This window comes from Synechococcus sp. MU1651, assembly GCF_023630635.1.
Classification (GTDB): Bacteria; Cyanobacteriota; Cyanobacteriia; order PCC-6307; family Cyanobiaceae; genus Parasynechococcus.
Genome location: NZ_JAKUHJ010000009.1, coordinates 1 through 53,915, shown reverse-complemented (window position 1 = coordinate 53,915; position 53,915 = coordinate 1). Strand labels below are relative to the sequence as shown.

At 62.8% G+C, this 53,915-nt stretch carries 64 protein-coding genes, 1 tRNA gene and 2 pseudogenes (1 of these 67 running past the window's edge); 31 read left to right on the top strand and 36 right to left on the bottom strand.

The features are described 5' to 3' along the window. The 8 genes in view from NCN05_RS08450 to NCN05_RS08415 are tightly spaced (at most 28 nt apart) and all read right to left on the bottom strand, a layout consistent with a single transcriptional unit that may run on beyond the window. Nucleotides 1–331, bottom strand: the 5' portion of a protein-coding gene (locus NCN05_RS08450; protein WP_250397744.1) for a hypothetical protein. The gene continues 113 nt to the left of window position 1, outside the view; 331 of the gene's 444 nt are visible here — the first part of the coding sequence; the start codon lies at nt 329–331; its stop codon lies beyond the left edge, outside the window. Between the two features lie 11 nt (nt 332–342). Next, complete coding sequence (locus tag NCN05_RS08445; protein WP_250397743.1) at nt 343–891, bottom strand: 5-formyltetrahydrofolate cyclo-ligase; 549 nt, start codon at nt 889–891, stop codon at nt 343–345. Beyond that, nucleotides 888–1,352, bottom strand: coding sequence for a crossover junction endodeoxyribonuclease RuvC (gene ruvC / locus NCN05_RS08440; RefSeq protein WP_114988584.1), 465 nt, complete (start codon nt 1,350–1,352; stop codon nt 888–890). Before ruvC ends, NCN05_RS08445 begins: the two co-directional genes overlap by 4 nt. Nucleotides 1,353–1,370: 18 nt before the next feature. Beyond that, complete coding sequence (bchI, locus tag NCN05_RS08435) at nt 1,371–2,459, bottom strand: magnesium chelatase ATPase subunit I (protein ID WP_114988646.1); 1,089 nt, start codon at nt 2,457–2,459, stop codon at nt 1,371–1,373. Nucleotides 2,460–2,479: 20 nt separating this feature from the next. After that, nucleotides 2,480–3,832: a DUF3370 domain-containing protein gene (locus NCN05_RS08430; protein ID WP_250397742.1), complete on the bottom strand. Its 1,353-nt coding sequence runs from the start codon at nt 3,830–3,832 to the stop codon at nt 2,480–2,482. Then, entirely contained in the window at nt 3,829–4,974 is a 1,146-nt protein-coding gene (locus NCN05_RS08425; protein ID WP_250397741.1) for a serine hydrolase, read from the bottom strand. Before NCN05_RS08425 ends, NCN05_RS08430 begins: the two co-directional genes overlap by 4 nt. Nucleotides 4,975–5,002: 28 nt before the next feature. Continuing rightward, nucleotides 5,003–5,749: an RNA methyltransferase gene (locus NCN05_RS08420; protein WP_250397740.1), complete on the bottom strand. Its 747-nt coding sequence runs from the start codon at nt 5,747–5,749 to the stop codon at nt 5,003–5,005. Between the two features lie 9 nt (nt 5,750–5,758). Beyond that, nucleotides 5,759–6,172 (bottom strand): c-type cytochrome, encoded by a 414-nt coding sequence (locus tag NCN05_RS08415; RefSeq protein ID WP_025362444.1) that lies wholly within the window; start codon nt 6,170–6,172, stop codon nt 5,759–5,761. Between the two features lie 56 nt (nt 6,173–6,228). Between NCN05_RS08415 and petG the strand changes: the two genes are divergently transcribed. Continuing rightward, nucleotides 6,229–6,345: a cytochrome b6-f complex subunit V gene (gene petG, locus NCN05_RS08410; RefSeq protein WP_071823076.1), complete on the top strand. Its 117-nt coding sequence runs from the start codon at nt 6,229–6,231 to the stop codon at nt 6,343–6,345. A gap of 10 nt (nt 6,346–6,355) precedes the next feature. Here petG and rsmD read toward each other — a convergent pair. From rsmD to NCN05_RS08385, 5 genes and pseudogenes are all read right to left on the bottom strand, one after another. Continuing rightward, nucleotides 6,356–6,895, bottom strand: a pseudogene (gene rsmD, locus NCN05_RS08405) (16S rRNA (guanine(966)-N(2))-methyltransferase RsmD); the annotation flags it as partial. Beyond that, a complete protein-coding gene (gene hisH, locus NCN05_RS08400) occupies nt 6,892–7,533 on the bottom strand; it encodes an imidazole glycerol phosphate synthase subunit HisH (RefSeq protein WP_250397739.1) in 642 nt (213 codons plus the stop codon). The gene hisH and the pseudogene rsmD, both read right to left, overlap by 4 nt. A gap of 26 nt (nt 7,534–7,559) precedes the next feature. Then, complete coding sequence (gene trxA / locus NCN05_RS08395) at nt 7,560–7,883, bottom strand: thioredoxin (RefSeq protein ID WP_006851354.1); 324 nt, start codon at nt 7,881–7,883, stop codon at nt 7,560–7,562. 180 nt (nt 7,884–8,063) lie between these two features. Beyond that, nucleotides 8,064–9,227: a GuaB3 family IMP dehydrogenase-related protein gene (locus NCN05_RS08390; protein ID WP_250397738.1), complete on the bottom strand. Its 1,164-nt coding sequence runs from the start codon at nt 9,225–9,227 to the stop codon at nt 8,064–8,066. A 69-nt stretch (nt 9,228–9,296) separates the two neighbouring features. Beyond that, on the bottom strand, nt 9,297–9,833 hold the full coding sequence (locus tag NCN05_RS08385; protein WP_250397737.1) for a CAAD domain-containing protein: 537 nt from the start codon (nt 9,831–9,833) through the stop codon (nt 9,297–9,299). Nucleotides 9,834–9,924: 91 nt separating this feature from the next. On the opposite strand from NCN05_RS08385, the gene gyrA reads away from it, so the two are divergent. Both gyrA and crtL read left to right on the top strand, forming a co-directional pair. Beyond that, complete coding sequence (gene gyrA, locus NCN05_RS08380; protein ID WP_250397736.1) at nt 9,925–12,522, top strand: DNA gyrase subunit A; 2,598 nt, start codon at nt 9,925–9,927, stop codon at nt 12,520–12,522. A 2-nt stretch (nt 12,523–12,524) separates the two neighbouring features. Beyond that, the gene (gene crtL / locus NCN05_RS08375; protein ID WP_250397735.1) at nt 12,525–13,763 is read left to right on the top strand and encodes a lycopene beta cyclase; all 1,239 of its coding nucleotides are present in this window, start codon (nt 12,525–12,527) and stop codon (nt 13,761–13,763) included. Between the two features lie 81 nt (nt 13,764–13,844). Here crtL and NCN05_RS08370 read toward each other — a convergent pair whose 3' ends face one another. Further along, nucleotides 13,845–15,446 carry a glycoside hydrolase family 57 protein gene (locus NCN05_RS08370; protein ID WP_250397734.1) on the bottom strand — a complete coding sequence of 534 codons (1,602 nt, stop codon included), beginning with the start codon at nt 15,444–15,446 and terminating at the stop codon, nt 13,845–13,847. Between the two features lie 109 nt (nt 15,447–15,555). Here NCN05_RS08370 and NCN05_RS08365 point away from each other — a divergent pair, with 109 nt between their 5' ends. Then, entirely contained in the window at nt 15,556–17,178 is a 1,623-nt protein-coding gene (locus NCN05_RS08365) for a 2-isopropylmalate synthase (protein WP_250397733.1), read from the top strand. Nucleotides 17,179–17,188: 10 nt separating this feature from the next. Further along, nucleotides 17,189–18,013 carry a carbohydrate ABC transporter permease gene (locus tag NCN05_RS08360; protein WP_250397732.1) on the top strand — a complete coding sequence of 275 codons (825 nt, stop codon included), beginning with the start codon at nt 17,189–17,191 and terminating at the stop codon, nt 18,011–18,013. Here NCN05_RS08360 and NCN05_RS08355 read toward each other — a convergent pair. Then, on the bottom strand, nt 17,930–18,244 hold the full coding sequence (locus NCN05_RS08355; RefSeq protein WP_250397731.1) for a hypothetical protein: 315 nt from the start codon (nt 18,242–18,244) through the stop codon (nt 17,930–17,932). The two genes, NCN05_RS08360 and NCN05_RS08355, sit on opposite strands and share 84 nt — an antisense overlap. Before the next feature lie 61 nt (nt 18,245–18,305). Between NCN05_RS08355 and NCN05_RS08350 the strand changes: the two genes are divergently transcribed. Beyond that, a complete protein-coding gene (locus NCN05_RS08350; RefSeq protein ID WP_250397730.1) occupies nt 18,306–18,587 on the top strand; it encodes a Nif11-like leader peptide family natural product precursor in 282 nt (93 codons plus the stop codon). Here NCN05_RS08350 and NCN05_RS08345 read toward each other — a convergent pair. Together NCN05_RS08345 and NCN05_RS08340 are read right to left on the bottom strand one after the other, a co-directional pair. Next, the gene (locus NCN05_RS08345; protein ID WP_250397729.1) at nt 18,581–18,790 is read right to left on the bottom strand and encodes a hypothetical protein; all 210 of its coding nucleotides are present in this window, start codon (nt 18,788–18,790) and stop codon (nt 18,581–18,583) included. The two genes, NCN05_RS08350 and NCN05_RS08345, sit on opposite strands and share 7 nt — an antisense overlap. A gap of 70 nt (nt 18,791–18,860) precedes the next feature. Then, nucleotides 18,861–19,307, bottom strand: a complete 447-nt coding sequence (locus NCN05_RS08340; protein ID WP_250397728.1) for a hypothetical protein — start codon at nt 19,305–19,307, stop codon at nt 18,861–18,863. A gap of 90 nt (nt 19,308–19,397) precedes the next feature. Between NCN05_RS08340 and NCN05_RS08335 the strand changes: the two genes are divergently transcribed. From NCN05_RS08335 to NCN05_RS08320, 4 genes are all read left to right on the top strand, one after another. After that, a complete protein-coding gene (locus NCN05_RS08335) occupies nt 19,398–19,646 on the top strand; it encodes a hypothetical protein (RefSeq protein WP_250397727.1) in 249 nt (82 codons plus the stop codon). Continuing rightward, a complete protein-coding gene (locus tag NCN05_RS08330; protein ID WP_250397726.1) occupies nt 19,646–19,948 on the top strand; it encodes an MTH1187 family thiamine-binding protein in 303 nt (100 codons plus the stop codon). The genes NCN05_RS08335 and NCN05_RS08330 overlap by 1 nt, the downstream gene beginning before the upstream one ends. Nucleotides 19,949–20,030: 82 nt before the next feature. Then, entirely contained in the window at nt 20,031–20,519 is a 489-nt protein-coding gene (locus NCN05_RS08325; protein ID WP_186495821.1) for a DUF8637 domain-containing protein, read from the top strand. Nucleotides 20,520–20,527: 8 nt separating this feature from the next. Next, on the top strand, nt 20,528–21,133 hold the full coding sequence (locus NCN05_RS08320) for an RluA family pseudouridine synthase (protein ID WP_250397725.1): 606 nt from the start codon (nt 20,528–20,530) through the stop codon (nt 21,131–21,133). Between the two features lie 45 nt (nt 21,134–21,178). Here NCN05_RS08320 and NCN05_RS08315 read toward each other — a convergent pair whose 3' ends face one another. Beyond that, complete coding sequence (locus NCN05_RS08315) at nt 21,179–23,269, bottom strand: HDIG domain-containing metalloprotein (protein ID WP_250397724.1); 2,091 nt, start codon at nt 23,267–23,269, stop codon at nt 21,179–21,181. Nucleotides 23,270–23,339: 70 nt separating this feature from the next. Between NCN05_RS08315 and folD the strand changes: the two genes are divergently transcribed. The 5 genes and pseudogenes from folD (at nt 23,340) to NCN05_RS08290 (ending at nt 27,795) form a co-directional block, all read left to right on the top strand. Next, the gene (gene folD, locus NCN05_RS08310; RefSeq protein ID WP_250397723.1) at nt 23,340–24,221 is read left to right on the top strand and encodes a bifunctional methylenetetrahydrofolate dehydrogenase/methenyltetrahydrofolate cyclohydrolase FolD; all 882 of its coding nucleotides are present in this window, start codon (nt 23,340–23,342) and stop codon (nt 24,219–24,221) included. An 8-nt stretch (nt 24,222–24,229) separates the two neighbouring features. Continuing rightward, nucleotides 24,230–24,907: pseudogene (locus NCN05_RS08305) on the top strand (TIGR02466 family protein). 40 nt (nt 24,908–24,947) lie between these two features. Beyond that, nucleotides 24,948–25,838, top strand: coding sequence for a geranylgeranyl diphosphate synthase CrtE (gene crtE / locus NCN05_RS08300; protein ID WP_250397722.1), 891 nt, complete (start codon nt 24,948–24,950; stop codon nt 25,836–25,838). Further along, complete coding sequence (locus NCN05_RS08295; RefSeq protein ID WP_250397721.1) at nt 25,835–26,347, top strand: divergent PAP2 family protein; 513 nt, start codon at nt 25,835–25,837, stop codon at nt 26,345–26,347. The genes crtE and NCN05_RS08295 overlap by 4 nt, the downstream gene beginning before the upstream one ends. Next, a complete protein-coding gene (locus tag NCN05_RS08290) occupies nt 26,344–27,795 on the top strand; it encodes an ATP-dependent DNA helicase (RefSeq protein WP_250397720.1) in 1,452 nt (483 codons plus the stop codon). Before NCN05_RS08295 ends, NCN05_RS08290 begins: the two co-directional genes overlap by 4 nt. Nucleotides 27,796–27,934: 139 nt before the next feature. Here NCN05_RS08290 and NCN05_RS08285 read toward each other — a convergent pair whose 3' ends face one another. The 6 genes from NCN05_RS08285 to NCN05_RS08260 form a co-directional block, all read right to left on the bottom strand. Beyond that, nucleotides 27,935–28,309, bottom strand: a complete 375-nt coding sequence (locus tag NCN05_RS08285) for a hypothetical protein (protein WP_250397719.1) — start codon at nt 28,307–28,309, stop codon at nt 27,935–27,937. Nucleotides 28,310–28,409: 100 nt separating this feature from the next. Further along, nucleotides 28,410–28,730 carry an acylphosphatase gene (locus NCN05_RS08280; protein WP_244273035.1) on the bottom strand — a complete coding sequence of 107 codons (321 nt, stop codon included), beginning with the start codon at nt 28,728–28,730 and terminating at the stop codon, nt 28,410–28,412. Beyond that, nucleotides 28,658–30,085, bottom strand: coding sequence for a cobyrinic acid a,c-diamide synthase CobB (locus tag NCN05_RS08275; protein WP_250397718.1), 1,428 nt, complete (start codon nt 30,083–30,085; stop codon nt 28,658–28,660). Before NCN05_RS08275 ends, NCN05_RS08280 begins: the two co-directional genes overlap by 73 nt. 14 nt (nt 30,086–30,099) lie before the next feature. Beyond that, nucleotides 30,100–31,386 carry a glucose-6-phosphate dehydrogenase assembly protein OpcA gene (locus tag NCN05_RS08270; protein WP_250397717.1) on the bottom strand — a complete coding sequence of 429 codons (1,287 nt, stop codon included), beginning with the start codon at nt 31,384–31,386 and terminating at the stop codon, nt 30,100–30,102. A 56-nt stretch (nt 31,387–31,442) separates the two neighbouring features. After that, complete coding sequence (zwf, locus tag NCN05_RS08265; protein WP_115161344.1) at nt 31,443–32,966, bottom strand: glucose-6-phosphate dehydrogenase; 1,524 nt, start codon at nt 32,964–32,966, stop codon at nt 31,443–31,445. Between the two features lie 166 nt (nt 32,967–33,132). Then, nucleotides 33,133–34,323 carry an FAD-binding oxidoreductase gene (locus NCN05_RS08260; RefSeq protein ID WP_250397716.1) on the bottom strand — a complete coding sequence of 397 codons (1,191 nt, stop codon included), beginning with the start codon at nt 34,321–34,323 and terminating at the stop codon, nt 33,133–33,135. Between the two features lie 161 nt (nt 34,324–34,484). On the opposite strand from NCN05_RS08260, the gene NCN05_RS08255 reads away from it, so the two are divergent. After that, the gene (locus NCN05_RS08255; protein ID WP_115081852.1) at nt 34,485–35,006 is read left to right on the top strand and encodes an SRPBCC family protein; all 522 of its coding nucleotides are present in this window, start codon (nt 34,485–34,487) and stop codon (nt 35,004–35,006) included. Between the two features lie 125 nt (nt 35,007–35,131). Here NCN05_RS08255 and NCN05_RS08250 read toward each other — a convergent pair. Further along, nucleotides 35,132–35,204 (bottom strand) — tRNA-Glu (locus NCN05_RS08250). Between the two features lie 47 nt (nt 35,205–35,251). After that, nucleotides 35,252–36,403, bottom strand: coding sequence for a histidine kinase (locus NCN05_RS08245; RefSeq protein WP_250397715.1), 1,152 nt, complete (start codon nt 36,401–36,403; stop codon nt 35,252–35,254). 108 nt (nt 36,404–36,511) lie between these two features. Here NCN05_RS08245 and NCN05_RS08240 point away from each other — a divergent pair, with 108 nt between their 5' ends. The 4 genes from NCN05_RS08240 to NCN05_RS12530 all read left to right on the top strand — a co-directional run bounded on the left by NCN05_RS08240 (nt 36,512) and on the right by NCN05_RS12530 (nt 40,544). Further along, nucleotides 36,512–37,099 (top strand): hypothetical protein, encoded by a 588-nt coding sequence (locus NCN05_RS08240; RefSeq protein ID WP_250397714.1) that lies wholly within the window; start codon nt 36,512–36,514, stop codon nt 37,097–37,099. A gap of 134 nt (nt 37,100–37,233) precedes the next feature. Next, nucleotides 37,234–37,644, top strand: a complete 411-nt coding sequence (locus NCN05_RS08235) for a DUF8650 domain-containing protein (RefSeq protein WP_250397713.1) — start codon at nt 37,234–37,236, stop codon at nt 37,642–37,644. Nucleotides 37,645–37,818: 174 nt separating this feature from the next. Continuing rightward, entirely contained in the window at nt 37,819–40,422 is a 2,604-nt protein-coding gene (gene pepN / locus NCN05_RS08230; protein ID WP_250397712.1) for an aminopeptidase N, read from the top strand. Next, the gene (locus tag NCN05_RS12530; RefSeq protein WP_284500490.1) at nt 40,419–40,544 is read left to right on the top strand and encodes a hypothetical protein; all 126 of its coding nucleotides are present in this window, start codon (nt 40,419–40,421) and stop codon (nt 40,542–40,544) included. Before pepN ends, NCN05_RS12530 begins: the two co-directional genes overlap by 4 nt. A 147-nt stretch (nt 40,545–40,691) precedes the next feature. On the opposite strand, the gene NCN05_RS08225 is transcribed toward NCN05_RS12530, so the two are convergent. The 3 genes from NCN05_RS08225 to NCN05_RS08215 form a co-directional block, all read right to left on the bottom strand. Further along, nucleotides 40,692–40,928, bottom strand: coding sequence for a hypothetical protein (locus tag NCN05_RS08225; protein WP_250397711.1), 237 nt, complete (start codon nt 40,926–40,928; stop codon nt 40,692–40,694). 75 nt (nt 40,929–41,003) lie between these two features. Further along, complete coding sequence (locus NCN05_RS08220; protein ID WP_136987602.1) at nt 41,004–41,171, bottom strand: DUF4278 domain-containing protein; 168 nt, start codon at nt 41,169–41,171, stop codon at nt 41,004–41,006. A gap of 253 nt (nt 41,172–41,424) precedes the next feature. After that, nucleotides 41,425–41,823, bottom strand: a complete 399-nt coding sequence (locus tag NCN05_RS08215; RefSeq protein WP_250397710.1) for a hypothetical protein — start codon at nt 41,821–41,823, stop codon at nt 41,425–41,427. 84 nt (nt 41,824–41,907) lie between these two features. Here NCN05_RS08215 and NCN05_RS08210 point away from each other — a divergent pair, with 84 nt between their 5' ends. Next, complete coding sequence (locus tag NCN05_RS08210) at nt 41,908–42,639, top strand: peroxiredoxin-like family protein (RefSeq protein WP_250397709.1); 732 nt, start codon at nt 41,908–41,910, stop codon at nt 42,637–42,639. A 30-nt stretch (nt 42,640–42,669) separates the two neighbouring features. Here NCN05_RS08210 and NCN05_RS08205 read toward each other — a convergent pair whose 3' ends face one another. Next, on the bottom strand, nt 42,670–43,209 hold the full coding sequence (locus tag NCN05_RS08205; protein WP_250397708.1) for a rhomboid family intramembrane serine protease: 540 nt from the start codon (nt 43,207–43,209) through the stop codon (nt 42,670–42,672). 44 nt (nt 43,210–43,253) lie between these two features. Here NCN05_RS08205 and NCN05_RS08200 point away from each other — a divergent pair, with 44 nt between their 5' ends. Both NCN05_RS08200 and NCN05_RS08195 read left to right on the top strand, forming a co-directional pair. Continuing rightward, the gene (locus tag NCN05_RS08200; protein ID WP_250397707.1) at nt 43,254–44,789 is read left to right on the top strand and encodes a phytoene desaturase family protein; all 1,536 of its coding nucleotides are present in this window, start codon (nt 43,254–43,256) and stop codon (nt 44,787–44,789) included. A gap of 43 nt (nt 44,790–44,832) precedes the next feature. Then, nucleotides 44,833–45,033 carry a hypothetical protein gene (locus tag NCN05_RS08195; RefSeq protein ID WP_114988545.1) on the top strand — a complete coding sequence of 67 codons (201 nt, stop codon included), beginning with the start codon at nt 44,833–44,835 and terminating at the stop codon, nt 45,031–45,033. Here NCN05_RS08195 and NCN05_RS08190 read toward each other — a convergent pair. Then, complete coding sequence (locus NCN05_RS08190; RefSeq protein WP_250397706.1) at nt 45,024–45,290, bottom strand: DUF6737 family protein; 267 nt, start codon at nt 45,288–45,290, stop codon at nt 45,024–45,026. The two genes, NCN05_RS08195 and NCN05_RS08190, sit on opposite strands and share 10 nt — an antisense overlap. Continuing rightward, nucleotides 45,268–45,876, bottom strand: coding sequence for a PCC domain-containing protein (locus NCN05_RS08185; RefSeq protein ID WP_250397705.1), 609 nt, complete (start codon nt 45,874–45,876; stop codon nt 45,268–45,270). Before NCN05_RS08185 ends, NCN05_RS08190 begins: the two co-directional genes overlap by 23 nt. 85 nt (nt 45,877–45,961) lie before the next feature. On the opposite strand from NCN05_RS08185, the gene NCN05_RS08180 reads away from it, so the two are divergent. Beyond that, a complete protein-coding gene (locus NCN05_RS08180; RefSeq protein WP_115009451.1) occupies nt 45,962–46,198 on the top strand; it encodes a ribbon-helix-helix domain-containing protein in 237 nt (78 codons plus the stop codon). Nucleotides 46,199–46,217: 19 nt separating this feature from the next. Here NCN05_RS08180 and NCN05_RS08175 read toward each other — a convergent pair whose 3' ends face one another. Together NCN05_RS08175 and NCN05_RS08170 are read right to left on the bottom strand one after the other, a co-directional pair. Then, nucleotides 46,218–47,291 (bottom strand): transporter substrate-binding domain-containing protein, encoded by a 1,074-nt coding sequence (locus tag NCN05_RS08175; protein ID WP_250397704.1) that lies wholly within the window; start codon nt 47,289–47,291, stop codon nt 46,218–46,220. An 87-nt stretch (nt 47,292–47,378) separates the two neighbouring features. Continuing rightward, nucleotides 47,379–47,606, bottom strand: a complete 228-nt coding sequence (locus tag NCN05_RS08170) for a hypothetical protein (protein ID WP_250397703.1) — start codon at nt 47,604–47,606, stop codon at nt 47,379–47,381. 41 nt (nt 47,607–47,647) lie between these two features. Between NCN05_RS08170 and pdeM the strand changes: the two genes are divergently transcribed. The 5 genes from pdeM to NCN05_RS08145 all read left to right on the top strand — a co-directional run bounded on the left by pdeM (nt 47,648) and on the right by NCN05_RS08145 (nt 50,874). Further along, the gene (gene pdeM / locus NCN05_RS08165) at nt 47,648–48,322 is read left to right on the top strand and encodes a ligase-associated DNA damage response endonuclease PdeM (protein ID WP_250397702.1); all 675 of its coding nucleotides are present in this window, start codon (nt 47,648–47,650) and stop codon (nt 48,320–48,322) included. Nucleotides 48,323–48,399: 77 nt separating this feature from the next. Then, entirely contained in the window at nt 48,400–49,776 is a 1,377-nt protein-coding gene (locus NCN05_RS08160; RefSeq protein ID WP_502988810.1) for a hypothetical protein, read from the top strand. Between the two features lie 2 nt (nt 49,777–49,778). Continuing rightward, complete coding sequence (locus tag NCN05_RS08155) at nt 49,779–50,348, top strand: 4'-phosphopantetheinyl transferase family protein (RefSeq protein WP_250397700.1); 570 nt, start codon at nt 49,779–49,781, stop codon at nt 50,346–50,348. A gap of 28 nt (nt 50,349–50,376) precedes the next feature. Further along, complete coding sequence (locus tag NCN05_RS08150) at nt 50,377–50,574, top strand: hypothetical protein (protein ID WP_250397699.1); 198 nt, start codon at nt 50,377–50,379, stop codon at nt 50,572–50,574. 57 nt (nt 50,575–50,631) lie between these two features. Further along, entirely contained in the window at nt 50,632–50,874 is a 243-nt protein-coding gene (locus NCN05_RS08145; protein WP_041435736.1) for a hypothetical protein, read from the top strand. A gap of 275 nt (nt 50,875–51,149) precedes the next feature. Here NCN05_RS08145 and NCN05_RS08140 read toward each other — a convergent pair whose 3' ends face one another. After that, complete coding sequence (locus NCN05_RS08140) at nt 51,150–51,548, bottom strand: hypothetical protein (RefSeq protein ID WP_250397698.1); 399 nt, start codon at nt 51,546–51,548, stop codon at nt 51,150–51,152. Further along, nucleotides 51,548–51,991 (bottom strand): hypothetical protein, encoded by a 444-nt coding sequence (locus NCN05_RS08135; protein WP_250397697.1) that lies wholly within the window; start codon nt 51,989–51,991, stop codon nt 51,548–51,550. The genes NCN05_RS08140 and NCN05_RS08135 overlap by 1 nt, the downstream gene beginning before the upstream one ends. Nucleotides 51,992–52,493: 502 nt before the next feature. Between NCN05_RS08135 and NCN05_RS08130 the strand changes: the two genes are divergently transcribed. Both NCN05_RS08130 and NCN05_RS08125 read left to right on the top strand, forming a co-directional pair. Then, entirely contained in the window at nt 52,494–52,835 is a 342-nt protein-coding gene (locus NCN05_RS08130; RefSeq protein ID WP_115132252.1) for a hypothetical protein, read from the top strand. An 845-nt stretch (nt 52,836–53,680) separates the two neighbouring features. Continuing rightward, nucleotides 53,681–53,915 (top strand): hypothetical protein (locus NCN05_RS08125; RefSeq protein ID WP_250397696.1); only part of this gene is annotated, 235 nt, incomplete at its 3' end.

Here is a 53,915-nt window from a genome sequence, read left to right as displayed (position 1 = left end):
AGTCGCGGTGGCCTGGACCACCGTCCACCTGGAGATCAACGGTGCCGTTGCCCACGCTGCTGAGATCGAGGCTCAGGCGTCCCTCGGCATCGGTGCGGCCCAGTTCCTGCCCTGGCGTGCCATCGGCATTGAGCAGGCGAACAACGGCCCCCTGGGTGGGCTCACCGTTTGAAAAGCTGCTGCTCAATTGCAGATCGCCATTGAGATACTGCAGAGCACTTTCGATCTGATGGGCTTTGGCAGGGGCCAGCAGCGCGCCCTGCAGCACTGAGCCGAGCAGAAGCAGTGGAGCCAGCAGACGCAGCATGGAAGGGCGATCAATGATGCCCATGATGCGGCCTCTCAGGCGGGCCGACCAGCACCCTGTTCCGTGATCCAGCCGGTGAACGGAACATCCCAGGACTCCCGAGGCAACGCCTCGGCCGCAAGGCAGGTTGAGGGCAGCACCACCCAGGCCGGCACGGCAGCCCAGGCGGGATCAGCCCTGAGCCGGTCGTAATACCCACCGCCGTAGCCCAGGCGGATTCCCGCGCCGTCCACCGCAAGCGCCGGCACCAGCAGCAGCGCCAGTTGATCGGGTTTCAGAGCATCTCCTGTGGCAGGAGCGGGAATGCCGCAGCCATCGGGCTGAAGCGGGTCCTCACACCAGCTTCGGTAGATGAGCCTGCCGTTGCCATCGGCCACCGGCAAGGCCAAGGGCGGATGGGGACCATCCCGCAGCTGCCGTACATCAACTTCCCCCGGGAGGGGCCAGTAGATGCCCACATGGCGGCTGCCGCAGTTGGACTGGTCGATCAGCGCCGCCACGGCGTTCTGGATGGATCGCGTGGCGGCTTCCTCCAGATGACGCTGGGCTTTGAAGTGACGGCGCAGGGTTGGCTTGCTGCTCATCGCTGCAACCAGGCCGTCAGCGCCACCGCAAGGGCATCGGCCGCATCGTCCGGGCGGGGCGGTTCCTCCAGGTTCAACTCCCGCATCACCGCCTCCAGCACCTCATCCTTTTCGGCATGGCCGAACCCCGCCACGGCGAGTTTGATCTGCATGGGTGGGAACTCCACTATCGGGATCTTGAAGCGGGCCAGGGTCATCACCACCACGCCCCGCGCCTGCACCACGTTGATGGTGTTACTGGATCGGTAGAAGAAAAACTTCTCCACGGCCGCCAGTTCCGGGCGCCAGATCCGGATCAGCTGGCGCAGGTCGCCAGCGATCTCCACCATGCGATCACCGTCAGAGCGACCGGAATCGGTCTGGATGATGCCGCAATCGAGCATGCGCTGGCATCCGTCCTGAATGTCGATCACCCCGTAGCCCACCCGGGCGAGGCCTGGGTCGATGCCGAGGATCCGCATGGGCTGATTGTGGGGGGATCAGGCGGCGAGGGCCAGTTCGAAATCAGCGCGGTCGCTGCTCTCGCTGCGCTCAAACACCTTGCAGAACACTTTCACCACACGGTCGCCGGAATCCACCTGCTCCAGGGGGTCCTTGCGCAGCCGGTGGCGCAGGCAGCAGGAGGCCACGCGGGCCACGTCTTCCTCGCTCACTTCCGTGCGTCCTTCGAAGGCGGCCAGGGCACGGGCGGCACGGTTGGTGACGATGTCACCCCGCAGACCATCCACATCCAGCTCGCCGCAGACGGCGGAGATGCGCAGGCGCAGATCCTCATCGATGGTTACCTGGCCGAGGCGTTGCTGGGCCTCCACCACCCGCTGTTGCAGGGCGTTTTGGTTGCCCTCCACGGCGGTGCTGAAGCCATCTGGATCGCTGTCGAAAGCGGTGCGCTGGTCCACCACCTGCACCCGCAGTTCCGGATCACGCACGGTGCGGACTTCCACGCTCATGCCGAAACGGTCGAGCAGCTGGGGGCGGAGTTCACCTTCCTCGGGGTTGCCGGAACCGATCAACACGAAACGCGCGGGGTGACGCACGGAGACGCCTTCCCGTTCCACGGTGTTCCAGCCGGAGGCGGCGGAGTCGAGCAACACGTCGACGAGGTGGTCGTCGAGCAGATTCACCTCATCCACGTAGAGCAGGCCGCGGTTGGCCTTGGCCAGCAGGCCGGGCTCAAAAGCGCGCACGCCTTCGCTCAGGGCTTTCTCGATGTCGATGGTGCCGCAGAGGCGGTCTTCCGTGGCACCGAGAGGAAGGTCCACCATCGGCACCTGCCGCGGTTCGGTGCTCAGGGTTTCCCCCTGCTGCATCCGCTCGCGCACCTCACTGCTCTGCAGGTCGGGATCGCTGGCCGAGCTGTTGTAGGGATCGCCGGCGACAACGTCGATGTCCGGCAGCAGATCGGCCAGAGCACGGATCGTGGTGGATTTGCCGGTGCCACGGTCTCCCATGATCATCACGCCGCCGATGCGCGGATCAATCACGTTGAGAAGCAGGGCCAGCTTCATCTCCTCCTGACCGATCACCGCAGTGAAGGGGAAGACCCTGCGCTTCCGGGGTGCAGTCACGAGCAATTCTCTAGGCGTGCTCAGGATTGTTTCACAGGCTGCACGGTGATGACCTGCGGTGGCGTGGCATCAGCGGGATAGATCAGGCGAACGCGCACCTGCTTGGCCTCCCCTGGCTGGAGCATCAGCTGTCCCAAGGACGGCCCCCGCTGCCCCTGGCGCAGCACCAGGTGCTGGGTCTGGCGCCCCTTGGAACCACCCTCTGGATCCTCCAGACCCGTGGTCTGCACTGGTCCGCGGAACATCACCGGACCGTTGAGGTCATCGCGGAAGCGCAGCAGAGAGGTGGTGCTGTTGCCTTTGAGGGGCGAATCCAGCGACAGCTGAAGCGTGACCGCGGCTGAACCGGTGTTTTGCAGCGGCAGGGTGAGGTCGTACTCCACCCCGTAGTTGCCATGGGCCGCCCAGGCGGTGCCGGGGTAGAAGCGTTTGAGTTCCGCGGTTTGCACCTGCTTGGTGGCGAGGGTGCCGCGCTCCAGACTGCTGATTGGCCAAGAGATGGGTGCCGTGGGTGCGGCCAGCACCGGGCTTCCCGGGTCGGTGATGCGGGCCCGCCAGCTGCTGCCGATCTGAACACCGCTCACCCGGGAATAAATGATCTTGCCTTTGCTCCCCCGTGGGGTGGGTTGGTGCTCCTTGCTGCTCATGCGCTGGTCCTTGAGCAGTTGCAGCCAGTGCTGCTCGCTTGGAGCCTTTCCGTCCTCACCATGGGTGGCAAGGGTGGCCAGCGCCACCGGCCCGGAACTGTGGAAGCGCAGTTGCAGGTTGCGGCCGTTGAGCAGGGGATCGAGACCGGCCACGGGAATGGGCAGCAGCAACAGCTGCGTGGGTGCACCGGGAGCCAGGCTCCAGCGGCGGTTGGTCAGTTCCGCTGCGCGGCGGCCGGCCAACAGATCGCCAGCCACACGACTGCCGGGGCCAGACGCCACCACGTCGGTGGTTTCCGGCATCAGGCTCGGCAAAGGCAGGAAGGGGGCCTGGGTCTGGCCGGGCCCTGTGGCCTGCGAGAGCGAAGTGCTGCCCGAGAGCAGCTGCAGGGTCACAGGAGCATTCCCCAGCGGAGCCGCCAGCACCGCCAGCCACAGGGTTGAGCTGGGGCTGCCCTCCGCATCACCGGCATACACGTGGTGGCTGAACAGGTCGAAGCGACCGTTGAGCACCACCGGAACCGACGCCGCCTTCCCATCGGGGAAGGTTGAGATCAGGATGCCGTCGTCATCGATCAGTTCGGGGTTGTTGTCGTTCACCATCAACACGCTGTCGAGGCCTCCCGGCAGGGGGCGAACGCTCTGCTGACGCTCAATCACCTCCGCAGCGCCGGGCATGGTTGAAACAGCCAGCCAGGCAGCAGACAACAGCGGAGCGAGCTTCATGGCTTGGGCGGAACAGGGATGGGTTTGAGGTGCGGTGCCATGGCAGCGGCGAGCTGACGGATCAGTTCGGTGGATCGGGGGTCATTGAAGGGGCCCTCCACCAGAAATCCCGCCACAGCGCGTCGTCCGTCGGGGAGTTCGATCAGCCCGGCATCGGCGTAGGCGATGCCGATGTCACCTGTTTTGTTGTAGACGCGGTATCCCTTGCGGGCCAGGCTTGCGTCCGGTTTGCCCTGGGCGCCACCGAGGCCGCGCATCAAGCCCCTGGGCAGCAGCGTGTTGGTGATCGACGTGCCCATCACCTCGCGAAACAGATCCCGGCTGCGGGGAGCCAGCAGCTCACCGCTGTCCACCAAGGCGATGGCCCGGCTGAGATCTCTGGCACTGGTGGTGTTGGTTCCGTCGAGATCCGGCAGCCAGTTGTTCACCACGGTGGAGGGCAGGTCCAGCTCCTGAAAGCGGGCGTTGATCGCATCCATTCCCCCCGCCCGGGCAATCATCAGGTTGGTGGCGGAGTTGTCGCTCACCCGGATCATTTCCGTGGCCACCTCATGGGTGGGGAAGCGACTGCCCAGGGGCCGGGAGGCCATCCATCCGGCGCCTCCCCCCACCAGCTCCTCGGTGAGCGTGAGCGGTTCGTTCCACTGCAGTGTTCCCTGATCCAGCAGTTCCAGCACTGCGAGCAGGATCGGTGTCTTGATCGAGCTGGCGGCAGCCATCGGCCGTTCGGCCTGCATGGCCGCAAAGCGCCCGTCGTCGAGGATCAGCATGTAGGCGCTGGCCTGCAGATCGCTCTGTTGCGCGGCCAGCTCCAGCCAGCGCTCACTCAGCGCCCTGATTTCCTGCCTGGGGGCGAAGCGTGCCTGCTTCAGGCCCTTCGCCATGACAGGAGAAGTTTTCTTCCCTGAGGAATTTTCAGTGCTGGGCGGCTCCACGGCGTCACCGAGCAGCGTGGTGATCAGCGCTTGATCGGCCAGCCAGCTGGGCAGGGCGATCTCCTGTTGCTGAACGCGGGGCGCCAGCAGCCGCAGGCCGCTGCCGGTGAGCAGTCCCAGACCCACCCCCATCAACACCAGCCGCAGAATGAGCTGGGCCGGACCTTTCCAGCCGGCGGAGCGACGTGACGAACGACTGCTGCTCAACCTTTCAGCCGTGACTGTTCGGCAGAGATTAGGGGCGCTTGGCGCGGATGGCCCAGCGCAGTTGGCGCACCATTCCCCGCAGCAGAGCCACCTCCTCGGCGCGCACCGTGGCGCGTTGCAGCAGATCCCGCACCTTGGCCATGCGGGCGGCGGCGGTGTGCTCCAGCAGGAAACCGGCCTCCAGCAGCAGGTCGGTGGCGTCGTCAAGACAGGCTGAAAGCGCCTTGGCGGCTGCCGGGTCCGGCGATGGGGGCTCGATGCAGCGGGTTTCAGTGCTTCCGCTGTTGAGGCGGGCCAACTCATGCAGCACCACCGCCACGGCGTGGGAGAGATTCAGCGAGGGATAGGCCTCCCCGCTCTGCAGGCAGAGAACCCTCTGGCAGAGCCGCAGCTCACTGTTGCTGAGGCCGCGGTCTTCCCGTCCAAACACCAAGGCCACAGGGGCGTCTGAGTTGGAGCTGCTGCCATCGCCGGCCAGCAACCAACCCAGGGCCTGCTCGGGTGTTTGAAGGGGGATCTCGCCATGGTCCAGGCGTCCGCAACTGCCCACGGTGCGGCGGCAGTCATGGATGGCCGTCAGCAGGTCGGGAACCACCACGGCGCCCTGAAGCAGCGCCTGGCCGTGCACGGCCATCAGCATGGCCTCCTCGCTGAGGTGGTCACAGCGGGGTGCCACCAGCCGCAGCTCGCTCACCCCGAAATTGGCGCAGAGCCTGGCCACGCTTCCGATGTTCAGGGGGCCGGCCGGCTCCACCAGCACGACAACGGCATTCAAGGCAGCGGCTCAGCTGAGGGTGTGCAGGTAGGCCAGCAGGTCGGCCATCGATTGCGGTTCCATCTCAAAGCTCGGCATGGGGGGAGTTTCGCCACTGATGATCTGGTGCACCAGAACGGGGTCTTTGAGTTGGTTGCTGACGCCCTGAAGTTGAGGGCCCACCAACCCCTGGCCGGCAAGGCCATGGCAGCCGGCGCAATTGATTCGGAACAGCTGGCCGCCGTGGTCAACGGCCCCCTGCAGCTCAAGGCTGGCCTTGATGTAGGGGTCCTGTTGGGCGCTGCCCAGTACCCAGAGCACCAGCACCACGCAGGCCGTGGCAGCCGACACCACGAGCGCGGCGATCAGACCGCGACCCCGATCGCTTGAATCATTTGCATCAGCTGATGCCGATTCGGCCGCAATTCGTGACGGCTGGACCACAGACCCGGAGTTCCAATGAGAGAATTCTCTCCAATTCTGATTGCTGACGCGACGCGATGATCGAACCTCTGCTCTGCGGCATCGTTCTGGGTCTGATCCCCGTCACGCTGATGGGTCTGTTTGTGGCGGCATGGAACCAGTACCGCCGTGGTGGCAGCGCTCTGGGGGGCTGAGCAGCATCACGCTGCTGATGCCGTAGCGGCGTTGATCCACCACTGTCCAATCTGAGCCCGGTTCTGGATTCAGTTTGGAGCGGTGTTCACACACCACCAGAGAATTCTGGTGAAGCCAATTCCCCTCGGCGAGGGCGATCAGGCAGGGTTCGTAGAGGCCCTGGTCGTAGGGAGGGTCGAAATAGACGATGTCGAAGGGCTCCTGGCTCCAGCCCTTGCGCAGCCACGAGATCAGTTCCCGCCGTTCGGTGCGGATCTCCGGAGCCGGTGAACGGCTTTCCGCCACGACACTGAGGTTGCTGCGGCTGACGCGGATGCACTGCGGGTCTTGATCAACGGCCACCACACAGCGCGCCCCTCGCTGCAGGGCCTCACAGCCCATCACGCCGCTGCCGCTGCAGAGGTCGAGCCAGCGGCAGTCCCGCAGGTGCGGGGCAAGGATGTTCATCACCGCTTCGCGCACCCTGGAGGTGGTGGGCCGAGCCGTGCGACCCCCGGGGCTCAGCAGCCGTCGCCCCCCGCTGAGGCGCAGTTGCCCGCCACCGCTCATGGGCAGGGTTCAGCCCCGTTGCGCAGCCAGGTCAACCAGCGCTTGAGCATCTCTTCTCCGGCATCGGACGACTTCTCCGGATGGAACTGGCAAGCGCCGACGCGGCCCCGCCAGACCACAGCGGTCACCTCCTGATCGCCGAAGGGGGCCGAGGCTTTGAGGTCATTTCGATCGCTGGGAACAGCGGCGTAGCTGTGCACGAAATACACCCATTCCGATGGGACATCGCTGCTGAGCAGTGGGCAGCTGCCGTGATGCTTCAACGGTGCCCAGCCCATGTGGGGGATGCGTTCGCCGCTGTTGCTGGGCAGGCGGCTCACCCGTCCGCCCAAGAGCCCGAGGCCTGGATCGCTGCCTTCATCGCTCTGCTCGAACAGCAGTTGCAGGCCGAGGCAGATGCCGAGTAGGGGGCGATCCTCCTGGCCCCAGCGCAGCAGGTGGGGCACCAGTCCGGTGGACCTGAGGTTGGCCATGGCCGGGTCGAAGGCGCCGACCCCGGGCAGGATCAGTGCATCAACGCCCTCCAGATCATCGGCGTTATGGATTAACGAGCACTCTTGATCAAGCCGCTCAAGGCATTTCTCCACCGAGTGGAGATTGCCCATGCCGTAATCGATTAACCCGAGGTTCAGACTCAACCGGTTGATCCGTTCTGAAGACGGATTCAGAGGTACTTGGAAATGGTGCCTGACAGGGTTGCCTTGGGAACAGCACCCACGACAGTGTCAACCTTCTGGCCGCCCTTGAACACCATCAGCGTCGGGATGCTGCGGATGCCGTACTGGCTGGCCACGTTGGGGTTCTCGTCGGTGTTGAGCTTGAACACCTTGATCTGGCCGTCAAATTCCTTGGCGATCTCTTCCACGATCGGAGCCACCATGCGGCAAGGTCCACACCAGGGTGCCCAGAAGTCCACAAGAACCGGCACGTCGCTCTGGAGCACGTCCTGCTCGAAGGATGCGTCGGTGACAGCAGCAGCGCTGGACATATGAGCAGGGGAATTTAGGGAGAATTTAGCAACGGTTTGGAGCGAAAACACAGCTCTTCCCTGCTGAGAAGGGAACTGTGACAGTCGCTCTCCACAAAGAGTGAAAGCCCGATCGCGCCGGGCCGGGGGGTGTGAGGAGTGTGTGGGCCGAAGCCCGCACAGCTCCAATTTAGCCCTGCCTTACTTGCCCATTCCGAGGTGCTGGGCCTTTTGGTAGACCTTGCCTTCCGTCAGCAGGGAGGGGGCCACGACCACCTCCACCTGCTGCATCTCTTTGATGGTTTGGGCGCCCAGGGTGCCCATGGATGTCTTCAGGCAGCCCAGCAGGTTGTGGGTGCCGTCGTCCAACTTGGCCGGGCCGCGCAGGATGCGCTCGATGCTGCCGGTGTTGCCCACATTGATGCGGGTGCCGCGGGGCAGCACCGGGCTAGGCGTGGCCATGCCCCAGTGGAAGCCACGGCCGGGAGCTTCCTCAGCACGGGCGATGGGAGAACCGATCATCACGGCGTCGGCGCCGCAGGCGATGCACTTGCAGATGTCACCACCAGTCACGATGCCACCGTCGGCAACGATCGGCACGTAGCGACCGCTTTCCTTTTCGTAGTCGGCCCGGGCGGCAGCACAGTCGGCCACTGCGGTGGCCTGGGGAATGCCCACGCCTAGAACGCCACGGGATGTGCAGGCGGCACCGGGGCCGATGCCCACCATCACGCCGGCGGCACCAGCCCGCATCAGCTGCAGGGCCACGTCGTAGGTGACGCAGTTGCCGATCACCACGGGAACGCCCATGTCGCGGCACAGGGCTTCCAGATCCAGGGTCTCCTGGCCTGCAGGTCCGGTGTGATCCGTCGAGACCACGGTGGCCTGCACGAAGAAGAGGTCGGCTCCGGCTTCGGCGATGGCCTTGCCGAAACGCATGGCGGCCACCGGAGTGCCACTGACGGCTGCAATGCCGCCCTGGGCCTTGATGTCCTGGATGCGTTTGCGGATCAGCGCCTCCTGAACCGGCTGGCTGTAGATCTCCTGCATCAGCGGGACGAACTCGTCCTTGCCGACGGTGGCTATGCGATCCAGCACCTGGTTGGGGTCTTCGTAGCGGGTCTGAACACCCTCAAGGTTCAATACGCCGAGGGCGCCCAGTTGGGACAGGCGAACGGCCATGCCCACGTCCACCACGCCGTCCATGGCGCTAGCGATGATCGGGATCTCGCGCTCGATGCCGCCCAGGGTCCAACGGGTATCGGTGACCTCGGGGTCCACCGTGCGACCCCCAGGCACCAGAGCGATTTCATCGATTCCGTAGGCCCGGCGAACGGTCTTGGAGCGTCCGAGCTGAATGTCCACCGCGCGACTTCAATAAAGTCAGATCAAGCTACCAATCGGGATGATCGGCTCAGCTTGATCGGGTCAGCTCTATTGGCCCGTTACGCGGGTCCAGGTGGAGCGGGCGCTTTGGATGAATTTGTCCCGATCGCTGTTGCGGATCAGGTTGCGCAGGGCGAAGTTCACCAGCCAGATCACGCCGGCCAGCTCCAGCAGGCCTGGTACCAGGGGGATGCTGTTGATGGTGCTGAGCACGCCGGAGTAAACCGTCGCCACCAGGCTGAACACGATCAGGCCGCCCACCACCCGCAGTGGCAGCTGGGCTTTGGTCCAGAGCTCAGCTAAATCGTTCTGCTCGAGCCAGTCCTTCACCTTGCCCACCAGCAGCTCCCATTCGCCGCCGTCCTCATCGGAGCTCTCCTGAGCAGGGATCGACACGGTGGAGGCGATCACCGGGTCGGGTGTTGGAGCGGGGGTCGGTGCCGGAGTGGGAGCCGGTGTTGGGGCTGGAGTGGGTGCCGGAGTCGGCTCAGGTTCCGGCGTTGGTGCGGGCGTGGGCTCCGGTGTGGGCGTGGGGTCGCTGCCTGGGGTTTCGGCTTCAGGGCGCGGCTCGTCGACAGGACCCATCACGTCAGTGGAAAGCGTCCGGCACTTTATCCGGATTTTTCTGTTGCTTCCACTGTCCGAGATAGACTGACAAAGGACGTCTGATGCACGTATGACGGATTCTGTGGGGCCTGGCGGCGGCGGTCCCGGCGATTCCGACGATCGGATCATTCAGACGGACCTGCGCAACGAGATGTCGCGCTCCTACTTGGAGTACGCGATGAGTGTGATCGTGGGTCGGGCCCTGCCCGATGCCCGTGACGGCCTCAAGCCGGTGCATCGCCGGATCCTGTACGCGATGTACGAGCTGGGCCTCACCAGCGACAGGCCCTACCGCAAGTGCGCCCGTGTGGTGGGCGAAGTGCTCGGCAAATATCACCCCCACGGCGACACCGCCGTGTACGACGCCCTGGTGCGCATGGCCCAGGACTTCTCGATGTCGATGCCCCTGATCGATGGGCACGGCAACTTCGGCTCGGTGGACAACGACCCACCGGCGGCCATGCGATACACCGAATCGCGGTTGCAGGCCCTCACCACCGACAGCCTCCTGGAGGACATCGAGGCGGAGACCGTTGATTTCGCCGACAACTTCGATGGCTCCCAGCAGGAGCCCACGGTGCTGCCGGCTCGGATCCCGCAGCTGCTACTGAATGGTTCGGCGGGCATCGCCGTGGGGATGGCGACGAACATCCCGCCCCACAACCTCAATGAACTGATTGATGGCTTGCTCGCGTTGATCGCGAACCCGGAGATCACCGATCAGGAGTTGATCCAGTTGATCCCCGGACCGGACTTCCCCACCGGCGGTCAGATCCTGGGGCGTGAAGGCATCCGCGAGACCTACCTGGGTGGCCGCGGATCGGTGACCATGCGCGGCGTGGCCAACATCGAAACGATCGAGGCCCCGGGCCGGCCTGATCGCGATGCGGTGATCATCACCGAGTTGCCGTATCAGACCAACAAAGCGGCGCTGATCGAGCGCATTGCAGAGCTGGTCAACGACAAGAAGCTCGAGGGCATCTCCGACATCCGCGACGAGAGCGATCGCGACGGCATGCGGATCGTTGTGGAGCTGCGCCGCGACGCCTACCCGCAGGTGGTGCTGAACAACCTGTTCAAGCTCACCCCGCTGCAGAGCAACTTCAGTGCCTACATGCTGGCGCTGGTGAACGGTGAGCCGATCCTGCTCACCCTGCGCAAGATGCTCGAGGTGTTCCTCGACTTCCGGGTCGAGACGATCGAACGCCGCACCCGCTACCTGCTGCGCAAGGCCGAAGAGCGCGACCACATCCTGCTGGGCCTGCTGCTGGCCCTTGATCAGCTCGATCCGATCATTGCTCTGATCCGGGCGGCACCCGACACGGCCACGGCCCGGCAGCAGCTGCAGGATCGCCATGGCCTCTCCGACATCCAGGCCGACGCCATCCTGCAGATGCAGCTGCGTCGTCTCACCGCCCTTGAGGCCGACAAGATCCGGCTCGAGCACGAGGATCTGGTCACCAAGATCGCCGATTACAAGGACATCCTTGGCCGGCGTGAGCGGGTGTTCGGGATCATTCAGGACGAGCTCGGCCAGCTGCGGGAGCGCTACCCGACGCCGCGCCGCACCGAAATCCTCGACCTTGGCGGTGGCCTGTCTGACATCGACCTGATCGCCAACGAGCGGTCAGTTGTGCTGCTCACCGAGACCGGCTACCTCAAGCGGATGCCGGTGAGCGAATTCGAGGCCACCAGCCGCGGCACCCGCGGCAAGGCGGGCACCCGCAGCCAGGGAGAAGATGCGGTAAAGCTGTTCATCAGCTGCAATGACCACGACACCTTGGTGCTGTTCAGCGACCGTGGTGTGTCGTACGCCCTGCCCGCCTACCGCGTGCCCCAGTGCAGCCGTGCGGCCAAGGGAACACCGGTGGTGCAGCTGCTGCCGATCCCCCGGGAAGAAGCGATCACCACGTTGATTCCCGTGTCGGAATTCAGCGACGACACCGACCTGGTGATGCTCACCCGAGGTGGCTTCATCAAGCGCACCCGCCTTTCGGCCTTCAGCAACATCCGCTCCAACGGCCTGATCGCTATCAACCTGGAGGAAGGCGATGCCCTCACCTGGGTTCGCTTGGCCGTGCCCGGCGACAGCGTTTTGATCGGCTCCAAAGCCGGGATGACCATCCACTTCCGCCTCAGTGATGAGGAATTGCGACCTTTGGGGCGGACGGCCCGCGGCGTGCGGTCGATGAACTTGCGCGAGGGCGATGCCCTGGTGAGCATGGATGTGCTGCCGGTGGAACTCGCCGATCAGGTGGCCGCCAGTGCCGACGATGAAGAGGATGCCGCCAGCGAGGGCCCCTGGGTGCTCGTGGCGTCGGCTTCGGGTCTGGGCAAGCGGGTGCCGGTGACGCAATTCCGTCTGCAGAAGCGGGCCGGCATGGGCCTGCGTGCGATGAAGTTCCGCACCGACTCCGACGAGCTCGTGGGGCTGAGTGTGCTCGGTGCCGGCGAAGAGCTGCTGCTGGTGAGTGAGAAAGGGGTGATCGTGCGCACCAGCGCCGATGCCATTCCGCAGCAGTCCCGTGCTGCTACGGGGGTGCGTCTGCAGAAGCTCGACAAGGGCGACCGGCTTCTGAAGGTGGTGCTGGTGCCGCCGGAAGCGGAGGACGATTCTGCTGACGACAACGAGTCCAACGACACTGAATCTGAGGCGCAGGACAGCTGACCTTGGCTGAGCCGGTGGATGTGCTGGTGCTGGGGGGCGGTCCTGCTGCCCTCTGCATCGCTTCGGAACTGAACCAACGGGGTGTGGCTGTTGCGGCCATTGCCCCGAATCCGGTCGACGATCCCTGGCCGAACACCTATGGCATCTGGGCCGATGAACTCAAAGCGGTGGGGCTTGAGCAACTGCTGGAGCACCGCTGGGGCGACACCGTCAGTTATTTCGGCGAAGGTGGCTCAACGGTTCAAGATCAGAGCCATGCCCACGGGATCGACTACGGCCTGTTCGATCGGGCGGCCCTGCAGCGCTATTGGCTGGAGCGGGCTGAGGGTGTGGTCTTTCATCAAGACACCGTTGCGCGGGTGGAGCTGAATGGTGCAACCACCAGTGTGTATTGCGCATCAGGAACCACCCTGCAGGCGCGCTTGGTGATTGATGCCTCCGGCTCGCGCACGCCCCATATTCGCCGGCCGGATCAGGGGCCGGTGGCGGGCCAGGCGGCTTACGGCGTGGTGGGGCGTTTCTCCAAACCGCCGATTGAAGAGAACCGGTTTGTGCTGATGGACTACCGCTGTGATCACCTCAGCGAGGAGCAGCGCAGCGAACCGCCCACGTTTTTGTATGCGATGGATCTGGGTGATGGGGTGTTCTTCGTGGAAGAAACCTCACTCGCCTTGGCGCCGGGGGTCCCCTACGACGTGCTCAAGCAACGGCTCCAGCAGCGCCTCGATCTGCGCGGCGTGGAGATCAGCGAGGTGATCCACGAAGAGTTCTGCCTCTTTCCGATGAATCTGCCGCTGCCAGATCGCAATCAGCCGGTGCTGGCGTTTGGTGGTGCAGCGAGCATGGTGCACCCGGCCTCGGGCTACATGGTGGGATCGCTGCTGCGGCGCGGTCCTGATCTGGCTGATGCTGTTGCCGAAGCCATCGCCAATCCAAGCCTTGGTTCAGCAGCGTTGGCGCAACGGGGTTGGCAAGCGCTGTGGCCGATCGAATTGGTGCTGCGCCATCAGCTCTATCAATTCGGTTTGGGCCGCTTGATGGGCTTCAACGAAGCGTTGTTGCGCACCCACTTCGCCACGTTCTTTTCGCTGCCGCGGGAGGAGTGGTTTGGCTTCCTCACCAACACCCTGCCGTTGCCTCGGCTGATGGGGGTGATGCTGCGTTTGTTTGCCTTATCCCCCTGGGAATTGCGGCGGGGGCTGGTGCTGGGGGCGGCTCAAGATCAAGCTCCTCGGTTTTGAGATCGTTTCAGGAAAGACCCGATCCCTCAGTTGAGGGAGTGCTGAACATCCACGCTTCCCTCATCTGAGGGAGGAGATTGTCTATGCACTCGGCGCAGAAGGCTGTGCCGTGGGCGTGGGCGGGACCGGAGACCAGTCCAACGGCTGAATCAGCGGGAACAGGCGGTCGTCCGTCTGGACCTCCTCGAGCCAGCCCTCCGGCAGCTCGGTGGTGCCGTCGATCGCCTGCATCAACTGCCAGAAGCGGCCCAGGTGGCGTTGCACCCGTTCTTTTGCCAGTTCGGTGGTGGTGCCGGCCCGCAGGATGAAGCTCCAATCCGACGACTGCGCCAGCAACAGTTCTCGCGCCGCCTGCTGCAGCCACTGCATCGCCTGCTCGCTGCCCACGCCGCGGCTGCAGCGCTGCACCATCGCGGCGCTGGCCTTTTCCCACTCAGGAATGATCCAGGCGTTGCTGTCGTTCAGCCAGTAGTCGTGATAGCCCCCTTGCCCCCAGCTGGAGGGGCAGGGATCGCAGAGCTGGAGCTGGCCAACGCTGTTCAGCACATCGCGCAGCCGGGTGAAGGCCACCCCTTCCTGAGGTGCCTGCCGAAACAGCTGGCTGAGAAAAGCCGGCCCTTCAAACCACCAGTGGCCAAACAGTTCGGCATCGAAGGGGGCCACCAGCAGGGGGGAGACGTCCATGGCAGCGCTGAGCTGATCCAACTGCCGCCGGCGGCCCTGCAGGTAATCGGTGGCGTGCTCTTTCACCCGTTCAGCGGCAACCCCCGGTTCGTAGGGGCGTTTCCGGTCCAACGGAGCGCTGTGGTCGGTGACCCGATGCAGCTTCAGGCCGAGCGGTCGCGGCTGGTCCAGCCCCAGGGGCTTGAGCTCTTCGATCGGCAGGTCCCAGCCCAGATCCCGGTGGAACTCCCGGTAATGGGGATCGCCGGGGTAGCCGTCCTTGGCCGACCACACCGGCAGCGTGGCGTCACTGTCGCGCCCGAAGAAGGCCACCCCATTGCGGCTGCAGATCGGGGCGTACACCCCATAGCGGGGGCGGGGCCGGCCGTGCAGCAACCCGTGGCCATCCAGCACGGCGTAGCGCAGCCCCGCATCGCGCATCCAGCGATCCAGGCCCTCGTAATAGGCGCATTCCGGCAACCAGATCCCCAAGGGGCGTTCGCCCACCAGGCGTTGGTGTTCCCGCACCGCCGTGCGCAGTTGCCCGCGCACCGCTTCCGGGTGATGGCGCAGCAGGGGCAGGTAGCCGTGGGTGGCCCCGCAGGTGAGCAGGTCCACCACGCCCTGGCGCTGCAGGGCCGCAAAGCGCTGGATCAGATCGCCGTCGCAGCTCTGCCAGGCCCGCCGGTGCCGCTCGATCGTGGCCGCCAGGTGCTCGGCGCCTGCGCGCAGGGATGGGTCGGCCTTCGGCAGCAGATCAAGCCTTTCCTTCAGCCACTGGGGAAAGCGCTGCTTGAGGTCTTGATCGCTGAGCAGCGACAGCAGCGTCGGCGACAAGCCGATGGTGAGCTTGGGCTGCTGGTGGGGGTCGGCGCTGGCCAGCTCCAGCGTTTCCAACAGCGGCAGGTAACACTCGATCAGGGCCTGGAAAAACCAGTCCTCTTCCAGGGAGCCAGGTTGTGCCGACCGCACGTAGGGCAGATGGGCATGCAACACCAGGGCGACAGCGCCTTTGGTCACGAACAAGCCCAAACGGTGGCTGAATTTAATCCGATTCCCCCTCGGGGGCTGAACTAGGATGGGTTAACTCATAGTCATTCCGACTAAGACCTCCGCTGGAGCCCCTTCCATGGCCAAGGACCCCGGTCGCGTCCTGATTTTTGACACCACCCTGCGGGATGGTGAGCAGTCGCCCGGGGCGAGCCTCAACCTGGAGGAAAAGCTGGCCATTGCCCAGCAGCTGGCCCGGCTCGGTGTGGATGTGATCGAGGCGGGGTTCCCCTTCGCCAGCCCCGGTGATTTCGCTGCCGTGCAGCGGATCGCCCAGCAGGTGGGTGGCGACAACGGCCCGATCATCTGTGGCCTGGCCCGTGCTTCAAGGGCCGACATCAAGGCCTGCGCCGATGCCGTGGCGCCAGCCCCGCGTCGCCGCATTCACACCTTCATTGCCACCAGCGATATCCACCTCGAGCACAAGCTGCGCAAGAGCCGTGCCGACGTGCTTGGCATCGTTCCCGAGATGGTGAGCTACGCCCGCTCTCTTGTGGAGGATGTTGAGTTCTCCTGCGAAGACGCCGGCCGCAGCGATCCGGAGTTCCTCTACGAGGTGATTGAGGCGGCGATTGCCGCTGGTGCCACCACGATCAATATCCCCGACACCGTCGGCTACACCACCCCCTCGGAGTTCGGTGCGCTGATCGCGGGCATCAACCAGCACGTGCCCAACATCGGCGATGCCGTGATCTCGGTGCATGGCCACAACGATCTCGGCCTGGCCGTGGCCAATTTCCTCGAGGCGGTCAAAAACGGTGCCCGTCAGCTCGAATGCACGATCAACGGCATCGGCGAACGGGCCGGCAATGCCTCCCTCGAGGAGTTGGTGATGGCGCTGCACGTGCGGCGGCGTTACTACAACCCCTTCTTTGGCCGGGAGGAGGACAGCCCCACACCGCTCACGGCTGTGCGCACCGAAGAGATCACCAAGACCTCACGGCTGGTCTCCAATCTCACCGGCATGGTGGTGCAGCCCAACAAGGCCATCGTTGGTGCCAATGCCTTCGCCCATGAATCGGGCATCCACCAGGACGGCGTTCTCAAGAATCGGCTCACCTACGAAATCATCGACGCCCAGACGGTGGGCTTGTCCGACAACCGCATCTCCCTCGGCAAGCTGAGCGGCCGCAGTGCCGTTCGCGCTCGCCTGGAGGAGCTGGGTTACGACCTCACCCGTGAGGACCTCGATGAGGCCTTTGCCCGGTTCAAGGAACTCGCTGATCGCAAGCGCGAGATCACCGACCGTGATCTGGAGGCGATCGTCAGCGAACAGGTGCAGCAGCCGGAAGCCCGCTTCCAGCTCAAGCTGGTGCAAGTCAGCTGCGGCAGCAGCCTGCGCCCCACCGCCACAGTCACCCTTTCGGATGAAGAGGGCAGTGAAACCACGGGCTCGGCAGTGGGCACCGGTCCGGTGGATGCCGTCTGCCGTGCTTTGAATGATCTGGCGGGTGTGCCCAATGAGTTGATCGAGTTTTCGGTGAAGTCGGTCACCGAGGGCATCGATGCCATGGGTGATGTGACCATTCGCCTGCGCCGCAACGGTGCGCTCTATTCCGGTCACGCTGCCGACACCGATGTGGTGGCGGCGGCGGCGATGGCCTTCGTGAACGCCCTCAATCGCCTGGTGGCCGGAGAGGAGCGCCAGTCATTGCATCCGCAGAAGGATCCTGTTGTCCTGGAGACCCGACCGACGCTCTAGAGCCGACGCCATGCGCACCTCCACCGCCCGGGTTGTTCAGCTGGTGCTGCTGATTCTTCTGGCGCTGCTGGTGCTCACGCCCTTGCTCTGGTTGGTGAGCACCTCGCTCAAGGGCCCGGCGGAAGACATCTTCAGCAGTCCACCGGCGTTGTTGCCCGCCCAGCCGAGCCTCGATGCCTATGTGCGGCTGTTTCAGGACAATCCCCTCGCCACTTATCTGTTCAACAGCACCGTGGTGAGTGGCCTGGCGGTGCTGGCCAACCTGCTGTTCTGCTCCCTGGCCGCCTACCCCCTGGCCCGGCTGCGCTTCGCCGGCCGGGGCCTGGTGCTGGGTCTGGTGGTGGCCACGATCCTGATCCCGTTTCAGGTGGTGATGATTCCGCTGTATCTGCTGATGGTGCAGCTGGGGCTGCGCAACACCCTGCTGGCTTTGGTGATTCCCCAGGCGGCCACCGCCTTCGGGCTTTACCTGCTGCGCCAGAGCTTTCTGGGTGTACCCAAGGATCTGGAGGAGGCGGCACGCATCGATGGCTGCAGCCGCCTGGGGGAATGGTGGAACGTGATGATTCCTGCCGCCAAAGCCGATCTCATCACCCTGGCGATGTTCGTGTTCATCTGCACCTGGAGCGATTTCCTCTGGCCGCTGGTGATCCTCGACGACCCGTCCCTCTACACCTTGCCTCTGGGGCTGCAGCAGCTCTCCAGCAGTTTTTCGCTGGATTGGCGGATCGTTGCCGCCGGCTCGGTGGTGTCAATCCTGCCGGTGTTGGTCTTGTTCGTGCTGTTGCAGCGCTTCATCCTGCCCAATGCCAGCGGGGATGCGGTGAAGGGATGAAGCGGCCGAGGTGCGCATGGCTGAGAAGGCATCCATGCGTTCCTGCATTACACCCATCTGTTGGCTGAGCAGCTCACTGTGGGCGCGGTTCGGTGTGCGCTCCTCCAGCTGATCGATCCGCTCCTGCAGCGCATGGATGCGTTGGTTGTGCTGCCGCAAACCCTGCAGCAGGCTCACCACAAGAACACTCACCAGCGCCAGGCTGCCGCAGCTGATCAGTTTCAACAGCATGCAACCTCCCCACTTGGGCCGATGCTGACTTGAATGGGAGCACGCAACAAGTGGTGCAGGGATGTCTCTCGAGGATCTGGATCGGTTTCTCACGCTTCGCGACGGCGACCCTGATCTGGCCAAGGCCCTCGCGCAGCTCATGGATCTCGAGCGGTTCCTCGGGCTCGCTGCCGAGCACGGTTTTGCCCTGAGTGAGGCGGATGTCTTCGCGGTACAGCAGCGCGAACACCACGCGCGAACGGCAGCTGAGCTCCAGCAGGATCAAGCCGCCTGCGCAATTTCATCCACGGCTGATCACCACCACGTTTCAGTTCACAGATCAGTTCTCAGATCCAGTCACTGATCCAGCTTCACCACGTCCGGTGTTTCTCCGTGCACCTCGCCGATCCAACGGGCGTGGGTGACGGCACCCTCATGGGTGTGAAAGATCCAGGCCCTTTCGGGGGAGGGTTGCCGTTCAATCTGTTGATCCACGGCATTGACGCCGAGATAACCGCCGGCTGAACAGGACCGCAGCACGTAGCGTTCGGCGTACCTGGTGAGCATGGGTGGAGAGGGCTCTACCTGTTCGCTAGCGGTGCGTTTCGGTGGCTCCGCGCGTTCTGCGGAATTGCTTTTAGTTTTCTTCCTTGAGGGTTAATAGGGTTTGTTGTTGCCAGCCCAACCCCTTGGGTGCGGTAAAGCGGCTTTGATGCCCGCCCTCCCGGAACCAGAGGGTGCTGAAGGCCTCGATCTCCAGCTCGTCCGGGTTGAGCGACCAGGTGTCCTGCAGGTAGCGGCGCAGTTGCTCCGGCTCAGGCGGATCGGGCTGTTGCCAGTGCACCACGGCCAACTGCCCCGGGCGTGAGCGGAGAATCGCCAGGCGGTGATTCGGATCGCCGTCGTTGGCGGGCTGAATCGATTCCTCCAGCTGCTCATCGCAGACGTAAAGCCGCAGCGGAGCACCGCCCTCGGCCTGGGGAAGTGGATATTTGTTGAGATACAGGGCCCGTGCTTTTTGAAACGCTGCCCCCGGAGCCTTCACCATCAAGGCGTTGTAGGCCTGCTGCAGCTGTTCACTCATGCCCATTGCGTCCCGTTGCTGGCTCCAGTGTGGGAATGCCGCTGGGTCAGGTCCATGGGAAGATGGTGACACTTCCGGGATTGGACTGCGATGGCCAAGCATCGCTCCCGCTACCGGTTGGTTGGCCTCGACGGTCAGCCGCATCCGGTGCTCGACGCCCTTTACGACACGTTGGAACTGGCCCTCGCTGATGCCAGCGATTGGTGCACGGGACAAGGGTCCCGCTGTCCCATGGGTCAGCAGGGCATTGCGGTTGAAGTGCGAACAGACAGCGGCAGTTGGCGCACCATTGATTACCCCGTCAGTTGCTTGAGCCGATCTAGTGCGATGGCGGGCTGATGTGGGTCAGTGTTGATCTCTGCGTGGTGCCGATCGGTGTGGGCGTCAGCCTTTCGCCCTACATCGCCGCCTGTGAGCGGGTGATCGCCGCCACGGGCCTGACCCACCAGCTTGGGCCCAATGGCACAGCGATCGAAGGCCCATGGGACGAGGTGATGGACTGTGTACGCGCTTGTCATGCCGAGTTGCACAGCATGGGAGCCCCGCGTCTTTACACAACGCTCAAGCTCAACACCCGCACCGATCGGCAGCAGTCGTTTGCTGAGAAGGTCACTTCCGTGGAACAGCTGCTTGAAGACTGAAAATCTGTAGAACTTCGGTGGGAATCAAGCCGGCTTGAGCCGATCTTGAGACCAATGAGATTGTTCTGTGGTCCCTGGCTTGATGGGTCGCCGTTTCAGGGCTGCGCTGTTGGTTCTGCTGGTGTTGCAGCTCACAGGCAGTGCTGTTCAAGCCTCAACCTGGGATCGCATCGCCAGTTACCTGCGGCTGCTGCAGCGGGCGGGCGTGAAGGCTCTGGTGGCACCCGACTGTCCTTTGGGCTTGCTGGGGGCCTTCCATGAGGGCAAGCAGGCCCTGTTGATGTGCGGCAACAACCTGCCCGACGATCCCGCCGTGGTTTGGGTGGTGCTGGCCCATGAATCAGCCCATGTGATGCAGTCGTGCCATGGCGGCAACCTGATGCCGGCGGCCTTGCTCAGCCGTGAGGTGGAGCTGGCCCGCCAGCAGGAGCCCAATCCTTTTCACGAGTTGCAGCTGTATCACTCCAGCCAGCATCACGTTGAGGCGGAAGCCCGGCTGATTCAGGCCCTGCCCGCGGAGCAGGTGGTGGCCTTGTTTGAAAAACACTGCGCCCAGCGGCTCTCCCCTTGAAGCTGCTGATGCGGGACCCGTGGCTGATGGCGGTCGACAAGCCCGCCGGCCTGCTGAGCCAACCGGGCCTGGGGCCCGAGCAAAGCGATTCCGTGATCACCCGCCTGCAGCGGCAGGACCAAAGCCTGCGCCTGGTTCACCGCCTGGACCGCGACACCTCGGGGGTGCTGCTCTTGGCCCGAAGCGCTGACGCCCTGCGCCGCCTCAGTGCCCTGTTTGCTGAACGCCGGATCAACAAGCTGTACCAGGCGGATGTGGAGGGGGAACTCCACGGCCGCGGTTGCATCGCCAGCCCTTTGGCGCGCCTGTCCCGCCAACCGCCGCGCTACGGCAGCCACCCCGAGGGACGTCTGGCGCTGACGATCTGGAGAGCCCGCGCCGCTGGTGCCCGCAGCACGCGGCTCTGGCTGCGTCCGCTCACGGGGCGCTCCCATCAGCTGCGGGCCCATTTGGCCGAACGGGGTCACCCCATCGTGGGCGATCCCATCTACGGGGATGCCGGCCGTTCCTGCCGTTTGCATCTGCATGCCCAGGCCCTGAGCTTTCGCCATCCCTTCACCCAGCAACGCGTCCGTTTGATCGCGCAGGAGGTTCACTTTGCCACTGAGTTTTGAACTCGTGAGTGCTGAACTCGTGAGTGGTGAATACAGACGCTGCGGTCAGCGTCGGGCCGGGATTGGATAGGGGATGCGGCGGTGGCGCATCCGTCGCCACACCTGCACAAAGGCACAGATCACCAGCTCCACTTCGCTGCGGTTGAGGCTGCTTTTGCGCAGTTGTCCATCCCGCTGCCGCGCTTCCACGATCCGCCGCACCGTGTCCACCGCCTGGGCATCGGAGGTGTCGGGGGGGAGCGATCGAAGCGCCGCCTCACAGCCGTCGGCCAGCATCAGGATCGCCGTTTCTTTGGAGCGGGGTACCGGTCCCCTGTAACGGAAGCGGCGCTCCTCAACCACACCGCCGCGCTCCTGGGCCTTGTGGAAGAAGTAGCCCATTTTTAAGGTGCCCTGGTGCTCAGGGATGAAATCGGCGATGGGCCGGGGCAGGCGGTGGCGCCGCGCCAGCTTCAGACCCTCATCCACATGGGCTTGAAGCACCGCCGCACTCGCCTGGGGGTCATCCAGCGCGTCGTGGGGATTGGGTCCGTCCTTCTGGTTTTCGATGAACCAGTCCGGTGCATGCAGCTTGCCCACGTCGTGATACAGCGAGCCGGTCCGGATCAGATCCACATCCGCACCAATTGCCCGCGCCCCTTCCTCCGCCAGGCCGCAGATCATCAGGGTGTGTTCAAAGGTTCCCGGGGCTTCGCAGGAGAGGCGGCGCAGCAGGGGGCGCTCCTGATCAGCCAGTTCCAGCAGCCGCGCCCGGGTGAGCAGGCCAAAGGAGCCCTCGAGCATTGGGATCAGCAGCAGGCTGAACATCAGCAGCACACCGAGCACAAAGGAATCGGTGGCCAGTTCATCCAGGCTTGGATTCAGATTTCCCCAGAGCCGCAGGCCGGTGATCGGTTGCATCTGCAGCAGCAGCCACTGCCCCACAAAGGCGCCGATCGGCAGCAGCACCGTGAGTTGAAGCAACTGGCCGCGGCTGCGCTGACGACCTGCGATCAAGGCCCCAGCGGCGGCCACCGTTGCCGCCACAATCAGGCGACCGTCCCCCAACCCTTGGACGGGTTCTGGCCAGAGCAGAGCGGCCACCCCCATCCAGACCAAGCCGCAGCCGGTGCCGAGGCCTTCCGCCAGCACCAGGGTGGGCGCCACCAGCACAGCCAGAGGGCTCACGGAGCTTTTGAACCAGAGCTTGGCTGCCTGCACCAAAAGCAGCAGGCCCGCCGCCAGCAGCGCATGGCGCACCTCCAGGCCAGGCCGTTCACGCCGCATCACCAGCAGCATCACGGCGCAGGCTGCAGCGGCTTCAACAAACCGTTGGAACCAGATCAACGGTTGGGGTTCGCGGCGCACGCGGCCGAAATAATCCAGCACGTCGTAGGCCTGGGGACTGATCAGCTCGCCCTTGCGGGTGATCAGATCCCCCTTGCGCACCTCGATCGTGGGAATGGCCTGTTTGGTCAGCTGTTCCTCGATCAGCTGCTTGCTCAGGTTCGGGTCCGTGCGCAGGTTGGTGCTGCCGCGCATGGCGCTGGTGAGCACCTTGCCGGCCAGAGTGCGCGCCGCCTCTGGCTGCAGGGCAACCGCCTTGAGTTGCTGGTCGGCGGCCTTGCGCAATTGCTCAATGGCCAGGTTGCTCACAAGCCCTTGGCTGAGCATGCGATCAGCGGTGCTGCGCACCGCTTTATCCCAGGCCAGATACTCCCATTCGCTGCGTCGTTCCAGCCACCTTTTCTCTTGATCAGACAGGTTCACCGGCCCGATCCGGTCTCCAGATCCGGTGTTGGTGACCTCCTGCAGTTGCAGCAGTTGCTGCTCGAGCCGTTGTTTGAGTGCTTGGGTCTGCTCCTGATCGATCACCTGCACCACCGATCGCGCCACCAGCGAGGCCCGCTGCTGCTCGAGGGCGGTGCTGTCCTGCACCAAAGCATCCTTTGGAGCGATGGCTTCAAACGGGGCCAGCGATCCGGGTTGAAGTTTTGGCTTGATCAGCCAGGGCAGGCTTGAGGCTGCGGCCACGCAAAGGCACAGCAGCAGCACAACAAAGGTCTGCAGTCGCGTCCAGCGCAGCAGGCTTCGCCCTGGGCCTTCGAGCCGCACCCAGTTCCGCCAAAGGCTGCTCAGCCGTGGAACACGAACCAAAAAGGACCCTGTAGCGGCATAACGCTAGCTCTCCTCAGAGGGCATGCTGGAGGGAGTGCATGGGAATGCCATGGCCCTGCGTTTGGACGGCAAGGTGCTGGCAAGGGATGTGGAGCATCGTCTTCAAACCCTGATCGAACGGCGTTTGCCCGAGGCGGGGCGACCGCCGGGCTTGGCGGTGCTGCGGGTTGGTGATGATCCCGCCAGCGCCGTCTACGTCGCCAACAAGGAAAAAGCCTGTGCTCGGATCGGGGTGGCCAGCTTTGGTGATCACCTCCCCGGCGACACGCCTCCAGCGCAGGTGCTGCAGACGATTGAACTGTTGAATGCCAACCCTGCAGTGGACGGGATCCTCCTGCAGCTGCCCCTTCCTGCTGGCCTCGATGAGGGGCCTCTGCTGATGGCCATTGATCCTGAAAAGGACGCCGATGGTCTGCACACCCTCAATCTCGGACGGCTGCTCAAGGGGGAGCCGGGCCCGCGCAGCTGCACCCCCGCCGGGGTGATGGCGATGCTGCGCAGCAATGGCATTGATCCTGCGGGCAAGCGCGCCGTGGTGATCGGCCGAAGCATTCTCGTGGGGCAGCCGATGGCCTTGATGCTGCAGGCCGCCAACGCCACCGTCACCATCGCCCACTCCCGCACGGCCGATCTAGCGGCCCACACCCGCGAAGCCGACATCCTCGTGGTGGCAGCAGGCCGTCCTGAGTTCATCGGGGCCGAGCACGTGCGGCCGGGGGCGGCGGTGGTGGATGTGGGCATCCACCGCAAGCCGGAAGGCGGTTTGTGCGGGGATGTTCGTGCGGCTGAAGTCGAGTCGATCGTTGCTGCGCTCTCGCCCGTCCCCGGCGGTGTGGGACCGATGACGGTGACGATGCTTCTGGTGAACACCGTTGTGGCTTGGTGCAGACGCCACAACCTTGACCATGATTTGGACGATCTCGTGCCCTGATCGGTTCCATGGCGCTGCACTGGCTGTTCCCCACCCCCGTTCTTCAGGTGGATCTTGAGCCGGATGCCGCCACAGCCGCTGCCATGCAGCAGCAGCTGGAGCAGTTCGATGCCCAGGTGCATCAGCACTCTGAGTTCAGCGATCGCAACAACCTCACCGGAGATCTGCTGGGCCATGCCGGCCTGGATCAGTTGCATCGCATGGATGCGTTCCAGTGGCTGAACGGGCAATTGGCTGAGCATGTTTCGCTCTATCTACGTGCGCTGTTGGGCCCGGAGCACGGTCTTGTGGCCCACATCCAGAAGGCCTGGCCTGTGGTGTGTGCGAGGAATGGCGGAACGGTGGATCTGCACAGCCACCGCAACGCCCAGTTGAGCGCGGTGTTCTACGTGTTGACGGATCCTGCGAACGAGAGCGGGGAGCTGGAATTTGAGGCGCCCGACAATTACTTCAGCCATGTGATGGCGATTCCCTACCGCGATGCGGCTGTCTCCGGTGGGGTGTTCGCGCCGTAACCCCACCGTCTTCTGCTGTTCCCTTCGGACCTGCGCCATCGGGTGCTCCCCTATGAGGGAAGCAGCCCCCGCTATTCGGTGTCCTACGACCTGGCCATCACCACGGCACCGGGCAAGGGACGCGAGATGCGAACACCCCATCCGATGGATTGGGTTCCCCTCGGCAGCTAAGGGCTCGGCCTGAGAGAATCCCGCCAGCCAGGGTCCACCCATGAGCGCCGAGTTCGATTTCAAGGCCTATCTCGGCAAGGCCAAAGAGCGGGTGGAAGCGGCCCTCGATGGATCGCTCGGTCCGGAGCGGCCGGAGTCCCTCAGGGAAGCGATGCGCTATTCGCTGCTTGCCGGTGGCAAGCGCCTGCGACCGATTCTCTGCCTTGCCGCCTGCGAGCTGGCGGGCGGGGAAGCGACGCAGGCCCTGCCCACGGCGGTGGCGCTGGAAATGATCCACACCATGTCGTTGATCCATGACGACCTGCCGGCCATGGATGACGACGACCTGCGCCGTGGTCGTCCTACAAACCACAAGATGTACGGCGAAGCCGTGGCCATCCTTGCCGGTGATGCCCTGTTGACCCGCGCCTTTGAAATGGTGGCGCTGCGCAGTCCTGATGTGCCGGCTGAGCGTCTGCTCAAGGTGGTGGGAGAACTGTCGTTGGTGGCCGGCGCCCCTGGCCTGGTGGGCGGCCAGGTGGTGGATCTGGAAAGCGAAGGCAAGGAGGTGGATCTTGAAACCCTCGAATACATCCACCTCCACAAAACCGGAGCCCTGTTGAGTGCCTGTGTGATCACCGGGGCGATGATCGGCGGCGCCGATGAGGCGCTGATCAAGGCCCTGCGCACCTACGCCAGGGGGATCGGCCTCGCCTTCCAGATCATCGACGACATCCTCGACATCACCGCCAGCAGCGAGGTGCTCGGCAAAACCGCCGGCAAGGACCTCATCGCCGACAAGACCACTTATCCCAAGCTTCTCGGGCTCGACGAGTCCCGCCGTCGGGCCGATGCGTTGGTCAATGAAGCGAAAGAGGCGCTTCAACCCTGGGCCGAGAAGGCGATTCCCCTGCTGGCCTTGGCTGACTTCATCACCAGCCGCGACCGATGATCGACGCCATGCCCTCCCATGCGGTGCTGCGGGAGTTCTTCGACAACAGTTCGCTCACCTGGGGCCTGATGGCCTGTGGCGTCGCCCAGCTCTCGAAATTGTTCCTTGAGTTGCTTCTGCATCGCCGTTGGCGTCCGGCGGTGCTGATCGAAACCGGCGGCATGCCGTCGAGCCACTCCGCCCTGGTTACCGGTACGGCGGCCTGTGTGGGCTGGACCCTGGGCTTTGATCACCCCCTCTTCGCCCTTGCGGCGATGGTGGCGTTCGTCGTCATGTACGACGCCAGTGGCATTCGTCGCGCCGCCGGGCTGACGGCGGAACGGGTCAATGGTCTGCCTGATTCGCTCTGGCCGGACGCTCCGGAGAAACCCCTCAAGGAAAGCCTGGGCCACAGCCGGCTGCAGGTGCTGGTGGGCAGCCTGATGGGGCCCGCCATTGCTCTGCCCGGTTTGGAATTTGTGGGATCACCGCTGCATTTGCTGTCGGGTCTTGGAGCTGGGCTGGGGTGACCGCTGCCGCGGACCTCACCGCTGATCAGCAGAAAGCGGCGGACGCCTTTGCGGCCTGGCTCAAGCAGCCTGTGGATGGCACGCCCTTCGTGCTCAGTGGTTTTGCCGGTAGCGGCAAAACCTTCCTCTCCATGCGCCTGCTGCGCCAGGTGGAGGCCAGCGGTCTGTGCTGGACCGTTGTGGCACCAACCCATAAAGCGGTGGGCGTTCTGCGCCAGGCGTTGGAGTTGGAAGGTCTCCAACCCACCTGGTATCCCTCCACCATCCATCGCTTGCTGCGGCTGAAGCTCAAGCGCTCCGCCGACGCTGAACTCTGCGAACCCACCGAGCAGACGGCCATGGCCCTGGAAAACCTGGGCCTGGTGCTGATCGACGAAGCCTCCATGGTCGACAGCACCCTGTTGGGCATTGCCCTCCAGTGCGCCCATCCGTTCAAGACCCGTCTGGTGTTCGTCGGCGACCCCGCCCAGTTGCCCCCGGTGGGTGAGCCGAACAGCCCCGTGTTTGCGATGCAACGGTCCTGTTCCGCCAGCTTGACCCAGGTGGTGCGGCATCAAGGCCCGGTGCTGCAGTTGGCTGCGGGGCTGCGGGAGGGGCGCCTGCCCTGCCAGATGCCGCCGCTGCTGCCGCCGATTCGTTCCCAGCAAGGGCAGGTGCGCAGCCTGGTGCAACGGGAGTGGCTGGATCAGGCCAGGCGTGCATTGCGCGACGCCTCGGTGCAAGACAACCCCGATGCAGCACGCATCCTCTGCTACACGAACCGCACCCTGGATCGTCTGGTGCCCCATGCGCGCCGGGCCATCCATGGGGAGATGGCGGATCAGATGCCGGTGCTGCCCGGTGAGGTGTTGATCAGTCGCACCGCCGTGATGGCCCCGGCCTCAAGGGACGGAGAAGAGGCCGGTGAAGAACCCGACATGGTGCTCGGCTCCAACCGCGAAGTGACGGTGCGGGACGTCAAGCCGGAGGCCTGTGACCTGGCGGATTTCGGCCTGTCCTCCGCCGATGGGCCCGTGCCAGTGATCGAGACCCTCTCCGCATCGGTGAATGCGGGGGATCTGGAGCTCACCCTGCGCCTGCAGCCGCCGATTGGCAGCGCTGGTCGTCAGGAGCTCGATGCGGTGATGCAGCGGCTGCGCAAGCAGGCCCGTGATGCCGGCAAGAAAAACGGTCGCGCGATCTGGCGGCAGTACTTCCTGATTCGCGATGCCTTCGCTTCCCTGGGGCCTGCAGCGGTGCTCACGGTGCACCGCAGTCAGGGCAGCAGTTTTGGCGATGTCTTCGTGGCGCCGGATGTATTCCGGGCCGATCCAGCCATCCGCCAGCAGCTCTGTTATGTGGCCGTGTCCCGGGCCCGCACGGGGGTTTGGTTGCTCGGCGGCGAGACGTCGCCTGATCTGCGCGCCACCTGGCAGCGCCAATTCGAAACCATGCGGGATTCCGAGTGAATTCGAGGATCAGCGCTCAGAGGCGCAGGATCAGGGCCGCCAGGCCGATGCTCACCCCCAAACTCACAACGCCGAGCAGGGCTCTCCAGAAGGCTTTGTCTTTGGTGTCGAGGAAGTTGCTCAAGACATGCCAGGGGCTTTATTCGCCAGTTGTGCCATCTGGCAGCAGGTAAGGAAAGGTGCGATGAATCGGGCGGTGCAGCGACCGCAGCGTTTTGTTGTAGTGCACGCCGGGCACAACGCCGTAGCGGCGCCCCAGCACCAGTGCATGGTCCAGATCGGCCTCACAGCTGCGGATGTCGGTTTGCACAGGCCGCGCCTGCGTTGACACCGGTGCAGCGGCGGGAATCAGGGCCGAAAACTGTCCTTCCCTGTGCCGCCAGCTCTGACAGGCGTTGAGGGCTTCTGCCGCGGAATCGAACACCTGCTTGGTGGTTTCCCGTCGCGTGCTCATGGCCTCCATGCCGAGCAGGGGCAGCGCAGTGATCAACAGGACAAATCCGAAGCGGAGCATGCGGCAGGCGCGAAGGTCCTGCTTCAGCCGTAGCGAGATGGGCGGAGCGTGGAGACCTCCTTCCCAATTGTTTCGCGTCTATGTCTCAGCGCACTTCGTCTTAGTAGCGCACTTCGAACCAGTCGTCGCCAGTGACCGGGAGCTGGCTGGGGGTCACCCGAACCACCCGGGCGCCAGGCGGCCCGACCTCACACCAGGCCCGCAGTTCAGACAAGGCCAGCGGTGGCCCCTCGGCCTGCACTTCCACACGGCCATCACTCAGGTTGCGCACCCAGCCGCTGATGCCGAGATCCAGGGCGCGCCGATTGCAGCTGGCGCGGAACCCCACCCGCTGAACGCGACCTTCGATCACCCAGCGCCAGCGTTCGGAGAAGGGTTGGACCCGCGGGGGCTGCTGGCGGCTGACGAAGCGTTTGGCGATCTTCTCTCCCCGGATTCGAGCGCGGCGCGCCATCGGGAGCAGATCGTCGTAGAGCTTGCCCAGTGCAGGTGAACCCAGCTCGCGTGAACCGTCTGATCGACCCATCCTTCCGAATGTCGATGGACTTTCCATCCCTCAATGTCCCACAGCACTGACTTGTCGGAGGACGGCCGGTTGGTGTGCAGTTCCCAGCGGTGAAATTCATGGCCCACCAGCTGCTGACCGCTCTCCACCGCAGGGCTGTCCCGCCGCGCCTGCAGGCGGCGATAGCCCACCTGCAGCGGGCCGCGCTGGGCCGTGAAGGGAAGCAGTCCCGCCATGGGGTGGCTGGTGCCATCGAGATCGGTCAGCTGCTCTCCGAGCACAAGCATCCCGCCGCATTCGGCGTAGAGCGGTCGCTGTTGCACGAACGCCCGCAGCGAGCTCAGGCTTTGCGTGCAGCCGCTGAGCTGGGCAGCGTGCTGTTCGGGGAAACCGCCCGGCAGGATCAGGCCCTTGGCGTCTGTCGGGATGGCCTCATCGGCCAGGGGGCTCCAGCGGAGCACGGGCATGCCCATGTGCTCCAGCAGTTCACTGGTTTCCTGGTAGCGGAAGTGAAAGGCGGCATCACTGGCCAAAGCCACCGGCAGGGGCTGGCCCTGCTCCACGGGGATGCTGGCCAGGGGATGCGGCCCAGGGCGGGGCGCCTGCAGCAGGGGGACCAGGCGTTCCAGGTTCAGGTGCTGGCTGGCCAGAGCGGCCCAGGCCTGGCGTCGCTGCTCGGGGGCCTCCAATTCATGGGCCGGGGCCAAGCCGAGATGCCGGCCCGGCAGGGCCAGGGCTTCGCTGCGCGGCAGGCAGCCCAGCAATGGCACCTCCATGCGCTCCAGCACGTCGGCCAGCAGCTCCCGGTGCCTGGGGCTGCTGACCTTGTTGAGCACCACGCCGGCGATGCGCAGCTGGGGATCGTGATCGCGGAATCCGCGCACGATGGCGCCGAGGGAGGCGGCCTGACCACCGGCATCCAGCACCAGCACCACCGGCAGGTCCAGCAGGCGGGCCACGTCGGCCGTGCTTCCGGTCGTACCGCTGCCGATGCCATCGAAGAGCCCCATCACCCCTTCCACGAGGGTCAGCTCAGAGGCACCGCCGTAACCGTGAAAGGCCTGGCGAACCCAGGTTTCACCGCAGAGATTGAGATCGAGGTTGCGACAGGGCTGACCCGAGGCTTGGCTGAGCAGCTGGGCATCGAGATAGTCCGGGCCCACCTTGAAGGCCTGGATCCGGCGTCCGTTCTGCTGGGCCCAGCTCAGCAGCGCCAGGCTCAACAGGGTTTTGCCGCTGCCACTGGCTGGTGCAGCGATGACAGCGGCCATGGCTCAGATGAGGATCAGCCCAGCAGCCTGGCAGCCAGCGGAGCAGCTGCGGCCAGCAGGGGATTGGTGCTGTCGTGACCGCCGCCCAGGAGGCGGGCCACATCCATTTCAGGGGTGTCGTGCTGCACGGGAACTACTTCCTCATGCAGCTCGAGGTTGGCCATGCCTCCCCCCTCCAAACGCATGCAGCCCCCGGATTCAGCGCAGAGGATCACGCACACCCCCTGGCCGTTCTCCGGTTCAGCGATCAGCCGCAGCCCCACCATCTGGCCGGCGTGCACGTTGGGCTGAGCGACTGGCACGGCCATCAGTTGGAAGCGCACCTCGGTGCCATCGGAGCGCTTGAACTGGGCGGTAGTGCCGTTTTCGACCGCAGCGGTCGAGAGCAGCGTCCAGCCCAGTCGATCGGCGATCCAGGCGGCCAGCAGCAGCCCCTGGGCAGGGTGATGGCCCTCAACATCGATGTCGAGACGGGTGATGTGGCTGAGGGCATCACGCCGTTGCGGCGGGTCGAACACCATGGCCAGGGTCTCGCGCCAACTGCGTAGGCGCAGCCAGTTGAGATCGTTCACCGCCTGGCCGCTCTCCACGCGGTGACGCAGAAGCTCAAGGCACTGATGTGGATCCCCCAACGCGGTGTCGATGATCAGGCGCCGTGGTGCGCTGGTGAGCCGTTGCATCAGCTCCGGTGCTTCGTCGATGCAGCCGTTCCACCAGACCCAGGCCGGCATCGATTCAGGCAGCAGGGGGTCGAGAATCGAAAAGCCCTCATGCAGGGCGCCATGGCCGCCCCGCAGCACCACCACATCGCCGCAGGCGGCGGTACCACCGCCTTCTTCAGGCAGCGGGCAGTAGGCGGCCACGAGTGTTTCAAGGGGCTGGGCCGCATCGATGGTGGGTGCCAGGGTGATCAGGCGCCGGGGCATCAGTGCACTCAGGGCTGGGTCGATGTACTGCCCACGCAGGTCTTCGGCGTTGGCTTGCCCTTCTAAATCAGCCACCGCCTTCACCACAGCCCCATCCAGGGGCGGCGTGCTCAGGGGAAGGTCGGCATCCAGCACCGCCTGGCGTCCCGCAGCAACCAAGGGGGCGGACTGCTGTCCCGTGATGGGGCCTGATAAACGACCACTGCGGATCAATTGCTGCTCGGCCCAGGCGGGTTGCCAGATCAGCAGGCAGAAGGTGTTGGCCCCGGTGCCCGTGCTGCCCTGCTGCTCGGGGGACCAGAGCTGTTCGAGGTAGTGGGGCACTTCCGCCGGTGCCAGTTCGAGCGGGGTTTGCAGGGTGAGCTGAGGGGACATGGTGACGGATGAACGAGACGTGGAGAGCTGAACAACAGGGCTGTGAACGTGCGCGGTCAGGGGCGTCGCCAGAGCAGTCCGTCCTTCGCCAGCAGGGCATCCGCGGCGGCCGGTCCCCAGGTGCGGGATTCGTAGGGATGAACCGGCAGCTGCCAGGGGCTGTCTTCAATCAGTTCCAGCAGCGGGGTGTAGAGCCGCCATGCCGCTTCAACCTCATCGCTGCGGGTGAACAGGGTGGGGTCGCTGAGCATGGCGTCAGCCAGGAGCCGCACATAGCCCTCATCGGAGGGTTCCCCGAAGGATTCGTCGTAGGAGAACTCCATGTCGATGGGGCGGCTGCGCATGCCAGATCCGGGTGACTTCACCTCGAAGCGGAATTCGGCCCCCTCATCCGGTTGGATGCGCAGGATCAGCTGATTGGCCGTGGGGCCTCCGGTGGCTGCATCAAACAGATGCACCGGTGCTTCACGGAAGGTGAGCACCACCTCACTGGTGCGCTTGGCCAGCCGTTTGCCGGTGCGCACATAGAACGGAACCCCCTGCCAGCGCCAGTTGTCGATGAACAGCTTCATCGCCACGTAGGTCTCGGTGGTGCTGTTGGGATCCACGCCGGGTTCATGGCGGTATCCGGCCAGGGGCGATTCCGCGGAACCACCGGGTCCGTACTGGCCACGGATGCAGCAGTTCCAGGGTTCGAGCTCATCGGCCAGGCGGGCAGCCTGAAGAACCTTGGCTTTTTCGTTGCGGATGGCCTCCGGGTCAAAGCGCCCGGGAGGTTCCATGGCGGTGATCGCCAGCATCTGGGTCAGGTGGTTCTGCACCATGTCCCGCAGGGCACCGGCCGATTCGTAGTACCCGGCCCTTTCCTCCACGCCAACCGTTTCAGCGGCGGTGATTTGAACACTGGAGATGTAATTGCGGTTCCAGATCGGCTCGAAGATCGTGTTGGCAAAGCGCAGAACCATGATGTTCTGGACGGTTTCCTTGCCCAGGTAATGGTCGATGCGAAAGATCTGGTTCTCCTGACCGCAGGCCTGCACCACGCGATTGAGGGCCTGGGCACTGCCGTAGTCGCGTCCGAAGGGCTTTTCGATCACCACCCGGCTGCGTTTGGGGTCCTTCAACAGGCCAGCGTCGGCCAGTGAACGGCAGCCACTGCCATAGAACTTGGGGGAGACGGAAAGATAAAAGGTGCGGTTGCCGCGGGTGGCGCACTGTTGATCGATCTGCTCGAGCCTGGTGTGCAGGCTCAGCATGTGATCGGTGTTCTGTAGGTCGACCGGCTCGTAGAACAACTTGCCCACGAACTGCTCCCAGGCCTGGGGATCGTCCTCGATCGTGCTGGCCAGTGCCTCCGCCATCTTTCCGCGGAACTCCTCATCACTCCACGGCCGTCGCGCACAGCCCAGCAGGGCGAACTCACTGGGCAGACGCCGTTGCTTGAAAAGTTCAAACAGGGCTGGCACCAGCTTGCGGTGGGTCAGATCACCACTGGCGCCGAAGATCACCAGACACTGCGGCGCGATCACGCGCTCCTGACGCAGTCCAACCCTGAGGGGGTTCGTCATCGTGGCAACCATGGAGTGTCCAGGCTTCTGACGATGGTTTAGGCACGGAACTGGCAACAGACATGGACTCGCCGCTTTGTTTCCGTGTTGGTGTCAGCCTTTGTTGCCAACCCAAAAAAAAGTCCACCCCGAGGGGTGGACTGAAAACGGGTTGGCTGATGGATCAGCGTTTGATCGATCAATAGGTTTCCACGTGCCAGCGGTCAGCCTTTTTGAGCTGGGGGCGCAGTTCGGCCCAGTCGAGCCCCTTGGCGGCCGCGGCGGCGGTCATGGCTTCGTCGATGCCCGGCTCCATGCCGCGCAGACCGCACATGTACACGTGGGTCTTGGGGTCTTCGATCATCGCGAAGATCTCTTCGGCATGCTCCAGAACGCGGTCTTGGATGTACATCCGGCCGCCCTTGGCGTTCTGCTGTTCCCGGCTGATCGCCTTGGTGTAGCGGAAGTTGTCGGGGTACTCCTTCTCGTAGTGGAGGAAGTCCTCGTCGTAGAGCAGGTTGGCGGTTTTGGGTGCGCCCATGAACAGCCAGGCTTTGCCGCGGAATTTCCAGCCGTTGGCCTCCTGCTCGCGGGGCTCGAACATGCGGCGCAGGTAGGTGCGCATCGGAGCGATGCCCGTGCCCGTCGCCAGCATGATGATGTTGGCGTCCTCATCGTCAGGCAGGAGCATCTCCTTACCGACCGGACCGGTGATCTTCACCTTGGTGCCGGGTTCGATGTCGCAGAGGTAGGTGGAGCACACGCCGTAGATCTGCTCACCGGCGTCGTTCTTGTACTCGAGCTGGCGAACGCAGAGGGAGACGGTGTTGCCCTCCAGGTTGTCGCCGTGTCGGGTGCTGGCGATGGAGTAGAGGCGCAGCTTGTGGGGCTTGCCGTTGGCGTCTTCCCCTTCGGGAATGATGCCGATGCTCTGACCTTCGATGTACTTCAGTTGCGGGTCGCCGCCGGCAAGATCAAAGGTGATGTGCTGGACACGGCCGATCGCACCGTCCTTCAGCAGGGAGTAGTTCTCCGTGACCGTGCCCATGAACGGTGTTTTGGGCTTGTAGGTGTTGACCGGAACGTCGGCGTGGGGCTTCTTCTTCGGGGCGCTTGACGTCACGGCTTTCTTGGCGGTTTTTTTGGCGGTTTTTTTGGCAGGTGCCGGGGTGGTGGCGACAGGAGAGGCATGTCGCTCTACTTCCTGACCGTTCACAGACAAGATTTTGGCGCCAGAGGCACCCAATCGTTTGAAAAGTGCGGAAAACTGGTTCATCCCAACGGTGTAGGTCTGAACCACAGACGGTTGTGAGCCGACATGGGGACCACTTGCCACGACAGTGAACAGAACCTCATTGCAGTGCTCTGTCGCTGCATTGGACACCCGCATTGAAATCACCTGCCATTGGTGGCGCGACTATAGGCGTGGCCTTTGATTTCACACAAAAAGGTTGCTGTTCGGAACAGAATCTGATCTGATCTAGGCGACCTCCTTAAGATCCTCAGGTTCGGCCCCTCATCTCGGCGTCTCTTTTGGTTTTCCCCCAGACAATGTTTGGACGAGGGCTTCAAACCTCCGCAGATTCAGGGACTGCGATTGAGCAGACCATGGAGCGTCTGCCCCAGGGGACGCGGCGTCTGGCCGCTGAACTCAAATCCTCACTGCCCGTTCAGCTGCTCTGGGATGTGCTGACGGATTACGAGAATCTCTCCCGATTCATTCCCAACCTCAGCACCAGTGAGCTGATTCAGCGCCAGGGTCAGACGGTGCGTCTTCAACAGGTGGGCAGTCAGCAGCTGCTGGGACTTCGCTTCTCAGCCCAGGTTCAGTTGGAGCTCACGGAATACCGACAGGACGGATTGCTGAAGTTCCGCATGGTGAAAGGGGATTTTCGACGTTTTGAAGGGTCTTGGCAGATTCGTCAGCGTCCCGATGGCAGTTCGCTGCTTTATGAGCTGACGGTTCAAGGCTGCCTTGGCATGCCGATCGGTCTGATCGAGGAGCGGCTGCGGGACGACCTCTCCAGCAACCTCAACGCCGTTGTGCAGGAAGCACACCGCAGAAACAGCTGAACAAGCGGCGAGGGCGTAGCAGATTCAATGCAAACAACATAATTAGTGTTTTAGGGCTTAAAAAGCGCCAAAACACTTGAATTTGTACTCAATTCATCACCAAAACGAGTCTGGTGATGACTTCATACCCCCAAGGGGATTCGAACCCCTGTCGCCTCCGTGAAAGGGAGGTGTCCTAGGCCTCTAGACGATGGGGGCGAGGCCGTAATCAGCGAGCGGTCTGTGCTCCTGATCACTTGTGAACACTAGGGCTTGGTCGGACCCTCCGTCAAGACAGCTTGACCCCATTCGACACCTTGTCCTTGCCAGATCGGCACCGTGAAGGTGAAGCAGGCACCTTCGCCAGGGTCCGACACCACCCAGATCTTGCCGCCGTGCACTTCAACGATGCGGCGGCAGACCGATAGCCCCACGCCGTAGCCTGTGGTTTGGTCGGAGGTTTGCGGCAGCCGCACCCGATCCAGAAAAATTCGCTGCTGTTCCGTTTCCGGAATGCCCGGACCGCTGTCACAAACGCTCACCTCCACCCGCTGGCTGGTGCGGTGCAGCATCGTGAGCGAGATGTGCCCGCCGTCGTTGGTGTATTTCAGGGCGTTTTCGAGCAGATTCAGCAGCACCTGGCGCATGCGGCGCTGATCAGCGAAAACCTTGGGCAGGTCAGCCGGAATATCGGTTTTGATTTCAACGTTGCGCCCCAACCACAATTTTTCGAGCTCGAGGATCACTTCTGCTGAAACGCTGGCCAGATCAAGCCGTTGAGGGTTGAACAGGGTTTCCCATCGGGTGGTGCCCACCTCCAGCAAATCCTTCGACAGCGACTCCATCTCCTGCAGGCGGCGGGTGATCACATCCTGAAAGCGATCCATGTCGATCTGGCCCAGCTTCTGGCTTTGCAGGGCCAAGGCCGCTGCCGTGAGTGGGGTGCGCAGTTCGTGGGCCACCATGCGCAACAGGCGTTCCTGGGCGCTGACGCGATCGATCAGCGTCTCGTTCTCCTGGCGTAGCACCAGCAGCTGATCCTCCAGCTGGAGTTCCTTCTGGGTGCGACTGCCATCAAGTTCGGTGGGCCTGAGGCTGAGACCAAGGCCGCTCACCACCCCATCCTGTTTCCAGCGGGGCACCCATCCTTTGAGTTGCTGAAGGATGTTGCTTCCCGCGAATACCTGCTTGGGGTTTGGCGCCAATTTGATCAGCGCTGGCGTCACCACGAGGCGATGCAGCTCAAGCAGTTCGGGTTGCTGGGCGGGATCGGCAACCTGCAGGGTGACTTCGAAGCCCAGGTCTTCCCGTTCCAGGAATTGCACCAGCGATCGGAGGTCCTGACCCGACAGGTGATGGCGAGCTGCCACCAGCAACAGCTTCAGGGTTTGTCGTGTCTTGGGAGCGTCCTTGACCACGCGGACTGCAAGACAGCAAAAACCAACGCTCACCTTATGGGTTTTTGACTGCGCCGCCAGCAGCGCTAAGACGAACAGGAACACTCCGTTGCGTCATTGACGCGGTCCATGTCGCTTTTTTCTGCGCAAAACCGTGTTCCTCTGACCGTTCCCGGCGGAGTGGCTGCCCAGCCTTCGATTCAGGTGGATAGCAACCTGCGCCGCTGGTTCAGCCGCAATCTGGGCTTGTGGCGTTCCCGGCGGCAATACACCTTCAGTGACGACCAGGTTCTCCACTTGGACATGAACCTGAAAATGGAGGCGTTCGCACACCCCGAGGTGGGTGAGAGCCGCTACCGCTTCAGCTGGTGGTCTGATCAAGACGACCAGCATTCCGACGAATTCTTTGCCCGCAAGCCCTGGTTTGAACGCAGTGGCGTGATGGAAGCCACGTTGTGGGGCCATCAACTCCAGAGAAGTCGCGGTTATTTGACGGGAGATCCGGTGCGCACCAGGCTGCGTCAGGTGGATGAGCACGAAACCATCCTCGAATCCCACTACCAGCAGTGGGACATCCTTGAGCACATTCGCCTTGTCGATCAGGACCGCTACCGCTACCGCGCCATCTACAGCTGGGAGAACGGTGATCTCTCGATCGTTGAGCACCACCATGAGATTCGAATGTCCGATCCCCTGCCACTGATCGAGGACGACTGATCGAAAACGATTGATCCAGGACGACTCAACGGCGCCGTTGTGCTGATGGCCCAGTTCAACAACCGCGCCTGAGCTTCGGCCAGCTTTGGCATGGGCGGTAGGTTGCGAAAAATTAGACGCTGCCGGGACCCAAGGTGATTCGTCGTTCATTCGCTGCCGCAGCTTTCGTGCTGGCTGCCCCCTTGCTGTCACCGGCAACGGCTCTGGCTCAGGCCTCCAAGGACAAGCCCACTCCTGCCACGGCCATGGAGGTCAACACCTACGGCGTGATGTCGATTGCCACCTTCTGTGAGGCGAGGGCGCAGAAGATCGATTTCAACAAGTCTCTGGCCGTGGCCCTCGCTGGTCAGTTGCATGTCATTTATGGCAAGCACGGTGGTTTGCTTCCCGGCACCAAAGATCCCTTGCCTGAGAAGCAATTTCTCAACAATGCAGGATTCATGATCGTTGGTGGTGCGCTGAAGTTCTGCCCTAAATCAGTTCCCGCTGCAGAAAAAGCACGCTTTGAAAAAGCTGCTGCTTCGTTGAAGCGTTCGAAAAAATAAGATCTTCCCAGGCTCTAACGATTGAAAACGTCTGGCCTGCTGAGGTCAGGCGTTTTTTTGTGTCTGTTCCTCTGCTCTGATGCCGTTGCTTGCTTGATGGTCGGCAGCTTGGCTGAAACGTCCCGGTTTTGAGCGTCGTCCGTCAGGATCGTTCGGTCCTCGCGTGGTTCGGCCATGACTGCAGCTGCTTCGATTCGTCTGGCGGACTACACGCCGTGGGCCTTTGAACTCCCTTCCATCGCCCTGGACGTGAACATCCAGGACGACCATGTCGTCGTTGCCTCCAGGCTCAGCCTTGAACCGCGTCGGCCTGGAGAGCCCTTGGTGCTGCGCGGCGTTGATCTGGCGATCGAATCCCTGGTGATCGACCAGGCGCCGTTGTCGCCAGAGGAATACAGCTTTGCCGAAGGACGTCTCACCATCCCCAACGTGCCGGACCAGCCGTTTGTGCTGGAAACTCGTTGCCGTCTGGATCCCTACTCCAACAGTTCGCTCGAAGGCCTGTACGCCAGTGGTGGTCTGCTGAGCACCCAGTGCGAGGCCGAGGGATTCCGGCGCATCAGCCTGCACCCTGATCGTCCGGATGTGCTGAGCCGCTGGCAGGTGCGGATCGAGGCCAGCCGCAGCAGCTGCCCTGTGCTGTTGAGCAATGGCAATGCGGTTCAGGAGGAATCCGTCGGCGCTGATCGTCATGCGGTCACGTGGGATGACCCCTTCCCCAAGCCCTCCTATCTGTTCGCCCTGGTGGCCGGAGACCTCAGGGAGATTCGTGATCACTACACAACGGCGTCGGGCCGGCAGGTCACCCTGCGCTTGCATGTGGAGGAGGGGGATGAACCCTTCACGGCCCATGCCATGGCTTCGTTGAAACGATCCATGCAATGGGATGAATCGGTTTACAACCTTGAATACGACCTGGATGAATACAACATCGTTGCCGTCCGACACTTCAACATGGGCGCGATGGAAAACAAGAGTCTGAATATTTTCAACTCAAAGCTTGTTCTGGCGGATGCGGAAACGGCCACCGATGCAGAACTTGAACGCATCGAAAGTGTGATTGCCCATGAATACTTCCACAACTGGAGCGGAAATCGCATCACCTGCCGGGATTGGTTCCAGCTGTCGCTCAAAGAAGGCCTGACGGTGTTCCGTGATCAGTGCTTTACCGCGGATCTGCATTCGGAGGCGGTGAAGCGCATTGAGGATGTGGCGATGTTGCGCAACACCCAATTCCGTGAGGATGCTGGCCCGACGGCCCACCCAGTGAAGCCAGCGGAATACCAAGCGATCGATAACTTCTACACAACAACCATCTACGAAAAAGGTGCGGAATTGATCCGCATGCTGCGCACCCTGCTGGGACCCGAGCGGTTCATGAAGGGTATGGAGGTGTACGTGCAACGCTTCGACGGCACAGCCGCCACGACGGAAGACTTCGTTCAGGCGATCGCCGATGGCGCCACCAGCCAGGGCGAGCCGCTGGGCTTTGATCTGGACCGCTTCAAGCGCTGGTACCACCAGGCAGGAACTCCGGAACTCAGCATTGATCGGCAGTGGAACCCCGAATCGGGTCAGCTGACGGTGGACTTGCACCAGACGACGCCTCCGACGCCGGGGCAGGCGGACAAACAGCCCCTGGTGCTGCCGGTTGCCATGGCCTTGGTGGGGGAGCAAGGCCGTGTTGGTGAGGAGCAGCTCCTGGTGATGGAGGCTGAGCGCGCCAGCATCACCCTGCAGGGCCAGCCCGGCGACACCCCCCCTGCCCTTTCGGTGCTGCGCCGCTTCTCGGCCCCGGTGCACGTGCGTTTGGAGCAGCCGCTGGAGGAGTGCCTGCAGCTGTTGGCGTCTGATGATGACCCGTTCTGCCGCTGGGATGCGGCCCAGCGCCTGGCACGCCAGGTGCTGTTGGCGCGGGCTGAAAACCAGCCGAAGCCTGCCGTGGAAGCGGCGCTGATTCAGGCCCTCGATCAGCGGATCTGTGCCTACGACGGTGGTGATGGCATAGATCTGGCGGCGCTGCTGGCGCTGCCGGGCATGGCGGAACTGGAGGCGTTGCAATCCCCGGTGGATCCGCTGGCGCTGGATCAAGCCTTCCGGGCGTGGACCCATGAGATGGGCGTTCAATTGCAGTCGTCCCTGCGTCGCCTTCTGGAGCTGGCCCGGGCTGACTGGACCCTGGCTTGGCCGGCGGGTCAGGGCGGCCGGGCCCTGACCGCCTTGGCCTGGCGCTGGCTTGCCGCGGCTGGTGATGCCACGGTTCAAGCGGAGGCATTGGCTGCTGTTTCCGGCCCCTCGATGACCCTGGCACGGGGAGCCCTGCGGGCCTTGCTGCCGCAGGAAAGCGCCGAGCGTGAGCAGGCGATGGCGCTGTTCTACGAGCGTTGGCAAGACAAGCCCGTGATCCTGGATGCCTGGTTCGCGATGGAGGCATCGGCCCCCAGGTCCAACGCGTTGGAGCGGGTTCAACAGCTGCTGGAGCACCCGCGCTTCGATCCCCTGGCGCCCAATTCCCTTCGCGCTGTTCTCGGTGGATTCACCGCCAATGTTCAGGCATTTCACGCCATCGATGGCAGTGGCTACCGGTTCATGGCGGAGCAGATCGCAGCGGTCGACTCCCGCAATCCGATCACCGCATCACGGATGGCCAAGGTGTTCAGTCGCTGCGGCAGTTACGGCACCGAGCGTCAAATGGTCATGCGTCAGGCCATCGACCAGCTGGCCGCCAAGCCTTTGTCGGCGAACACCGCTGAGGTGGTGCAGTTGCTTACGACGTGACCACCACCAGCACGATCACCGCGATCAGCAGGATCACCAGCCAGCGTTTTGCGTTGCTGCGCCGCCTGCTGTGCGTTGTGGACCGTGCAGCTCGGCTACCGGCCGCAAGGCCGCAGTTCTGACAGACCAGCCGCCCGGCCATAGATCGGTCGGCACGAAACCGGCGGCTTCCGCAGTTCTGGCAGACGGTGACGGCCAAGGTCTCTCGATCAGCGCTTCACCAGCTTGCCTGGCCTGAGCCAGTGAGTCATACAGCCAGCCAGTCCCGTTCAACAGCCACCCCGGCACCAGCGTTGGCGTTGCGGCCTTGGTTCAGCGTTGGCTTCGCTGGCTGGACTCGGTGGAGGGATTGGAGGTGGAGGCAACAACCCTGCGGGCTGAACGGGAAGACGTCGCGACCCCCATGCGGCATCGAAGGGAACCACCACGAGGGGGATCGGTTCCGCACTCTTTGCCGGCCAGGCCAAAGCACTGGACGCGATCAGGACTGTGATCAGAAGTCTCATCGCGCCATTGTGCCGATCCTGCAGCGTTATGCCGTCACGTCGGCTGCGTTCTCAGTGCCCTACCCCAAGGCCTCTTCAGACTTTGGAGTATGAGACGCCGCGGTAGGTGAGAGCAACGCTATTGCGAACGGATTTGATCTGCTCAGCCCGATAGCTTTTGCCCATGTATTTCAGTTGGATTGTTGGCCGCGTCGATACTGCTTCTGTTTTTGCATATTTGTTGCCCAAGAAAGTGAGTTCCATGGCGTGAATAGGGATGAGTAAAAACTTTTTGAGTTCTACGTTCTCGCCCGAATGCAGCAAGGTTCCGCTTGATACCTTGCTCTTTAGTCATTGTTAAGGCTGCGTCAGCTTGATACAAGTTCTGCTCTTAACCCCTGTCCTGGCAGGAGAAAGGGGTTGATTCGACTTGTGGGATTTTGTGTTTGTTGATGTGAATCCGTTGAAATATTTGTTGGTTTTGTGTGCACTGTTGAACTTGTCTTGATTGATTCTCTCAGGCTTCAGGCTTGGAGCGCTCCTCTGTTTGCGCTTTGCTGCAGCGTTGGCATGCAGCAATCCTGTCTTTGTGGTGTTCCGGCAGCGTTAGCCGGAATGGGTCCACGTCAAATTCGTAGCCACAGGAGCAGCGGGCATGGAACTTCAGTTTTTTCGCTTTTTTGAGTCGCTTCAAAAGGGTGATGTTTCCAAAAACTTGATCGGGCTTGAATCGCTCCAGCTTGGTGCGTTCCTCCGGCGCATGCTTCACCCGGGCCTTGTGCAGGGCGTTGCGCACGGAGTTTTCACTGCCTTTGCCCAGGATTTTGGGGATCTGCAGGATCGATCGCCCTTCCCGCAGATACAGACGCTTGATCTCCTCGATCTCAGCACTTGTGAAGCCAGATTTCTTGCCCACCTGCTTCCTGCCTTTGATTTGAGTCTCTCAGGCGGTGCGCAAGCACCATCCACGTTCTTGGAGGCGAAATGTCAGCCTGTCGGGATGATCCCACTCGACCCACTGCTGCAACGGCTGGCCAGAGTTGCCGGCATGGAGAGCGGCTGCAAGCGCCTTGTTGTTGTGCAGGGCCAGCTGGGGGATTTCGACTCGATCGAATACGCCCAGGCGCTGGTGCCAAGGCTTCCCCAGTTGGCGGCGCTTGGGGTCAAGGTTCAGCTGTTCGGCATCGGCAACGCCGCCAGTGCCGAACGCTTCGCGGCCTTCACCGGGTTTCCCCTGCAGCAGCTGATCGCCGATCCATCACCCCAGCTGCATCAGGCCCTGGGGTTGGAGGCCGGCTTGAAGCTCCCAGGTGGGCCCTGGCCTGGTTTTCTGCTGATGTGCGCCGGCGTCGGCTCGCCGGGCACCCTGCGCGAGGTGTTGCGCGGTTACACCGGAGATCGCTCGGCGGCCCAGATCTTCGACGACGAAGAGTGGGTTGAAGCCTTTCCTCTGCCGCGCTTCCGGGGGGCTCTGTTCCGCCAGGCCGGTGGTGCCGGGTTCCAGCGACCGTTTGAGCTCGCCACCAAGCGTTTGCGCAACATGAATGAAGTGCTCCGCAACTGGCGCACCTACGTGCCCTGTGACGACTACATCACCCAGCGCGGCGCCACCGTGTTGCTCGACGCCGATGACAGCGTGATCTATTGCCACCGCGATCAAAGCCTGCTCGGCTACTCCGCCACCATGGAACGCCCCTTGGCGTTTCTCGATGAGGTTCTGGCCCAGGGCTGAGCTCAACTGGCTGTCTTCAATTGGCTGTCTTCAATTGGCGGTGGGCTCGCGATACACCGCAAGAGCCGCCACCAATCCGCCAATGAACCCTGCGCTGTGGCCGATCCAGCTGACGCCAGCGGGTGAGACACCGGGGATCAAGGCGATCAGGGCTGAGCCGTAAAGCCAGAACGCCACCAGGCCAAGAGCGATGGAGAGGATGCGGCGTTCCAGCCAGCCGATCAGCAGCAGGTATCCCAGCAGTCCGTACACCACGCCTGAGAGTCCATGGCTGCGGGCGGGCCAGAACAGGGCCACCGGAATGTTGATCAGCAGCACCGACAGCCAGACGCTCAGGTAATCGCGCATCCCCCGGCTGAGCACCAGCCAGCTCAGGGGCAGAAACGCCAGGCTGTTGGAGATCAGATGCCCGAAGCCGGCATGGCTGAATGGCGCTGTGATCACCCCCCACCACGGTTGATCCGGCCCCATCGGCAGGTTCCACTGCCCCGCAAACAGCAGTTGGTCGATCAGCTCCTGCCCCCAGGCCAAGGCCAGGATCAGCAGGGGAAGCAGCAGTCGAGTGCGCATCGTCTTGCGCCAATGACCACAATGATGACGCGGTTGCTGAGCGGATGATCAGAAGCGACGTCGACGTTCTGGTGATCGGCAGCGGCATCGGCGGACTCTGTGCCGCAGGTTTGTGTGCCAGAGCCGGCCGTGAGGTGCTGGTGCTGGAAGCCCACAACCAACCCGGTGGAGCCGCCCATGGCTTTCAACGCCAGGGGTATCAATTCGAATCCGGTCCATCCCTCTGGAGTGGCCTGGGGCGTTGGCCCAGCAGCAATCCCCTGACCCAGGTGTTGCGCGCGCTGGGCCAGACCGTGGAGGTGATTCCCTATCGCAGCTGGGATGTGCTGTTGCCGGAAGGGGATCTACGTATCGCCGTTGGGCACGACGACTTTGAGGCTGTGGTGCGCAGCCTGCGCGGCCCCGAGGTGGCCGCCGAATGGCGGCGTTTTGTTGAGGCGCTCCAGCCGATTGCCGCCGCTGCCGATGCTTTGCCCTTGTTGGCCCTGCGGCCTGGGGTGGATGGCATGGCGCAACTGCTGAAGCGTGGTGGACGTCTGTTGCCGCATCTTTCGGCGATGCGTCACCTCTCCGGTCCTTTTGGGCCCCTGGTGGATCGTCACCTCAGCGATCCTTTCCTGCGCCATTGGGTGGATCTGCTCTCCTTCCTGATCAGCGGCATGCCAATGGGAGACACCAACGCCGCAGCCATGGCCACGCTGTTCGGCGAGTGGTTTGAACCGGATGCCCATCTCGACTATCCCGTTGGCGGCAGTGCTGCGGTGGTTGAGGCCCTGGTTCGTGGCTTGAAAGCTCACGGCGGCAGCCTGCACATGGGCAAGGCGGTGCAGCAGCTGCGGGTGGAGGGGGATCGTGTGGTGGGTGTGACTCTGGCTGATGGAACGCAGATTGCGGCGCGGCAGGTGATCTGCAATGCCGACATCTGGTCCACCCTTGCTCTGCTGCCGGAGTCCGTGGCGCCGAAGTGGCAGCGTCAGCGCCAGGCCACGCCGGCCTGCAATGGCTTCCTGCATCTGCATCTGGGCTTCGATGCCACGGGGCTGGAGGATCTGCCGATCCACACCGTCTGGGTGGATGACTGGGAGCGTGGGATCGACGCCGAGCGCAATGCCGTGGTGTTGTCGATTCCGTCGGTGTTGGATTCCTCGATGGCGCCGGCCGGTCGCCATGTGCTGCATGCCTACACACCGGCCAGCGAACCCTGGGAGCTCTGGGCTGATCTGGAGCGCGATAGTGCGGCGTATCAGCAGAGAAAACAGGAGCGATGTGCTGTGTTCTGGCGGGTGCTGGAACGCCGTATTCCCGACATCCGCGACCGCTGTGAGCTGATCATGGAGGGAACGCCGCTGACCCACAGCCATTTCCTAAATGTTCATCAGGGCAGCTATGGCCCTGCCCTTTCAGCAGCGGAAGGTCTCTTCCCGGGCGTGACGACGCCCCTGGCCAATTTCTGGCTTTGTGGTGCCAGCACCTTCCCCGGGATCGGCATTCCACCCGTTGCGGCGAGTGGTGCAATGGCGGCCCATGCCGTCCTCGGCCGGGAGACGCAAAACAGTCTGCTGCGGGAGCTGGAGCTTTGAAGCAGCTGCGTCATAACCTCGTTCTGGAACGCCGACGCAGTTCATGACTTCCAACGCCCGGATCGATTCGCTGCAGCTGATGCTCACGGATCTGCGCATGCGCAACGAGCCGATCCGTCACAAAGCGGCGTTTCGTGGTTGCCAGCCGGAATTTCAGGCGTTGGTGAGTCGTTTGATCGAGCAACTGGAAGGCGAACTGCTGGATGAGAAGCAGCGCTCCCGTGAAGCTTCACGTCAGGCCTGATCTGCGGCCGACCGGTAGGCGGCGGGCACGAGCACCAGAAACAGCAGCCACCAGGCCAGTACGCCCAGGCTAAGGGGAAGGCTGATCCAGAGGCGGTGCAGCAGCGCCCAAGACCCGCCGACCATCAGCATTCCCGTGGAGATGATCGACCAGGGCTGGCACCACCAGGGTTTCAGCGACCAGAACGGTGGCTGTTCCGAAAGTGGCTGTTCCTGAGGATTCCGCTCCGGCGGCTCAGCGGAGGGCGTCGAGTTCACCGGCGGCTTGCATGGCGGCGAGATCGTCGTAGCCACCAATCACTGATCCGTCGATGAACACCTGGGGGAAGGTGGTCATCCCACTGCGCTTCTGCACGGCCTGGAAGGCTGCGTCGTCGTTGATGGTGGTGACGTTGTGGGGCAGATCCAGGGTTCTAAGGATGCGCAGGGCACGGCTGCACCAGGGGCATCCCGGCAGCACGGCGATCTCAATCCTTGGAGTTGCTGCTGCCGTCTGACGCGCGGGGCGGCCTTCGCGTTGCTCCAGCACGCCAATCAGCAGATCGACGCCCTTCTGCACGATCGTGCCGGGCTCCAGGTGGCCTCCCCACACCTGACAGGCCCCATCCGAGAGGCTCAGGTGCAGGTGCACGCCCTCGGGGGAAAAGGTTCCATTGAGGGTGATTACCTCAAGATCGCCCTCCAGCACGGTGGGCTCTGCCTGGCCGGGGCACTGGAACGACGCTTTGGTCAGGTTGCCGACCACGCCAAGAACAAAGCCGCTGATGCCGTCTCGCTGGGCCAGTTCTTCAAGGCTGAGGCGCAGATCACTGCCGGGAGCAAGCTTCAGCGGCAGGGGTTGCATGGCGCCTCAAAAAGTGTGTCCAAGATTACGCAATCTTGTCTAGCACGATATCGTTTATTTTGTGTGATTATATTTTCACGAAATCGTGTCTCTCCTTCAGGATCTGGTTCAGGAGTTGCAGCAGCGGATTGAAGGCCAGGCCGCGGCTCCCAGCACGGCTGCGGTGGCGGATGCGGCTGGTTCCGAGCGCATCAACGTCACCCTGCCCCGCGGGGTGATGGATGACCTCAAGCGTCACGCCCTCGCCGAAGGGCGCAGTTGCGGCAATCTGGCCGCCTATCTGTTGGAAGAGGCCCTGCGTCGTCATCGCCCATTGGGCTGAGTGGGCTGAGGCTTCAGGTTCAATCCAGCAGCCGGTTGGCAATGGCTGCAACCTTCCCCTGCCGTTGCAATTTGAGGATGGAGACGTCCATGGGCGTGCGCAGGTGGCTGTCCGGTTTGATCACAAAGCCGTAGGTCTCTTCCGACAGGATGAAGGGGGCGAGGCGCAGGGCGAGGTCGGGATTGTTTTTGAGGTGGTAGCGAATGGCTGGTCGATCGAAGATCAGGGCATCGGCCTGCTGATTAACCAACAGTTGAACGGCGCTCCTGAGGTTGGTGGCGCTAACGATCCGCATGTCGCCGCGTTGGGCCAGCTCCATGCCACTGGTGCCCTCCACAACAGCAACCCGACGTCCGTTCAGTTGTGCAGGAGCGCTGATGGCCGATTCGGTGGCACCGGAGAGGAACAGGGTGAATGCCGAGGCAAGGCTGGCGGTGAGGGACGACACCGCGATCAGGGAGATCACCATCCAGGCACCGGTGATGCCCCGGCCGGTTCGTGTGATCGGCGCCTTGTCGCCATAGCCCACCGTGGTCAAGGTCACCAGGGCGAACCACATGCCGCTGCTGATGCCCGGTAGCCAGTTCCGCGGAAACTGCTCACTGTTGCGGTTGCGTTCCGCCAGCCAGATCAGGCTGCCCACCACCAGCAGAACGCTGATCAGCACCAGCACCGAGGAGATCACCGCCCAGCCGAAGAACACCTGAACGCGGCTCAGGATCGAGGGCGGGCGCATCGGCAGCAACACACCGGATTTGCCCAGGTAGTAGGGCTGGGTGAAGTCGATGCCCGGCATGGCCAGGCGGCGTGAGGTGATGCTGATCGGGCCCACCAGCACGTCGATCTCACCGTCATCCACCGCCTCAATCCCGGCTTTGGGGGATGGCTGCTCCACCAGCTCGTAGCTGAGGTTGTTGTCTTCGGCGACGCGGCGCCAGATGTTGAGGCTGATGCCGCTGAGCTGATCGCCGTTCTTGATTACGAAGGGGGCCGATCCACTGATCCCCACCTTCAGTTGATTGGCCTGTAGGGGAAGTGCGTTGCCGAAGCAGGCCAGCGCGAGAACGACGGACCAGCGCCGGACCCCACGCATCAGCGCTGTTCCAGACGACGCACGATCACGGCCATTGCCGCCAGGGAACCTGCCAGCGCGATCAGCAGGGCAATGGTCATGGAAGGGTCAGGTCAACGATGGTGTGCTCAGGTTGGCATCCCTCGCCCCAAGCAGCCAGTCGGCCACTTCCATTCTCAGGGCGTAGGCACATTCGAAACGACCTTCCTCTTCCAGCAGGCTCAAGCGTTGTTCGAGCGTGCGCAGGGTTGAACTCGCGACCTGGTGGAGGCCATTGCTCCGCGCCACAATGAGTCTTCTGGAGGCCCCCAAAGCTTGCGGCACGACGTCAGCCATCCAATGCAGCCAGCGCTACAGATCTGCGATCTGCACCGTTCATGACCGCATTGGAGTGGTCCTGGGGCGACAGCTCACTCACGTTCCTGCCCCAGCGGGCCCTGTGGCGGGCTGAGGGGAGGGAACTGTTTGTTGCCGATCTGCATCTCGGCAAGGCCGAGGTGTTCCAGGCCCACGGCATCCCCATGCCCAGCGATGGGGATCAAGGCACCCTGAATCCGCTGCTGGAGCTCTGCCATGCCTGGTCACCGCAGCGCTTGTTCGTGCTGGGTGATCTCGTGCATGCCCGGATCGGCATCACCGCTCCCCTGCGCGAAACCCTGCTGGCGCTGCCCGATCTCTGTGGTTGTCCGGTGGTGCTGGTCGGTGGCAACCACGACCAGGACAGCTGGATTGAAGGTTTACCCCAACAGCCTTCTCAGCGTCTGGGCCATCTCTGGTTGAGCCACATGCCCGAACGGGTGCCGGAGCCGGGGCTGTTGAACGTGTGCGGTCACCTGCACCCCACCACCCGGATTCGCAGCCGTTCCGACCAGTTGCGTTTGCCCTGCTTCGCCTTTGATCCGGAGGGGCCGCGTCTGGTGATTCCTTCCTTCGGGCAGTTGACGGGAGGCCATGACTGCGGCGAGCGTTACCAGCAATGGCTGGTGGCCGAAGGCTCCATCGTTCCTTGGTTCGACCCAACCCCCAACAACCGAGAGCGAAGGGTCGCGTGACTCAGCCTGCTGCGCCGCGACCCAAGCCCCGACCCAAGCGCAGGATCCGTCTGCGCAAGCGCTGGCTCTTGCTGGCCATGCCGTTTGTGGTGTTCGGCGGCCTGATCGCCTTGGCGCCTGTGGCACCTGAGCGCTCCGAGCTGCAGGAGCAGGCTGTTCGTTCGGCCCAGCAGCGCGGCCGGGATGCCAAGCCGTTCAGTTACATCCCCGACGATGAGGTCTACGCGTTGGATCTCGATCCACGGCGGGTGCGCTTCGGGCTGCTGGAGGGTTGGGATCGCGAACAGGACGCCTACCAGGACAGCGCTGCCCTGGCCTACGTGTCCGGCCCGATGTACGAGCGCCATGTGGACGACGATGGCCGAGAGATCACGGTCCCCCTGGGGGATCTCAAATTCGGCAAGCAGGTTTGGCGCGGGCGTAACCGCTCGGCTTCACGCCAACGGGCCTTCGTCGGCATCCGCCACGACGGCAGCATTGATTTCGGCTACGGGGAGCTGACCGATGAGCGCAGCCGCACCTACGACACCTTCATCGGCGGCCTGCACAGCCTTTACAACGACATCGAGGCTCCGCCGGAGAGCTACAAGGGGGCCTACAGCATCAGCATGGGCCAGCGCATCCGCTACTACCTGCCGCGGATCCGCATGGTGATGGGCCTGCGTCAGGACGGCCACATGGAGGTGCTGATGAGCCGTGATGGCCTCACCCTCGAGCAGACCAAAGACCTCGCCCGTCGCCGGGGCTATCTGGCGGCCTATATGCCCGACCATGCCTCGAAGAGTCGTTTGATCATCCCTGGGGTGAAGGGCTTCACCGAAGAAGACGCCAACTGGATCAGCGGCGGTGCCACCAGCTTTGTGCATGTGCCCTACCTGCTGCGGTTGAGCCCCCGCCAGATCCCCCTGCAGGGCAATCTGATCGCGGCGCTGACGCCCAAGCTGGCGCTGGATGAAGGTTGCGATGGCCCGCTCGACTGTGTGTCGTCTTTCGGCAATCACCTCGCCGATCGCGCCCTGGCGGGCCTGAACCGGGTGATGGAACAGGGCGTGGAACCTCTGGCCCGGATGATCTGGGGGCCCTCCAACAACCTCACCAAGCCGGGTTTGCCCACGGATGCCGACGACCGCAGCGTCGATCTGGACCGTGCGCCCCTGAGGGAACCCCCGATTACGGCCGATCCTCTGGTGTTGCGCGAGCCGCCCGCTGTGATCCGAGGGCCGGAGCCAGCTGAACTCGGTTCCGATGACAGTTCAGATGCCAGCTCCGATGACAGCTGGACGGAGCCGCAGCCGTTTGTGCCGTTGCCCCCCGATCTGCCGCCGCCGATTGTGCTCGATGAGCCGATGCTCAACCCCGCCGAGGTTCTGCTGGATGAGCCAGCCCCATCGGTGATGCCGCCGCCAGCTTTGCCGCCCCTGCCGCCGGTGCCCGTGCCGCCTGTTCAGGATTGAGCTTGGACGCCGTTTGGTCCTGGTGGTCGATCCCCAGCACGCAACGTCGGGTGTTGGTGGCCCATCTCGCTCAGCCCCCGTCGCGCGCTGAGCAGCGGGCCTTGAGCGACAGCCTCACCTGCCGGTTGTTTGCCGATGCCGGTCAGAGAGTTGCTGCGGATGACTTCGGCCGCACGATCTACGGAAAGCCGCAGCTGCGCAATTCCCCGCTGCACCACAGCATTTCCAACACCGGATCCCTCAGCATCGGCGTGGTGGGGCCGGATCCGATTGGCATTGATGTGGAAGAGCTGGACCGGCCGTTGCGTGTGGCGTCTGACCTGCTGACGCGGCGCATGTTTGCCTCGGCCGCTGAAGCGACGGACTGCCTGGAGCATTGGACGTTGATTCAGGCCTGGACGGCGAAGGAGGCTGTGTTGAAGGCAGCGGGTTTAGGCCTTGGCGGCGGACTGGCGAACGTGACCATCGCTCCGGACGGGGCCGCGGCATGGCTGAATGGTTCGCGTTATTCGCTCCGCCTCTGGACCCAAGAGGGCTTCAGCGTTGCGGTCGCTGAGGGCATCCGTGGCTAGAGGAAGGGATGGAGCATCGAGCAACAGCGTGAGATCTCTTTTGCAGCGGCGTCTCTCCGAGGCCAACAACTTCCAGAAGGCGTTGATCACGTCTCTGCTCGCCTGGGTGGCCCTGGGGGTGTGGAGCTATCTGATCGTCGTGCCGATCCTTTCGGCTGTGGCGTTCCTCTGGCTCGGGGTGACGGGCTGGCTGGTGTGGCGGATCTGGCGCAAACCCGTGGGCTGATCCAGGGGATTTGCGGTTCAGCAACTTAGAATTCCGGCCGGTTTTGGTTCGCGTTCGGTGGAATTCACGGTGGTGATTTTGAGTGAGCAGGTTGGCTCCTACCCAAAAATCAACTGGACGGAATGGAAAGATCGCAACCGCAAGCAGATGAAGAGTCAGGGCGATGTGTGGTCGATGGCAACACTGTCTGGAGCCACAATTTGGGATTGTTTGGACAACAACAAGATTGACAGGCTTCACCTCGTTCAGTGGAAACCAGTTGACGACACGATGTATCAAGTGAGCTTGCCACGCCGCTGAGATTGAACTTGTAACTAGTGATTCTTTGATGTCAAATCAATAGCAAAAAAGCACCTGTTCGCTTCGAGCAGGTGCTTTTTGTTTGATGCTGAGGTTGAGTCTTTTCTCTTTAGAGCAGGAAGAGGAAGATCACCGTAAACATGGAACCCAGCAGGAAGATCGAGTCCTCCTTTCGGTTGATGTCAAAGGGCTCGTGGGGCTCTGGGATCATTGGAAGGGCTGTTGAAGCCGGCAAGCTAAAGGACTCGGCTGTTCGTCGGCGGTTTGATGCTGTTTCAATCGCGCGAATCCCTGAGCTGAGCTCCATTCCATCGCTTACTCGATAACACCTCATGGAGTTGATCCACTGCAAGCTGCTTTGCATCATCCCAATCATGGTCTGAGAGTCTGATCAGATATTCGTGCTGAATACCTGAGCCTCTTTGCCTTGATGTGATGATCGAAACGTCGTCGTAGGTGATGGGGAAGGGGTTGCCGGCTGGTGCTCCAAGGGCAGCCTCTGAAGCGAACAAAAGAAAATCGAAAATCACTGGATTGAAATATTCTTCGCTTGCATCCAGATCCCCACAAGCCAGCATTTGTTCTCTGGTTTGTGGTGTGTAGGTCACAAAGGAAAAGCAGCAGGGATCACCGGTGGCTTGCAGGTAGAGCCCTTTGAACCGACGCTTGCTCATCAATCAGCCTGCCGCCAGATGGGAGAGTTGGGATCCCAGACGGGTTTGGCGTAAGTTCCCTTCAGTTGTTGTTGAGGCTGATCGATGTCCAGCTGGACATGGCATTGCCTTGCAAACTCGATTGAGTTTTTGTGGTACTCCTTCCATGCAACCAAGGTTTTGCCATTCCAGATCGGCGGTAAACCTGTTTCTTTGAGCAGTTGATCAAAGGCGTCAAAGTGGGCCTGGAGTTGCTCGTCAGTGAGCACAGCTTCTGGCCTCGGCACCTTTAGAGCCTGTTTGAAGGGAGCGCTCTCCATGCATGCTTCAAAGCGCTTTGTTAGTTCCGCTTGATGGCTCCAGGCTTTTTGTTGCACCACTCCAAAGACAACGAGGCCAACCAGCAAGAGGCCGATTGCGATGATCGCGCTGAGATGACCAGCCGGCTCTCTGGTGTTGTCCATCGGCTCGCTCCACCTCGCAAAGCCTAAGAAGACATTTCTTCTCCGCGGCCTACCACCGACGGGTTCACCCGAGCAGACTGGAACTCCTTGTGCTGGCTGCGGATGCGAGTGCTGCTTACGGCTCTCCTCTCACTCGCTGCTTGTGCGCTGGTGTTGGCGACTGGGGTGAAGAGCACCGAGCGTTTCACGATCCATATCGGTACGCGGCTGCCGCCAGCAGAGCTGGGTTGCGTCCAGTCAGGACACGTTCAAACGGATGAGGGGCGCCCGCTCAGCGTTTTCAAATGTCCGGTTTGAGGCTGGTCAGGTAAGGGTGATTGTGCCAATGGCCCATTGCCTACTAAGCAATTCGAGGCCAATCAGGGGGCTGCTTAGGGGCATCACGTCAAGCAAGGTGCGCCGGATCCTGAACGCCACAGCGGAGGTCGCCTGATGCGGAGTGCTGCAAGCGACAACGAAGGCTGAGCCTTCAACCCAAGATGTGCCGAATGGCTACCTCTCCATGGCATCCAAGTTCTTCCACGTTCACCACGAGTTCCGCGCAGGCAAAGCTCAGCAGTGGTGGGAGACGGCCCAAGCAGCCATGGCTCCAGGTGGTGGCTGGGATGAGGCGGTAGCCAAAAACCTAGAAGCTGGGTTCTACAACCATTCGTTCTGTCCCGTTGGCCCTGAAGGCCCTGCCTTCTGCATCTGGGAAGTCCGTGAAGGAATCACAGCGGAGGAGTTTCAGGAATTTATCGATGGCCCCAATGGCGTCAATTTCGGATTGGGGGCATGGATGAACATCTGCCGGGAGATCAATGTTGAGATGGCAGGAAACCCCCCGTATCCGAGAAAGTTCTGAATCACCGCACGGGCGGACGGCACCGGCCCCAGCCGGTCTTCACTCAACGGGGGAAATCCAGCAACTGGAGGAGTCAGCAATTGGTGCCAGATCACACTTCAATTGCGGGCAAAACAAGGCCAGCGTTAGGTCAGTTCTCTGAACTGATCAAATGGATCCCAAAAGCAAGAGCTGCCAAGACCTGAACAACCAATTGGCTATCTACCAAGCATTCCGCAACACTCATGGAGTCGCTGCGGTCCTACGACAGATGGCGAATGAACACTGCCCGATTCAGAAGGTGGTTATTCGCTAATCACCGCACGGGCGGGCGGCATCGGACCCAGCCTGTTTTTTCTCTTGGCAACAAAAAGCCGAGGTTGGTATCGATTCACGCTGAATCAACTGGTCTCACTGGCGTAATTGAAGTGCGTCCCGTTCTGGAGGGCTCCGGGCGGGACGCGGACCCATGTCAGCGGCAACTGCTGGGTCCGTCTGTCTTAGCGAAATCGATTGCTTTTCAGAGCACAGGCTGGTGACAGCGCCTCAGGCCCGTCTTCTACATCGTCTGCCAAGCCTCAATGGCGTTGTGCCGCAGGCTCTGTAGACGAAGTGGATTGGGCCTACATGATGCGAAAGCTGGGAGATGAAGGCGAGCTGTTCCTGCTATTTGAGAGAGGTCGTGGAGAGCTTTAAACAGCCTCAGCATCAATGCTGTCTACGGGGATATTGGCCATTGCTGTTTTTGCAGGGTCGTTCACCTCGCTTCAACTTCATCCACATGGCCTTCTCAAGTGCGGTGAGCTTGGGTGAGGCTTCATTCAGCACTTCCAGCGCGCGAGCCTTTGCATCACGGATATACCTGGTTGTCCTATCGAGTTCGTCGAATGCCAAAACCAGTAGCCAGGGGTAGCACAAAGCTAAAAACCCTTGAAGTTCAAAATTGCATCAAGTGGCACATATTGATCAAAACTGGCGGAAGCCTGATGAGATGTGTTATCAAAAATTTTATGGATACCGAATTACTCAAACAATCCTGGGCCAAATTGACCAAACGCGGTTACACGCTGAGTCGCCCTGCACCTGAAGTGGTGAACATCA

Coding starts and splice junctions, on each gene's coding strand:
- NCN05_RS08445 (WP_250397743.1), bottom strand. CDS start 891: ATGAGCAGCAAGCCAACCCTGCGCCGTCACTTCAAAGCCCAGCGTCAT.
- ruvC (WP_114988584.1), bottom strand. CDS start 1,352: ATGCGGATCCTCGGCATCGACCCAGGCCTCGCCCGGGTGGGCTACGGG.
- NCN05_RS08430 (WP_250397742.1), bottom strand. CDS start 3,832: ATGAAGCTCGCTCCGCTGTTGTCTGCTGCCTGGCTGGCTGTTTCAACC.
- petG (WP_071823076.1), top strand. CDS start 6,229: ATGATCGAACCTCTGCTCTGCGGCATCGTTCTGGGTCTGATCCCCGTC.
- trxA (WP_006851354.1), bottom strand. CDS start 7,883: ATGTCCAGCGCTGCTGCTGTCACCGACGCATCCTTCGAGCAGGACGTG.
- NCN05_RS08385 (WP_250397737.1), bottom strand. CDS start 9,833: ATGGGTCCTGTCGACGAGCCGCGCCCTGAAGCCGAAACCCCAGGCAGC.
- gyrA (WP_250397736.1), top strand. CDS start 9,925: ATGACGGATTCTGTGGGGCCTGGCGGCGGCGGTCCCGGCGATTCCGAC.
- NCN05_RS08365 (WP_250397733.1), top strand. CDS start 15,556: ATGGCCAAGGACCCCGGTCGCGTCCTGATTTTTGACACCACCCTGCGG.
- NCN05_RS08360 (WP_250397732.1), top strand. CDS start 17,189: ATGCGCACCTCCACCGCCCGGGTTGTTCAGCTGGTGCTGCTGATTCTT.
- NCN05_RS08355 (WP_250397731.1), bottom strand. CDS start 18,244: ATGCTGTTGAAACTGATCAGCTGCGGCAGCCTGGCGCTGGTGAGTGTT.
- NCN05_RS08350 (WP_250397730.1), top strand. CDS start 18,306: ATGTCTCTCGAGGATCTGGATCGGTTTCTCACGCTTCGCGACGGCGAC.
- NCN05_RS08345 (WP_250397729.1), bottom strand. CDS start 18,790: ATGCTCACCAGGTACGCCGAACGCTACGTGCTGCGGTCCTGTTCAGCC.
- NCN05_RS08340 (WP_250397728.1), bottom strand. CDS start 19,307: ATGAGTGAACAGCTGCAGCAGGCCTACAACGCCTTGATGGTGAAGGCT.
- NCN05_RS08335 (WP_250397727.1), top strand. CDS start 19,398: ATGGCCAAGCATCGCTCCCGCTACCGGTTGGTTGGCCTCGACGGTCAG.
- NCN05_RS08330 (WP_250397726.1), top strand. CDS start 19,646: ATGTGGGTCAGTGTTGATCTCTGCGTGGTGCCGATCGGTGTGGGCGTC.
- NCN05_RS08325 (WP_186495821.1), top strand. CDS start 20,031: ATGGGTCGCCGTTTCAGGGCTGCGCTGTTGGTTCTGCTGGTGTTGCAG.
- NCN05_RS08320 (WP_250397725.1), top strand. CDS start 20,528: ATGCGGGACCCGTGGCTGATGGCGGTCGACAAGCCCGCCGGCCTGCTG.
- folD (WP_250397723.1), top strand. CDS start 23,340: ATGGCCCTGCGTTTGGACGGCAAGGTGCTGGCAAGGGATGTGGAGCAT.
- crtE (WP_250397722.1), top strand. CDS start 24,948: ATGAGCGCCGAGTTCGATTTCAAGGCCTATCTCGGCAAGGCCAAAGAG.
- NCN05_RS08295 (WP_250397721.1), top strand. CDS start 25,835: ATGATCGACGCCATGCCCTCCCATGCGGTGCTGCGGGAGTTCTTCGAC.
- NCN05_RS08285 (WP_250397719.1), bottom strand. CDS start 28,309: ATGCTCCGCTTCGGATTTGTCCTGTTGATCACTGCGCTGCCCCTGCTC.
- NCN05_RS08275 (WP_250397718.1), bottom strand. CDS start 30,085: ATGGCCGCTGTCATCGCTGCACCAGCCAGTGGCAGCGGCAAAACCCTG.
- NCN05_RS08270 (WP_250397717.1), bottom strand. CDS start 31,386: ATGTCCCCTCAGCTCACCCTGCAAACCCCGCTCGAACTGGCACCGGCG.
- zwf (WP_115161344.1), bottom strand. CDS start 32,966: ATGGTTGCCACGATGACGAACCCCCTCAGGGTTGGACTGCGTCAGGAG.
- NCN05_RS08260 (WP_250397716.1), bottom strand. CDS start 34,323: ATGCGGGTGTCCAATGCAGCGACAGAGCACTGCAATGAGGTTCTGTTC.
- NCN05_RS08255 (WP_115081852.1), top strand. CDS start 34,485: ATGTTTGGACGAGGGCTTCAAACCTCCGCAGATTCAGGGACTGCGATT.
- NCN05_RS08240 (WP_250397714.1), top strand. CDS start 36,512: ATGTCGCTTTTTTCTGCGCAAAACCGTGTTCCTCTGACCGTTCCCGGC.
- pepN (WP_250397712.1), top strand. CDS start 37,819: ATGACTGCAGCTGCTTCGATTCGTCTGGCGGACTACACGCCGTGGGCC.
- NCN05_RS08225 (WP_250397711.1), bottom strand. CDS start 40,928: ATGAGACTTCTGATCACAGTCCTGATCGCGTCCAGTGCTTTGGCCTGG.
- NCN05_RS08220 (WP_136987602.1), bottom strand. CDS start 41,171: ATGGAACTCACTTTCTTGGGCAACAAATATGCAAAAACAGAAGCAGTA.
- NCN05_RS08210 (WP_250397709.1), top strand. CDS start 41,908: ATGATCCCACTCGACCCACTGCTGCAACGGCTGGCCAGAGTTGCCGGC.
- NCN05_RS08205 (WP_250397708.1), bottom strand. CDS start 43,209: ATGCGCACTCGACTGCTGCTTCCCCTGCTGATCCTGGCCTTGGCCTGG.
- NCN05_RS08200 (WP_250397707.1), top strand. CDS start 43,254: ATGATCAGAAGCGACGTCGACGTTCTGGTGATCGGCAGCGGCATCGGC.
- NCN05_RS08195 (WP_114988545.1), top strand. CDS start 44,833: ATGACTTCCAACGCCCGGATCGATTCGCTGCAGCTGATGCTCACGGAT.
- NCN05_RS08185 (WP_250397705.1), bottom strand. CDS start 45,876: ATGCAACCCCTGCCGCTGAAGCTTGCTCCCGGCAGTGATCTGCGCCTC.
- NCN05_RS08175 (WP_250397704.1), bottom strand. CDS start 47,291: ATGCGTGGGGTCCGGCGCTGGTCCGTCGTTCTCGCGCTGGCCTGCTTC.
- NCN05_RS08170 (WP_250397703.1), bottom strand. CDS start 47,606: ATGGCTGACGTCGTGCCGCAAGCTTTGGGGGCCTCCAGAAGACTCATT.
- pdeM (WP_250397702.1), top strand. CDS start 47,648: ATGACCGCATTGGAGTGGTCCTGGGGCGACAGCTCACTCACGTTCCTG.
- NCN05_RS08160 (WP_502988810.1), top strand. CDS start 48,400: ATGCCGTTTGTGGTGTTCGGCGGCCTGATCGCCTTGGCGCCTGTGGCA.
- NCN05_RS08140 (WP_250397698.1), bottom strand. CDS start 51,548: ATGAGCAAGCGTCGGTTCAAAGGGCTCTACCTGCAAGCCACCGGTGAT.
- NCN05_RS08135 (WP_250397697.1), bottom strand. CDS start 51,991: ATGGACAACACCAGAGAGCCGGCTGGTCATCTCAGCGCGATCATCGCA.
- NCN05_RS08130 (WP_115132252.1), top strand. CDS start 52,494: ATGGCATCCAAGTTCTTCCACGTTCACCACGAGTTCCGCGCAGGCAAA.